Genomic DNA, 57,671 nt, shown 5'->3' with positions numbered 1-57,671 from the left:
AGCTGTTCGCGACCAGCCTGGGTCAGGCCGATGCGCAGGTCGTGCTGGCCGCTGTAGCGCTGCAGCAGCAGGTTGTAGGCGCTGAGCAGGAGCATCGGCAGGGTGGCGCCGTGGGCCTGGGCCAGGCCGCGCAATTGACGCGTCAGGTCGGCATCGACTTCCTGTTCGATCAGTGCGGCGCTCTGGCCTTTTTTACCTCCGTTCTTTTCTAGTAGACCGAACGGCAACTCCAGCGGCGAATGCTGGTTGCCCAGGCGCTCGCTCCACCAGTCCAGCAGACGGGCGCCCTCGCCCGCTTCCAGTTTGCTCTGCTGGGCGGCGGCAAGGTCGAGGTACTGGCGCGACAGCGTCGGCAGCACCGGCTCGCGCTGTTCGACGATGGCGCGGTAGCACTCGGCGAATTCGTCCAGCAGCAGGTTCAGCGACCAGCCATCGGCGATGATGTGGTGCACGCAGAGCAGCAACGCCTGGCGGCCGCCGCCGAGGTTCTGCAGGCGCAGGCGCAGCAGCGGGCCGGCGGCCAGGTCGAAGGGTTCGGCGGCAAAGGCTTCCGCATCCTCGCGGGCGGCAGTGTCGCGGCGGGCGTTGCCCAGGGAGCTGAAGTCGCTCTCGGTCAATTCCACTTGCGTGCCGTTGGCGAGGCTCAGCGCTACTTCACCATCGAACTGTTCGATGAAGCGGCTGCGCAGGGTTTCGTGGCGGCCCAGCAGCACGGCAAAGGCCTGCTCCACGGCCGGCCGGCGCAGTTCGCCGCGCAGGTTCATGCGCCCGGCAATGTGGTAGACGGCGCTTTCCGGCTCCAGCTTCCAGAGGAACCACAGGCGGCGCTGGGCCGGCGACAGCGGCAGCAGACCGTCACGTGGGACCTGCGGCACGGCCTCGACCTGAGTGGTCGGCAGTGCGGCCAGTGCGGCAACGAAGGCGCCCAGCTCCGGCGCCTCGAACAGCAGGCGCAGTTCCACGGCGCGACCGAGACGCTCGCGCAGGCGCGCCATCAGCTGGGTGGCCTTGATCGAGTTGCCGCCCAGGGCGAAGAAGTTGTCGTCGCGGCGAATCGCCGGCAGCTCCAGCACTTCGCTCCACAGCGCAGCGATGGCTTGCTCCTCGGCAGTCAGTGCAGCAACCGGCCTGGCGCTGGCGCCATCGCTGATCGGTTCGCCAGCGCGCTGGATGGCGTAGGCCTGCAGGCTGCCATCGAGCAGCTGCGCGCGGCACGCCGAGCGCTGCAGCTTGCCGCTGGAAGTCTTGGGCAATGCGCCCGGCTCCAGCAGCGCCACCACCAGCGGCGCCTCCTGGAAGGTCTCGGCCACGGCGGCGGAGATGGCTTTCGCCAGCGCCTCGGCGGAGATCAGCTTGCGCACGCTACGGCCGACTTCGGCGGCGATGCCAATGCCATCGCGGCCCTGGTGTTCGATGGCGAAGGCGGAAACGCGGCCCTTGCGCACCAGGTCCACCTCTTCTTCCACGCAGCGTTCCAGGTCCTGCGGGTAGAGGTTCTGCCCGCGGACGATGAGCATGTCCTTGAGGCGGCCGGTGACGAAGAGTTCGTCGTTGTGCAGGAAGCCCAGGTCGCCGGTACGCAGCCAGGTGCGGCCGTCCTTCTCGACGAAGGTGCGCGCGCTGGCTTCCGGGTTGCGCCAGTAGCCCAGCGCCACGCTGGGGCCGCTGCTCCAGATTTCGCCGACGCGGTCCGGGCCGAGGGTTGCGCCGCTCACCGGGTCGACCAGTTGCACGTCGTGGTCCGGCTGGGTGCGGCCGCAGTTGATCAGCGAAGTACCGCGGCCTGGGCGGGCGACGTTTTCGCCCAGGGCGTTGAGGTCCACTTCCAGTTGGCCGATACCCTCACCGCGCACGCCACCGGTGACGAACAGGGTCGCTTCGGCGAGGCCATAGCAGGCGTAGAAGGACGAGGCGTCGAACTGCGCGGGGGCGAACCAGGCGGCGAAGCGCTCCAGGGTGTCCGGGCGGATCGGCTCGGAGCCGGAGAAGGCCACGCGCCATTTGCTCAGGTCCAGGCCTTCCAGCGCGGCCTCGTTGACCCGCTCGCAGCACAGCCGGTAAGCGAAGTCCGGGCCGCCGCTGACGGTGCCGCCGAAGCGGGCGATGGCTTCCAGCCAGCGGCGCGGGCGTTCGAGGAAGTAGCGCGGCGACATCAACACGCACTCGATGCCGCTGTAGATCGGCTGCAGCAGCCCGCCGATCAGGCCCATGTCGTGGAACAGCGGCAGCCAGCTGACGATCACGTCGTCGTCACCGATGCCGAAACCGTGACGGATCAGGCGCTCGTTGGCGACCAGGTTGCCGTGGCTGACCTGCACGCCCTTGGGCGTCGAGGTGGAGCCGGAGGTGTACTGCAGGAAGGCGATGTCGTCGTCGGCCAGTTCCGGCATCTGCCATTCGACGGCCAGCGCAGGATCGGCCTGGTCTACCGCCAGCAGCAGCGGGCTCTCGCCGTTCTCGAGCACGCAGGCCGGGCGCAGGGCTTCGATCAGCGTGGAGTCGGTGAGCACCAGGCTCGGCTCGGCATCGTCGAGGATCGAGCGCAGGCGCGCCAGGTGCTGTGGGCGCACCGACTCCGGCGGATAGGCCGGCACGGCGATGATGCCCGAGTAGAGGCAGGCGAAGAACGCCGTGACGTAGTCCGGGCCGCTGGGCAGCAGGAGGACGGCACGGTCGCCCTGCTCGCCATGGCGCAGCATCCAGGCGGCCATGGCGCGGGCGCGCTCGTCCAGCTCGCGGAAGCTGATGGGCTGTTCGACGTTCTCGGCGATGAATCGCAGGGCAGTCTTGCGCGGCATTTCGCAGGCGCGTTGCAGCAGGGCCTCGACCAGGTTTCCTGCGGCTTCGTAACGGTCGTTCATGACATCACCTGTTCTGGCGGCGGGTGTTTGCGGCCCGCCGGAGGGAAATTCGTGGGGCTTACCGGGCCACGGCCGTGGCGGGCGCTAACCCGGTACTCCGAACTGTTCCCTCTCCCTTCAGGGAGAGGGTTAGGGAGAGGGTGCATCCGGCCGCTCCGGCGCTGGACGCTGCCCTCTCCCCCCGCCCTCTCCCTGAAGGGAGAGGGAGCTATCTGTGTCGGCTGCTGGAGCCGGCTTACTTCTGGTACTTCCGTAAACGCCGATCGGTCCCCTCTCCCTCTGGGAGAGGGTTAGGGTGAGGGCGCTATCCGCTCGGCGTTCAGGCTTGTGCGTCAGCCCCATGCCCCTGCGCCATCGCGACAACGACCTTGCGCGGCCCGCTGAACGGCGAGCGCGCATGCGCCGCCAGCATGTTGTCGAGCATCAGCACGTCACCGCTGTACCAGGGGAAGCTCACCTTGGCCTCCTCCAGCACGCCGCGGACTTCGTCGAGTACCGAGGGTTCGATGGGGCTGCCGTCGCCGTAGTAGACGTTGCGCGGCAGGTCTTCCTCGTCGACGATTTCCAGCAGGCTCTCGCGTACTTCCGGTGGCAGGTTGGAGACGTGGAACAGGTGCGCCTGGTTGAACCAGACCCAGTCGCGGGTGACCGGGTGCTGCGCGACGGCCTGGCAGACCTGGCGAGTGCGCAGCTCGCCGTCTTCCTTCCACTCCCAGCCGATCTTGTGAGCCCTGCAATAGGCCTCGACCACGGCCGGGTCGTCACTGTTGAACACCTGATCCCAGGCCACGTCCAGGCCGTTGCCGAAGTTGCGCGTGTACATCAGCCCGCGCTCGGTGAAGCGGCGGCGGATGCCTTCATCCACCCGGCGGTAGATTTCACGGCTGTCGGCGATGGGGGTTTCGCCGCCGCTCTGCGCGGCCTGCACGCAGTAGAACCAGATTTTCATCGGCCACTCGCGGGTGTAGGCCTGTTCGTTGTGCAGCGGGATGTGCTGGTGCGGCGGGTATTCGGTGGAGGTGTACACGCCGCTGGTGACGTTGCTGCGCGGCGTAGAACCGAATTCGTAGTTGAGCAGCGGGTGGCCGAAGCCGGCGGCGAACTCGCGGAAGCGCTCCGCCGCACCGACCTGGAAGCCACGGAAGAGAATGCCGGCGCACACCGGCAGGCGCTCTTCAATCAGCGGGCGCAGTTCGGCCAGGGCATCGAGCAGGTCGATACCCTCGCCGCGCGCCTGCACCAGCAACGGCAGGCCGCCGCGCGCTTCAACCAGGGGAGCGATATCGAACAGAGTGGAGGTAGGCATCTGGATTCTCCGCGAGGGGCACTCAGGCCAGCGCTGCGCTGGACGGTTTCCCCGGTTGCTGCAGGCGGCCGAGCATCAGTTCGAGCAGGCGCGCCTCGTCGGTGTTGATGAAGAAGTGGCCGCCTTCGAGCATCTCCAGGGAGAAACCGGCGCAGGTCTCGTCCTGCCAGGCCGACAGCGACTCGACCGAAAGCCGGTCGCCCTTGCCGCCGAACACATGGATCGGACAGGTCAGCTGCGGGTGCCGGCGGTAGTCGTAGCGGCCGCAGAGGAGGAAGTCGGCGCGCATCACCGGCAGGGTCAGGGCAAGCATCTCGGCATCGGCGAACACCGCCGCCGAGGTACCGCCCAGCCGCTGCATGCGTTCGATCAACTGCGCGTCGCTCTGCTCCTGGGCCAGTTCACGATGGCTGTCGCGGCGTGACGGCGCAGAGGCGGCCGAGGCGAACAGCGCCTGCGGCAGCGGCAGGCCGCGCTCGCGCAGGGCATGGGCCAGTTCGAAGACCAGCAGGCCGCCGAGGCTATGGCCGAACAGCGCGTAGGGCTGGTCCAGGCGCCCGGCGATCTCGTCGGCCAGCTGGCCGGCCAGCGCGCGCAGGTCGGTCTGCAGGCTTTCGGCGAAGCGCCGGCCGCGGCCGGGCAGCTCCACCGGGCAGACCTCGATCCACTCCGGTAACTGGCGCTTCCAGCGTGCATAGAGCATGGCGCTGGCGCCGGAGTACGGCAGGCAGAACAGACGCAGCACGGCTCAGTGCCCCGCTGCCTGGCCGTCCATCTTCTGTCGCAGGCTCAAGGGGCGCATGTCGGTCCAGTTCGCTTCGACGTAGGCCAGGCAATCGGCCTTGCTCCCCTGCTTGCCGGCTTCGCGCCAGCCGGCCGGGACTTCCTTGTAGTCCGGCCACAGCGAGTACTGCTCTTCGCCATTGACCAGCACCTTGTAAACCGCGTCTTCGCGATCGAAAGCCATTGCTCTTCTCCTCTCTCCAGATGGCGATGCCGGCGCTGGGCCATTACCCAGTTTTTCCAGCTCTGCCATGAAGACGAGGGAGGCAATGAAATAGTTAGTGTTCTCGGATGCGATTAATTCTCATAAGATATGCACCGGCGAAATTTCCTGGCTTGTCCTTCACCTGTAAGTCGAGAGTTCTGACGAATGGATGCGAACGAAAAATCTTCACACTCGTGTGGGAACCCTGTTCCAGAGCGAGTGTCGGACTCTTCCGAATAAATTGATAATAATTATCATTTGATCTAGATTGACCGCCTCAACCCATGTGGACGTCCCCGCCTCCGCCGCCGCATAGGAACACCTTGCATGTCCAAGCCAATGCCCGCCGAGTCGCGCCCCGCTCTCCACGAGCTGTTCGCCACCCACCGGCAGACCTTCATCAATGCGGCCGCACGCATCCTCGGCTGCCGCAGCCATGCCGAAGACGTGGTGCACGATGCGTACATCAAGCTCAATGCGAGCGACCTCACCCCCGGTATCCAGTCGCAGAGCGGCTACCTGATGCGCGTGGTGCGCAACCTGGCCATCGATCTCTATCGCCGCCAGGCGCTGGAGAAGCGCTACTCGGGTAGCGAGGAAGAAGGCATGCACATCGCGACGCCGTCCGCGTCACCGGAAATGGAGCATGAGGACCGGCAGACCCTGGAAGCCATCTCCAGCGCGCTGCAGACGCTGCCCGAGCGCACCCGCTACGCCTTCGAGATGTACCGCCTGCACGGCCGCACGCAGAAGGAAATCGCCGAGGAACTGGGCGTCTCCCCGACCCTGGTGAACTTCATGGTGCGCGACGCGCTGATCCACTGCCGCAAGACCCTCAAGGGCCTGGAAGAAGGCCGCGGCTGATGCTCAGCCTTCCGCCGCCAGGGCGCGGAAGGTCGAGCGATACTGCTCCGGCGTGGTGCCCGACAGCCGCCGGAACATCGCGATGAACGCCGAGGGGCTGCTGTAGCCCAGGTTGAAGGCGATCTGCTGCACCCCCTCTCCCGATGCCAGCGCCTCGATGGCGGCGAGAAACCGCAGGCGCTGGCGCCATTCACCAAAAGACATTCCCAACTCCCGCTGGCAGGCCCGCGCCAGGGTGCGCTCGGTGCTGTGCACGCGCTCGGCCCATTGCGCCAGGGTGCGGTTGTCGCCCGGTTCAGCCTGCAGCGCAGCCAGCACTTCGCCCAGCGCACCGCCATTGGCGTAGGGCAGGTAATCGTCGTGAGTCTGCGCGGCCTGCAACTGATCCATGACCACTTCGGCCAGGCGCTGATCGGCAGCGCTCTGCGGGATGTTCACCTGGCGTGCGGCGAAGTCGGAGAGGATCGCCTTGAGGATGTCGCTGATCGCCAAGGTGCAAGGGGACTGCGGCAACTTGCTGGCTAGCTCGGCAGACACGTAGAGCGAGCGGTAGACGATGGCCTGGCGGTTGTAGCAGCTGTGTAAACGCCCCGGCGGCACCCACACGGCGTACTGCGGCGGCGAGAGGAAGCGCTGACCGTCCACTTCCAGTTCCATCACCCCGTGGGACGCGTAATTGAGCTGGCCCCAGGCGTGGCGGTGGCTGGGCGAGTGGGTACCGGCATCGAACTCGTCGTAGCGGAAGTACAGATCGGCCGGCAGCCGGTCGATGTCAGGAAGGGGAAGCGGCAATACGCGGGTCATGTCCGAAAGCCGGGGTGGATTGTCCGGTTTTCATTATACGTCTCGATTCGGACGAGCGGACAATGGCAGTCGATTGTGGAGCACCCTCTCCCCAGCCGTGGCTACGCGCCCCGCTCCAAAGGGAGAGGGGGCCGTTCGGAGTGCAGCGCCACAACAGAGTCAGCCGGCGAGCACCGAATCATCCGCGCGCGCCAGACAGTCCCCTCTCCCTTCAGGGAGAGGGTGACGGAGAGGGGAAAAAACCCCGCGCCAAACCAAAACCTGAGACTTGCAAGAACCCATGAATTACCTGTTCCCCCTGCTGGCCGTGGTCATCTGGTCCGGCAATACCGTCGTCAACAAGCTCGCCGTAGGCCAGATCGCCCCAGCGGAAATCGGCTTCTTCCGCTGGCTGCTGGCCGGCGCGCTGCTGACGCCTTTCCTGCTGCGCGCCACCCTCGCCCATTGGCCGGTGATCCGCGCCAACCTGGGCAGGATCATCACCCTCGGCCTGCTCGGCATGGCGGTGTACCAATGCCTGGCGTACTACGCCGCCGCGCTGACCTCGGCGACCAACATGGGCATCATCCTGTCGCTGATGCCGCTGATGTCCCTCGCCCTGGCGTCGATCCTGCTGCGCCACAAGATGAGCGCTGCCGCGCTGCTGGGCGCGCTGGTGTCGCTGGGCGGTGTGCTGCTGGTAATCACCCAGGGCAACCCGCGACAACTGATCAGCCACGGCGTGAACCTGGGCGACGGCATGATGATCGTCGCCACCCTCGCCTACGGCGTCTATGGCGTGCTGCTGAAGAAGTGGAATCTGCCGCTGCCGCCACTGCTGACGCTCTATCTGCAGGTGCTGGTGGCCATCGTTGCGCTGGCCCCGCTGTATATCTCTTCGCCGCACCACGGCCTGACCACGGCCAACCTGCCGCTGGTGCTGTATGCCGGGCTGCTGGCCTCCATCGTTGGCGCGCTGGCCTGGATGCAGGGCGTGCAGCGCATGGGGCCGAGCCGCATGGCGCTGTTCTTCAACCTGCTGCCGGTGATCACCGCCGCCATCGCCGCCGTGGTGCTGGGCGAGCAGTTGACCAGCTACCACCTGATCGGTGGCGCGCTGATCCTGGGCGGCGTGCTGCTGGCAGAACTCTGGCGGCCGCGGGAGAAACCCGCTGCCGCTGTTGGCGCCCGCTGACTCGGATGCTCCTACAGATTTACGCCGGAGCGGAACTCGGCCATGAGAGTGGCCACCAGCTCCGCCGCCGACATCTCCCGCGACAGCGGCGCGCCCTGCCCAGCCCATTGCACGGCAAAATCGCTGTTGCCCTTGGCGGTGGCTGCGGCGGTCAACGCCTTGGCGGCGTCATAGGTGATGGGGTAATCCGGCAACGCCGGCGCATCGGCCCTGCCCACGTCGGTGAACAGCCGATTCACCATCCCGCGAGCGGCGCGGCCGGAAATCGCCGCCGTCACCTCGGTGTGTTCTCCTCGTTCACCACGTAGGGCTGCCTTGAATGCGGCGTTGGCCGAGGACTCATTGGCGGAGATGAATGCCGTGCCCATCTGCACGGCCTGGGCGCCCAGTTCGAACACCGCGCGCATGCCCTGCCCATCCATGATTCCACCTGCCGCGATCACCGGCAGGCCTGTGCCTTTCACCAGCGTGCGGACCAGCGCGAAGGTGCCGATACGGGCGTCCTTCTCCGGCTCGAACACGCCCCGGTGACCACCGGCCTCATAGCCTTGCGCGACGATCACATCGATGCCCGCCGCCTCGATGGCGCGGCCCTCTTCCAGGCAGGTGGCAGTCGCCAGCAGACGGATGCCGGCGGCCTTCAGGCGATCGATCCAGCTCTGCGGCGGCAGGCCGAAGTGGAAGCTGACCACGGCCGGGCGCGCCTCGATGAGGAACTCCAGCATGTCCGGATCGGCCAGGAAGCTGCGATAGATCTCGGTGATCTGCTGCGGCGGCTGCGCATCGAACTCGGCGAACAGCGGGCGCAGGTGCTCCAGCCAGGCCGCCTCGCGTGCCGGATCGGCCACCGCCGGGCGGTGGCAGAACAGGTTGAGGTTGAGCGGCTTGTCGGTCAGCGCGCGGGTCTGCTCCAGCAGGGCGCGGGCCTGCGTCGCGTTGCTGGCGCCCAGGCCGATGGAACCCAGCCCGCCGGCATTGGAAACCGCCGCGGCCAGCGCCGGGGTGGACACGCCAACCATGGGTGCCTGGATGATGGGGAGCTGGATGCCGAGCAGATCGGTGATGCGCATGACGGGGTCCTCAACGTCAGGGGCGGCGAAGTCGCCGTTTGGCCTGTGATGGCTTGACTTAAAATCTCATAAAGAGAATATTCGTCGCAACATATTCTCTATTGAAGATTAATCATGGATCTCTCCAGCCTGGAAATCTTCCGTTGCGTGGCCGAGGAACAGAGCGTCACCCGCGCCGCGGCCCGCCTGCAGCGCGTGCAATCGAACGTCACCACGCGCATCCGCCAGCTTGAGGAAGACCTTGGCGCGGCGCTGTTCCTGCGCGACGGCAAGCGCATGACGCTGACCGACCAGGGCCGCGACTTTCTCCGCTACGCCGAGCAATTGCTCGCCCTCGCCACCGAAGCCCGTCAGTCGCTGCACCCGAGCAGCGCCACCGGCAGCCTGCGCCTGGGCAGCATGGAGGCCGCCGCCGCCAGCCGGCTGCCGGAAATCCTGGCGCGCTTTCACCGGGCCTATCCCGACGTGGAGTTGCACATCACCACCGGCCATAGCCAGAAGCTGATCAATGAAGTGCTGAACCGCCAGCTCGACTGCGCGCTGATCTCCCATCCGGACATCCTCCACGCCGAACCCGGCTTCGAATCGCTGCTGGAGCGCGGCCTGTGCGCCGAACCGGTGTTCCGCGAGGAGTTGCTGCTGGTGCTGCCGGGCGACCATCCACCGGTAACCCGACCCGAGGATGTGCAGATCCGCACGCTGGTGGGCTTCGCCCGCGGCTGCACTTACCGCCAACTTCTGGAGCGCTGGTTGAAGGGAGCGTCGCTCGCCGTGCAGGAAGTCGGTTCGTACCATGGCATCCTCGCCTGCGTTAACGCCGGCTCCTGTTTTGGCGTGCTGCCTCGTTCAGTGCTGGAGCTGCATCGGGATATGCCGGCCCTGCAGGTGGTGCCGCTGCTGGAAGTGGACACCCTGCTGATCTGGCGCGAAGGCTATGCCACCGGCGCCTTCCAGCGCTGGCGGGAAGCCCTCGAGGCACGCCCGTGAGCCGCACCCGCCGCCTGCCCGCGGCGCTGTCGGCAGCACTGATCCTTGCCGTGGGCATGGGCTTTGGCCGGTTTGCCTTTACCGGGCTCTACCCGCTGATGGTGCGCGACGGCGTGCTCAGCGTCACCGGAGGCTCGCTGGCGGCCTCGGCCAATTACGCCGGCTACCTGCTGGGCGCGCTGCTGCTGGCGCGCAGCCACGAACGACATGCGGCACGCATTTGCCTGATCGCCCTGGTCGGCACCTTGGCCGCCCTCGCCGCCATGGCCATTCCGGCACCCGTCTGGTTTGCCGTCGGCGTGCGCCTGCTGGCCGGCGTGCTCACGGCCATGGTGCTGGTCAGCGCGGCGCAATGGCTGTTGCAGAGCATGGGCGAAAGCCATGGCGCACCAATGATGTTCGCCGGCGTGGGCGTCGGCATCCTGGTCTCGGCGGAACTGATTGCCGCCGGCAACGCCTTCGGCCTGGGCAGTGCCGCGATCTGGTGCGTACTGGCGCTGGCCGGGCTGGTGCTGTCGCTGCTGGCCACCCCCGCGCTGGGCCGCGCAGCACCGACTGCGCCGCAGCAGACAACGAACGGTACGGGGCCAATGCCCGAGCTGTCCGCGTTGATCATCCTGCTGGTCTACGGCCTGGCCGGCTTCGGCTACATCATCACCGCCACCTACCTGCCATTGCTGATGAAGAGCGGCCTGGGCGCCATCGACCCGCTGCAGGTCTGGGCCGCCTTCGGCCTGGGTGCGGCACCGTCGTGTTTCCTCTGGCATCGGCTGCACGTGAGGCTCGGTGGCCGTCGCGCATTGGCGTTGAACCTGCTGGTGCAGGCCATCGGTGTGATGCTGCCGGCACTGGGCGAGTCGGCCTTCCTTTATCTGGGCAGCGCGGTGCTGGTGGGTGGCAGCTTCATGGGCACCGTGACCATCGCCATGCCGGCGGCCCGCGCGGTGGCCGCGCAGGTGCGCTTCAACATGCTGGCGGCGATGACGGCGCTGTATGGCGTCGGGCAGATCGCCGGGCCACTGGCCGCCAGTGCGTTGCGCGGGTTGACCGGCAGCTTCATTCCGGCCCTGGGCGCCGCCGCCAGCGCCCTGCTGATCGGCGCGCTGTGCTGCCTGCCACTGCGCCGCACGATATCCTGCAGGAGCGAGCTTGCTCGCGAATAGCCTCAACACTGCCGCTGCCGGGAACTCCTTTCGCGAGCACGCTCGCTCCTACATAGAGCAGCCGACGTCGCGCCTGTTCAGGCCGGCGGCTGCTGGCGGAAGGACACGCCCAGACGATTCCACACGTTGATGGCGCCGATGGCCACGGTGAGGTCAACCAGTTCGCGTTCGCTGAACTGCTCGCGGGCGAGCTGGAAAACCTCCAGCGGCACTTTCGACTCGGACAGCAGCGTCACCGACTCGCTCCAGGCCAGCGCGGCGCGCTCACGCTCGGTGAAGAACGGCGATTCACGCCACACGCTGACGGCGAACAGGCGGCGCTCGGTCTCGCCATTGCGGCGCGCCTCCATGGCGTGCATGTCGGCACAGAAGGCGCAGTTGTTCACCTGCGACACGCGCAGGCGCACCAGTTCCAGCAGTGGCTTCTCCACCGACAGCTCGAAGATGGCGGCTTCCAGCGCCAGCACTGCCTTCAGCGCTTCCGGCGAGGCAGTGTAGTAATCCAGACGCGGCTCCATGACGGGAACTCCAGACGATGACCCGGCCATTGTGCGCCGGCGCCTCGCCCCGAGAGGTGGCCAATCCGCGGAAATTGCACCGCGCAACTTCACCACGGCCAATGCCGGCGCTACGCTTGCGCGACCGCCCTGCCCCGGAGTTCGCCCTTGGAGCTGCACCTGATCATCCACGGCCAGAAAGATCTCGCCGGGCAACTCTATCGCCAGCTGCGCGAAGCCATCGACTCCGGCCGCCTCGCCGCCGGCACCCGCCTGCCGCCCAGCCGCCTGCTTGCCGAGCAGTTGGGTATCTCGCGCAAGACCATCTCCGACACCTACGCCCAGCTCACCTATGAAGGCGTGCTGGTGGGCAAGATCGGCAGCGGCACCTTCGTCAACACGCACCTGCCGCGGCATGACCGGCGCCAGGATGGCGTGCGCTTCGCCAGCCAGGAAAACATCGAGCGCTGGTGCAACCTCGACACCCGCCTGCGCCACCCCGGCGCCACCGGCACGGCGAAGGCCGACTTCATCGGCGGCGCCACCACCCAGTTGCAGTTCCCCCAGGAAGAATGGCGGCGCTGCGTGAACCATGCGCTGCGCCAGATGGCCGGCATGCGCGGGCACTACAGCGCCCCCGAAGGCATCGCGCCGTTGCGCGATGGCATTGCCCGGCACATCTCCTATGCACGCGGGGTGAACTGCCAGCTGGACGATGTGATGGTCTGCAATGGCGCGCAGCAGGCGCTGGACCTGCTTGCCCGCATCATGCTGCGGCCGGGTGACAAAGTCGCGATGGAAGACCCCGGCTATACCCCGGCGCGGCTGATCTTCCAGACCCTGGGGGCCGACGTGGCCAGCGTGCCGGTGGACGCCGAGGGCATCTGCGTCGACCTGATTCCTGAAGGCACGCGGATGATCTACACCACCCCGTCGCACCAGTTCCCGCTGGGCATGCCGATGAGCCCGGCGCGCCGCGAGGCGCTGCTGGCGCGGGCGCTGGAGCTGGGCGCGCTGGTGATCGAGGACGACTACGACAGCGAGTTCCGCTACGAAGGCCGGCCCACCGATGCGCTGCAGAGCCTCGACCGTCACGGCGTGGTGGCCTACATCGGAACGTTCTCCAAGGTGCTGCTGCCGGAGCTGCGCCTGGGTTACCTGATCCCGCCGCCCAGCCTGTTCCCGGCGCTGGTGCGCGCCCGGCAGATCAGCGACTGGCACAGCTCGACCCTGCCGCAATGGGCGCTTTCCAAGTTCATCGCCGAAGGCTACCTGCTCAAGCACATCCGCCGTTGCCACGGCATCTACGCCGGGCGCCGCGAACGGATCCTCGCGCGGCTGACCGGCGACCTGGCGCCCTGGCTGGAGGTGGTGCCCTCGGTGGCCGGCTTCCACCTCACCGCGCTGCTGCGCCAGCCAACCAACGTGGCGCTGCTCACCGAACTGGCGCGCAAGGTCGAAGTCGGCCTCTACGGCCTGGCGCCCTTCCACCACCAGGTGCCGGTGCGCGACGGCCTGCTGCTGGGCTTCGGCGCCATCGACACGCTGGATATCGACCCGGCGCTGGACAAGGTGCGCGACCTGTTGCAGCAGTTGGCCTGAGCCATACCATCATGCCCAGCGAGCGTAGGAGCGGACTCTGTCCGCTCCTACGCACAGCCCCCTCACATGCTGGGCCTTTGTAGGAGCGAGCTTGCTCGCGAACCGCATGGCACGGAGCTTGTTCGCGAGCAAGCTCGCTCCTACAGGTCCGTCACGCGGGGCGTATTGGCCCAACGGTTTTCCCGGGAATTGGCAGTTCATGCGCAGACAGCGCGGCCGTAACCTTCCAGCATCGGTTTTGAAAGCCGGTTCCGGCCTTTACCGGATGCCGGCGCCAGCGCCCAATGGCCATCCATTGCAGAAGGAGCCCCGCCATGTCCCCGTCCGCCATTGCCATCGTCCGCGTCCAGGCATTTCCCGGCCAGGCCAGCGCGCTGGGCTCCTACCTGGGCGAGCTGCTCGAACAGGTGCGCCGCCAACCGGGCTGCCAGTCCGGTGAACTGCAGGCGCTGGCCGCCGACCGCTGGCAGGTATCGACCTGCTGGGCCAGCCAGGCCGAGCTGGAGGCACACCTGTCCGGCCCGAAAGCACAACAGTGGCTCGGCCAGCTCGGCAGTGGTGAATTGGCGCTGGGGCTGGAGTTCGAAAGCCGCAGCGCCGAGTGACTCAGAACGGCGAGCGCACCACGCCGCCGTCCACCCGCAATGCCGCGCCATTGGTGGCCGACGATGCCTCGGAGCAGACGTAGACCACCAGGTTGGCCACCTCTTCCGGGCGCGCGAAGCGCTGCAGCAGGGAGCTGGGCCGCGCACTGCGGAAGAACTCGGCCTCGAACTCCGCGAACGGCTGGCCGCCGGAGAGTTTCTCGACGAACTCGTTGACGCCCTCGGAGGCGGTCGGCCCCGGCAGCACCGCGTTCACCGTCACGCCGGTGCCGGCGCAGGTCTCCGCCAGTCCGCGGGACAGGCTGAGCTGGGCGGTCTTGGTGACGCCGTAGTGGATCATTTCCACAGGGATCACCATGCCGCTTTCGCTGCTGATGAACACCACCCGGCCCCAGTTCTTCTGCTTCATGCCCGGCAGGTAGGCGCGGGACAAGCGGACGCCGGAGAGCAGGTTGACGTCGAGGAAACGCACCCAGTCCTCGTCCGGGATGTCCTCGAAGGGCTTGGGGTCGAAGATGCCGAGGTTGTTCACCAGCACGTCCACCGCCGGATAGCGCTGCACCAGCGCGGCAACCTGCTGCGGGTCGGAAAGATCGCCGGCGAAGCCTTCCACCTTGGCGTCCGCCTGGGCGGCGCGGATGCGCCCCAGCGCCTCGTCCACGGAAGCCTGGCTGCGGCCATTGAGGATCACCCTCGCCCCTTCGCGGGCCAGGCCCTGGGCAATGGCGAAACCGATGCCCTTGGTCGAACCGCTGACCAGGGCGAGCTTGTCGGACAAATGCAGGTTCATGGGATATCTCCGGGGCGGAAGAATGAGGCGGGCGCGGCATCGCAACCTGGGCCCGTGGACGGAACAGGATAGATGAAGGCCCGCAAGGCGCAGGCCTCAACGGTCGGAAGGCGTTTCAGGCTTGGCCGGCGCCGCGTGCCATTGCTCCCTGGGGACCCATTTCGCTTCCTGCGGATCGCCCAGGTAGTGCGGCGACATGATCTGCACGCCGTACTCGTTGAACACGTCCTGGATATTCGCGTGCAGTACGCTCAGCAGCAGTGCGCGCGGGCGCGGCTCGCTGGGGATGGCCTGGGCGACCAGGCGGTATTCGGGGTAGAAGTCCGACAGCGCGGTCTGGAACACCTGCGGCGCCGGGGTTTGCAGGATCCCGTCGGTGCGCCGCGCCGCTTCGATGAGCATGGCCTCCACCTGCCGCCACGGGGTGTCGTAGCCAATGGTAACCACGGTATCCACCACGTAGCCCTGGCCCTGGACGATGCGTGAATAGTTGCGCGTCACGGAACCGGTGATCATCGAATTGGGCAACGTCAGCACCTCGCCCAGGCCGGTGCGGATGGTGGTGTTGAACACTCCGACCTCGGTCACCGTGCCCTCGTTGTCGCCAATGCGGACGAACTCGCCCACCCGTAGCGTGCGCGAGTAGGTGAGGATCAGCCCCGAGGCAGCCTGGCCGATCACGCTGGAAGCGCCGAGGGAAATCATCAGGCCGACCAGCACCGACAGACCCTTGAAGGCTTCGGTGCCGGAACCGGGCAGGTACGGATAAGCCATGACAATGGCGAACAGCCAGATCGCCAGGGAGGTCAGGCGCGTGGTCGGCTGCAGGGTTTCCTCGGTCAGCCAGCGCAGGTTGCCCGGCCGTGCCATGCGTTGCAGCACATGGCGGGAGAAACCGCTGATGGCGCGGGCGATGATCAGGATGCACAAGGCGACTGCCAGCCCCGGCAGCGCATCGAGCATGCCATTGATCAGGTACCGCGCGAGGTTGATCAGATGCACATTGAGGCTCTCGCCCCAGGGCCGGGTATAGGGGAAGCGCGACAGCACGAAGCTCAGCCACTGGTAGCTGAAGAGGAACACCAGCAGCCAGTAGACCAGCCAGATCAACCGGCCCACCAGGTAATAGAGGTAGCGGCTGCCCAGCAGGGGCGTCTGGCCGACCTTGAGACGGCCGCTGTGCCGGCTCATCACGTCGGGCAGTCGATTCAGCAGTTTGCCCCGCACATAACCGACGCCGCGCAGCAGCAACAGGTAGGCCAAGGTGGCCACTGCCGCCAGCCCCAGCGCGCTGAGCAGATAGCGCACGCTGCCCGCTTCGCGATTCTCGGCCACCGCAAGGCGCAGGTTGGCGGCGGCCGCCTCGGCGGCGCCACGCACCGAACTGCCCGGCGGGTCGACATCCTCGGGCGAAATGATGAAGGCGCGGCTATAGCCGAGCAGGACCATGTAGCTGTCCTGGATCGGGTCGAGATTCACCTTCAGCTCATCGCCCCCCTGCAGGGCTTCCTCGATGGTCGCCTTGGCGCGGTGCGCGCGCACCTGCGGTGACTCGCCGAGCAGCGTGGCGCGGAACACCAGGATGTTACGATTTTCGACTTTCAGCTCCGCGGCGGCATCGTCGGCAGCGCGGACCGCCGTAGCCGGCATTTCGGCGGCGATCCCGGCGTGCGCCCACAGCCCTGCCAGCCCTATCAGCAGCAGACACCTGCCCAGCATTTTCCCCATCCCCAACCCCCGGCGCTCCGGCGCCCTGCTCCGGTCTCTCATGGACCGCTCGCTCAAGCGTAGCCAAAGTCGGAATAGGCGTCTGACGGGCGGCGAAATGCCGCTATGTAGGAGCCATTCGTCTGGAAGCCGCGTCCAGCGTAGGAACTGGCGACCCGACTGTAAGATTCCTGTTACTTACTTGTCGCTTATGTCGCTGTTCTGCTTGCGATAATTCGGAATGGTACTAGCGTCAATTGCGTAAGCAGATATGCGTAGGACTGCTTTTTCTCTCGATATTGATCAGCCGGAATTAGGGAAATGCAGGCCAAGTATCGTTCGAAGCTTTTCCAGCCCGCCGCCCACGCGCTCGCGCTGGAGCAACGCATTCTTTTCGATGGCGCCGCTGCGGCCGCCGTCGACCAGCAGCACCACGACTCCAGTGCAGGAGCCGAGGCCAAGGACACGGCCAAGCCGGCCACCGCGGTCGAGGCTCGGGCCCAGGCGGCGGCGCCCGCACAGGCCGCGCCACGCAACCTGGTGGTCATCGATGCTCGCCTGGAGAACCGCGACCAGTTGGCCGCCAACCTGCCGGTGGGCACCACCGCCCTGGTGGTGGATGCCGGCCAGGACGCCATCGCGGCGATCAGCAGCGCCCTGGCGCAACTGGGCAAGGTCGACTCGATCCAGATCTTCTCCCACGGCGCCACCGGCCAGTTCACCCTGGGCAACCAGACGTTCACCAGCCAGAGCGTCGATCAACTCGGCGATCGCCTCAGCGCCTGGCGCGGCGAACTGAACGCCGGCGCGGACATCCAGCTCTACGGCTGCGACGTCGGCGCGGGGAGTGCCGGGCAGGCGCTGGTCAATGAACTGGCGCGCTGGACCGGCGCCGATGTCGGTGCCTCCAGCAATGCCACGGGTTCCACCAGCGCCGGTGGCGACTGGAACCTCGAAGTGCGCGCCGGCGACGTCGACAAGACCATCGCCCTCAGTGCCAGCACGCTGGTGGACTTCCAGGGCCTGCTGGCCAATGCCAGCCCCACCGTGGCCATGGGTAGCGGCGGTTCCGCAGTGCGCCTGGGCGACCAGTTCACCTTCGACGTCATCTTCAGCAACCCGTCCACGCAAGTGGGCTACGCCCCCTACATCGATCTGTTCATGCCGGCCACCGGCCGTGACGGCAACGACGGCGCCAGCTTCATCTCGGCCACCTACCTTGGCCAGGCGGTGAAATCCACCGTGCTGACCTTCGGCGCCGACGGCAACGTCACCCATCCGTTCGCCAAGGACGCCAACGGCAACGCCCTGGTGATCAACGCCGCCAGCGTCGGCATGAAGCCCGGCGACCAGATGATCGTGCTGCAACTGCCCTACGGCAGCGTCACCAACGGCCAGCCGGCAATCGACATCCTGGTCACCGCACAATTGAGCAACCTGGCCGACACCAGCTACTCCGATGGCGCGCCGAACCTCACGATCAATGCCCGCGGCGGCTTCGAATACGGCAACGATTCGCTGAACAACCCGACCCAGGACCCCTCCCTGGTGGAGTCCGCGCTGCACAGCTTCGTGGTGACACCGACGCTGCTATCGATCACCCAGACGGTCAACATGCCCGAGGGCGAGACCGTCACCGGGCCTAACTTCACCCGTACCCAGACGGTGACCGTCACCCCGGCCACCGGCCAGACCCTGACCAACGTCAGCGTCACCCAGACCGTGCCCGACCAGGTGCATGTCAGCCAGATCACCCCCGGCGCCGGTGGCACCCTGGAATCGATCACGCTGCACGACGGCACTGTCCTGACTAACCCCGCGCTGATCGCCGCCGCGCTGGCCAACCCCAATGCCTTCGTCGCCAGCTACACCATCCACTACGACACCCTGGCCAGCGCCAGCACCACCCAGGTGAGCTTCTACGTACCGGAGATCGACGCCAACGGCCGCCCGGTCATCGACCCGGCCACCGGCAATCCGGTAACCATCAACTTCGGTACCGCCACCGTCAACGGCAACTGGAATCCGCTGGACCCGCGCGACCGCCCCACCGATCCGAACGGTTATCCCTTCACCGAGACCGGAAATGGCGCAGGCGTCACCTTCGTCGCCAAATCCATCACCCTGCTCAAGGAAGTCAACCTGCAGAACGACGTCGGCCAGGCCGGCCTGACCCCGGGCGATACCCTGCGCTACAACATGGAAGTGGCCATCTCCGACTTCTTCGCCTTCGGCAAGAACATCCTCGGCCAGGGCCAGTTCACCATCACCGACCATCTCAGCGACGGCCAGACCTTCAGCACCACCAACCCGCCGACCATCGTCATCCAGATGCATGGCGGCAGCCAGGTGATCCCGCTGATCTACACCGCCACGGTCAACGCCGATGGCAGCACCACGCTGGTCTTCGACATCGCCCAATCCATCGCCGCCGCTGTGCAGGGGCCGGGGATCTATGCGCTGTACGGCGACCTGTGGGACGACGACCCACTCGAAGGCGCTACCCGCCTGACCATCGTCTATGACGCGGTCGTCGACACCACGTACACCTCCGACCACCCGCCCCACGACCAGCTCAACGAAGGCGACAGCGTTGGCAACAACGCCACAGTCGATGCCTCCGTGCTGCGTGACTCGGTGAACATCGGCGGCATCCAGACCGATGGCTCCAGCACCAGCAGCACCATCCAGACCTCGACGGTGGATATCGACCTGACCACGGTCAATGGCGGTGCACCGCCGGCCAACGGCGAGCTGCGTCCCGGCGACGTGGTGACCTTCACCATCACCTACGACCTGCTGGTGGCCGACTACGAGAACTTCACCCTCACCGCCTACCTGCCGCTGCCGCTGCTGGATGCCACCGGCATCAACTGGACGCAGGGCAGCGGCGTCGGGCAGTGGCTGATCACCAACGGCAACACCATCGCCGATGTTCCCGACAGCGTCACCACCGGTCCGGGCAACTCGATCATCTTCAACTTCGGCAACTTCGCCTCCGGCGGTCTCAACGGCGGCCGGGTGCAGGTGCAGTTCACCATGCGCGTGGGCGACCAGCCCTTCGCCGACCAGCGCGAACTGGACGTACTGGCCCAGTCCAGCCAGACCACCACCATCGACAAGACCGTGCTGACCTCTTCGGACGTGGCGGTCATCGAGTCGATCGCCGAACCCGTGCTGGACATCAAGCACGGCGTGGTTTCCAGCAGCAACGGAACGGTAACGGGAACGACCGGAAACTGGGTCCCGACAAACCAGACTGGCGTCCAGCCCTTCACCGGCAGCATTACCGATCTGGCGGCGGTGGACGGCAACGTCAGCGGTATCGACGGCGGCGATAGGCTGCGCCTGGCCACGGCGATAGAGAACACCGGTGGCGGAGGCGCCTACGACGTCACCACCAGCGTCACGTTGCCAGCCGGCGTCACTTTCGTCGGTGGCAGCCTGAGCGCTGCCAACCTGCAGATATACCGGGGCGATGGAACCCAACTGATCGCCGGGGTGGACTATAGCGTCAACGGCAACACCATCACCTTCCTCGACGCCAACGGCCAGGCGACCTTCCTCGCCGGCCGCGCCGGCGCCGCCGACGGCAACGACGCTGCCGGCCGCAACGTGGTGGTGATCACCTACGATGTCACCGTCGACAATGCCATCCTCGCCTCGCGCACGCTGCAATCCAGCGCCTCGCTGACCAACTACGCCAGCGTCAACGGCGGCCAGGACTTCACCCCGACCGATCTGACGGAAGTCGCCAACCAGCAGGTTGCCGCCCCGACCATCGTCAAGGGCTACAAGGACGGCAGCCTCAGCGCCGACGACTCCAGCGCCAGCCACACCACCGGCAGCAACCTGGTGATCGGCGAGAGCATGACCTATGACATCGTCGTCACCCTGCCCGAGGGCAGCACCGCCAATCTTCGTATCAACGACCTGATCCCACCGGGCATGCGCCTGGACACCAGCTTCAACGGTGGCCTCGGCTACCAGATCATCGTCACCACAGCCGGCAGCGGCGCGCTGGGTCAGGACTTCGGCGGCAACCTGAACGTCTCCAGCTTCTCGGTCGACGCCGGTGATGGCGGCGACATGCACCTGGTGTTCAGTTCCGCGACCGCCAATGCCGACAACAACACCGGCAACAACGCCTTCGTCATCCGCCTGGTGCTGGTGGCGAACAATGTGATCGGCAACCAGCAGGGCGTAGTGCTGAACAACGGCGCACAACTGGTCTACAGCGACCCCGACGGCGACACGCCCAACGGTGCAACCGCCGTCGACCGCACGCTGAACAGTGCCCAGCAGCCCAGCGTGACCATCGTCGAGCCGACCCTGACGGTGAGCCAGCAGGTCACCTCCACCCCGACCTACGGCGGTTTCGACGAAGGCGACACGGTCAACTACACCATCACCATCAGCAACAACTCCGGCACCAATGCCTTCGACCTCAGCCTGCTGAACGTCCTGCCCACGCAGATGGACAACATCATCATCACCGGCAAAGTCTACAACGGCGGTGCCACCGCCAACGGCGGCGTGGACTTCATCATCCAGAACGGCCAACTGGTCACCGCCAACGGCGCCAACATCGATATCGCCAATGGCGGCAGCATCGTCATTACCCTGTCCGGCGTAGTGAATTCCACGGCGGCCGGCCAGGCGGTCATTTCGAACAACGTCGTGGTGCGCTGGACCAGCCTGGACGGCCTGAGCAATACCACCGACACCGGCGCCGGCGAGCGCGGCGGCGACGACGGCCTGCTCAATTCCGGAGTGCTCAACGACTACCGGCAGATCAACACGCTGTTCATTCCCGTCACCAACGGCATCCAGGTCTCCCGCGTTGGCGGCCTCGACGCCACGCCGCCGGCGAAAAACTCCTCGGGCGCCACCGACACCGCCGGCCTGGAAGAAACCGTGGTGGTCGGCGAGATCATCCGCTACCGCGTAGCGGTCGTGGTACCCACCGGTGAAAACACCAACTACCAGATCCGCATCGAACTGGCTCCCGGGCTGGAGTTCATCCCCGCCAACCTCAACAACATTCTCATCGCGTTGGGTTCCAGCACCGGCGGACTCACTACGGATGCCACCGACCTGATCAGCGGCGGATCGCTCATCATGTTCGGCAACCAGAACAGCGACGTCTCGCTACCGATCCATCCGGACCTCTCCGGCGACAAACCCACCGGCATCTTCAACATCAACAGCGGGCGCCTGCAGATCTCCCCTGATGGCCGAACCATTACCTTCAACCTCGGCAACCTTTCCAACAGCGAGATCAACGACGGCGATATCGAAGGGGTAATCCTCGAATTCAACGTGCGCGTAGCCAACATCGCCAGCAACCAGAGCGGCGCGCAGCTGAGCATGAATGTGTTCGAACACGTCGGCGCCGGTGCCGGGGTCGACCGCGGCCACAGCGCCACGATCTTCGAGCACGTGGTTGAGCCCAGCTTCACCGGCATGGACAAGTCGGTCATCGACATCGCCGCCGGCAGTGTGGCGGGCACGACCAAGGCCACCGTCTCCGTCAGCTTTACCCAGAACGGCGAAGTACCGGCCTACAACGTCGTGCTGCGTGACCAGTTCCCCTCCGGCAGCGACTACGCCATCCAGAGCATTGTCATCAACGGCACCAGCTACACCACCGGCAACCTGCCGGCGGGCGTCACCGCCAGCGTGGTAGGCGGCCAGGTGGTGCTCAACTTCGACCAGTTGAACGTCAACGACAAGGTCCAGGTGATCTACAGCGTCACCTTGCCCAATACCGTGATCCCCGACGACGCCAACAGCTCCGCGGTGCTGACCTGGACCAGCCTGCCCACCAGCTTCGAGAATGCCGGTTGGGGCGGCTCGTTGCCGCTGACCGCTGGCGGCGCTGACGGTGAGCGGACCGGCGCGGACGGTGCGAGTGGGTTGAACAACTACATCCTCGCCGACGGCGCCGGCATGGGCGTGGTCCGGGGTACCCTGTGGGACGACACCAAGTCCGCCACCAACAGCGTGACACCTGACGGGCCGGGCCTGGGCGGCATCGCCGTCAATCTCACCTGGGCCGGCGACGATGGCATCTTCGGCAACGCCGACGACCGCACCTTCAGCACCGTGACCGCCAGCGACGGGACCTACCAGTTCGCCCTGCTGCCATCGGGCAACTACCTCGTTGCCGTGGCACCGAACTTCCAGCAGGCGACCGACAATCGCTTCCAGGTGCGCATCGACACCGACACCGGTACCGCCACCACCGGCCTGGGCAGCATCAACATCGCCCTGGGCGAAGGCACCATCGGCACTGCGGATGCCGGTTACGTGCACCTCAACGAAGCCCCGATCAACACCGTGGCCAACCAGCACGGCGTCGAGGACACCGTGCTGCATATCGTCGGCCTGGCCACCAGCGACGTCGACGTCAACGCTGGCAACGCAAACGGCGTGATGACCGTCACCCTGACGGTGGTGCATGGCACGATCTGGCAGAGCGCCACTGCACCGGGCGCCACTGACGCGCCACCGGCCGGCGCAGGCCGCACGCTGGTGCTGACCGGTACGCTGCAGCAGATCAACGTGCTGCTCAGCCAGATCTATTACAAGGGCGACCAGGACTTCAACACCTCGCGCAACAGCGAGACCCTGACCATGGTCACCAACGACCAGGGCAACTTCGGCGACAAGGACGGCGACGGCATCCCGGGCGAGAACCCCGATGACGCGCTGACCGACACCGACGTGATGACCATCATCATCGACCCGGTCAACGATGCCCCCATCGCCCACCCGGACATCAGTATCGCCATCGAGGCCGGCGGCCTGAACAATGCCGACCCGGGCGTCAATCCGACCGGCAACGTGCTGGACAACGATACCGACGTGGATATCGCCACCAACGGCGATGTGCTCAAGGTCACGCGGGTGGAGAATTCCATCGGCGGCTTCGTCACGGTTCCGGCCGCCGGCCCAGTCAGCCTCGTCGGTCGTTACGGCACGCTGACCATCACCGCCACCGGCGGCTACCAGTACGTGGTCGACAACAACAATGCCGAGGTCCAGGCCCTGCGCACCCCCGGTAACGTGCTGCGCGAATCCTTCGGCTACTTCATCACCGACAGCGGCGGCCTCAGCAGTTCGACCTCGCTGACCATCGATATCCACGGTGCCAACGACACCCCCATCGCCAACGGCGATGTCGGCACCGCCATCGAGGCCGGCGGCACCAACAACGGCACGCCGGGCCAGGATGCCACCGGCAACGTGCTCACCGGCGATCCCATCACCGGCGCTGGCGCCGACACCGATGTCGACTCGGTAGCCCTGGGCGAGACCAAGTCCGTCACCCTCATCCGCTACGACGGCCCCGGCGGCGGCCGCGTATTCCCGGTAAGTACTGGCGCAGCGACGTCCGTCCAGGGTGCATTCGGCACCCTGACGATCAATGCCGACGGTTCTTACCGCTACGTCATCGACAACACGCTGACAGCCGTACAGCGGCTCTCCCCTGGCGATACCCTGGTGGAAGACTTCACCTACCAGATGACCGACGCCGGCGGGCTCAGCTCCGTCACCACCCTGACCATCACCATCCAGGGCGCCAACGATGCCCCCGTGGCCGTGGACGACCACAACACCGCCACGGCAGGCTCCAGCGATAACAGCCCGGCGCCGATCAATACCAGCGGTAATGTGATCACCGGTGCCCCCGGCACCGGCGCTGACACCGACGTCGATCGTCTCGACCAACCCAACCTCAATCCGCTCAAGGTCGATGGCGTGCGTCCGGGCCTGGAGACCGCCGGCGGTACACTGACCGCCGTCGCCAGCGGTGCCCCGGCCAGCATCGTCGGCAGTGTCGCCAGGCTCGCCAACGGCAACGTTCTCAACGGCAACTTCGGTCAACTCACCCTCAGCGACGATGGCACCTACACCTTCATCGTCAACAGCTCGGACCCGACCATCCGCGCACTGACTGCCAACCAGAGCCTGGATGTGATCTTCACCTACCGCATCCACGACTTTGGCGGCCTGACCGACCAGGCGCAGCTGGTGATTACCGTGACCGGTGTGAACGATCCACCGGTGGTCAACCCGGTCACCGTCGACGCCATCGAGGCCGGTGGCCTGAACAACAACATTCCGGGCGTGGACCCGAGCGGCAGCATCCGCTCGTCCTACACCGATCCGGACGGTGACACCCTGACCATCACCGGCGTCATCAGCCCCACCGGCAACAACGGCACCGTGGGCCAGAGCCTGGCCGGCCGCTACGGCAACCTGGTGCTCGATGCCCAGGGCAACTACCGCTACGTGGTCGATAACGCCAATGCGGCGGTGCAGGCCCTGCGCACCGACAACGACCGCTTGACGGAGGTGTTCCAGTACAGCGTCAGCGATGGCAACGGCAAGACCGTCACCTCGACCTTCACCGTGGTCATCCACGGTCGCAACGACACACCCATCGCAGTCGACGACACCGCCACCGCCATCGAGGCCGGCGGCACCAACAACAGCAGCGGCGGGCAGAACGCCAGCGGCAACGCCCTCACAGGCGTACCCGGAACCGGGGCCGGCGCCGACACCGACGTCGACGGCGGCGACAGCAAGACCGTCGATGGCATCGGCTTCGGCGTGCTCGGTGCCGGTGGCAGCTTCATCCAGGTGTCGACGGGAACAGCCGCGGCGGCCGGCAGCTATGGCATCCTGAGCATCGATGCCAATGGCAACTTCGTCTACGTCGTCAACAACGACCTGGCCGCCGTGCAGGCACTGAAGACCGGCGACACACTGGTCGAGACGTTCACCTACCGCATGCACGACACCGCCGGGGCCAGCTCGCTGGCACGGATCACCATCACCATCCAGGGCAGCTACGACGCCCCGGTAGCCAACGACGACATCAACTACGCCGTAGCCAACCTCGACGGCAGCGGCGGGCGCAACCCCACCGGCAACGTGATCACCGGCCTGACCGGGATCTTCGACGGTATCGGCAAGGACACCGATGTCGATGCCGGTGACCACATGCGCGTCACCACCATCGCCAAGGGCCCCGAGGGCGCGCAGGTGAATACCGTCGCAGTGGTGCCGGGCAGCCCGCAGACCATCCTGGGCGCTTTCGGCACCCTGGTGATCAACGCCGACGGCAGCTACCAGTACTTCGTCGACAGCAACAACGCGACCATCCGGGCGCTCGGCCCGCTGGCATTCGCCATCGAGGAATTCACCTACCAGGTCACCGATGACGGCAACCTCAGCGACCAGGCCACACTGGTTATCCTGATCCGCGGCCAGAACGACCCGCCGATCACCTCGCCGGACTTCGGCACCGCGGTGGAGGACGGTGGCCTGCACAACAACGTGCCGGGCAGTAATCCTTCGGGCAACGTGCTGGCCAACGACACCGACCCGGACACCATCACCACCATCCCGCAGGACGTAATGCACGTGGTTTCGTTCTGGGCCGGCGACAGCCCGACGTCCACCACGGTCACCGCGCCCGGCCAATCGTTGCGTGGCCAGTACGGCACGCTCACGCTGAACCAGGACGGCAGCTGGAGCTACGCCCTGGACAACACCCTGCCGGAAGTCGAAGCCCTGCGCGCCAGCGGCCAGACCCTGCAGGACAAGTTCACCTACCTCGGCGCAGACATCTGGGGCGGCGCCACGCCCGGCCTGCTGACCATCACCATCGACGGCCGCAACGACACGCCCATCGCCAGTGACGATACCGCCACCGCCGTCGAGGCTGGCGGCGTGAACAATGGCACCCCCGGCATCGACCCGCGCGGCAACGTGCTGGATAACGACACCGATGTCGATGGCGTGCAGTACGGCGAGACCAAGACCGTCGTCCACTACACCAGCGAGAATGGCAACACCGTCAGCGCCGGCCAGGTGCTCCAGGGTCTCTACGGCAAGCTGACGATCAACGCCGACGGCAGCTATCAGTACGTCGTGGACAACGCCAACCCGACAGTACAAGCGCTGCGCACCGCCGGCGAAACCCTGCGCGAGGTCTTCACCTACCGCATGCGCGACACCGCCGGCGCCACCTCCGACGCGCGCCTGACGGTGACCGTCCAGGGCGCCGACGACAATCCGGTGGCGCGCGACGACAGCAATGTTGCCAGCGACGAAACCCCGGCACCGCAGGCCACCGGCAACGTGCTGCCCAACGACAGCGACGTGGATGGCGGCGACCACCTGACCGTCACCGGCATCCGTACCGGCGAGGAAACCGCCAGCGGCACGGCCGGTGTCATCGGCCAGCCGATTGCCGGCCGCTACGGCACGCTCGTGTTGAATGCCGACGGCAGCTACACCTACACCATCGACCTGAGCAATCGCGAAGTCCTCGCCGCTGCAGGCCTGGGGCAGATCCTCAAGGACTACTTCACCTACACCATCAGCGACCTGACCGGCCTGACTGACCAGGCGCAGCTGACCATCACCCTGAATATCGCCACGCCGTACATTCCGCCAGGACCGCACCTCGACCGCTTCGGCGACGACGGCTACCCGCGCGACCGGATACCCGACGTCGATCCGGCGATCTTCGTGCAGCCGGTGGTCGAGCGCATCGATGATCGGCTGTCGCTGTCGGCCTGGGGTGCCGACGGCAGCAACATCGACATCTTCGCCACGCCGGAGATCGAAAGCCCGTCGCTGGGCGCGCAACTGGGCCAGGTGAAAGGCCAGTTCGTTGCTCGCGCCGTGGCTGAAAGCCGCCGCGCCGCCGACCTGGACACGCGCTGGGTCGATGGCCGCCACGGCGTCATCAGCCTGACCGCCGACGGCCTGCTGCCCGACCCATCGCTGTGGGCGCCCTTCCCCGCCGACATGGTGGGCAAGGCGGAAAAACCCGCGCAGACCGCACCGGGCTTCCGTGCCCAGTTGCGCGAGGCTGCCCAGCGTCGGAGCGGTAGCCAATGAGGAACATGCGACCCATTCAGATCGATCAAGGACAGAACATGCCCGCCTATGCACTGAAATGCCTGAGCGCCACCATCACCGTGAGTATTCTGCTCAGCGCCTGTTCGGCGTTCGAGCCCAAGCCTTACACCGAGGAGGAAATGCGCCAGCGGGTGATCGAAGACCAGGCACGGATGTACAAGGAGCAGGAACCGGTCAACGGGCCGATCACCTTCTACGAAGCCTCCGCACGCGCGTTGAAGTACAACCTCGACTACCGCCTCAAGCTGCTGGAAAGCGCGCTGGCTTCCGACCTGCGCGACGTCACCAGCCACGAGATGCTGCCGCGGGTGGTCGCCTCCGCCGGCTATGCCGGGCGCAACAACGACTCGGGCGGCACCTCCATCGGCATCGAGGACCGCCAGGTCAGCTTGCGGCCCTCGACGTCAGAGGAGCGCTACCGCCAGCTCTACAGCCTCGGCCTGTCCTGGAGCCTGCTGGACTTCGGCGTCGCCTACTACCGCACCCAGCAGAAGAACGACCAGATGCTGATGGCCGAGGAGCGCCGCGAGAAGGTCGCGCAGAACGTCCTGCAGGACGTGCGCAACGCCTACTGGCGCGCCCTGGGCGCCCAGCGCCTGCTGCCGGAAGTGGACGGCCTGCTGATGCGCACCCACCGCGCCCTGACCTCCGCCCGCGAGGCCGAAGGCAAGGGCCTGCTGCCGCGCCAGGACATCCTCGCCTACCAGCGCGCCCTGCTCGACTCGGTGTACATGCTCACCGTGCGCCGCCAGGACCTGGAGTTCGCCCGCGCCGAGCTGGCCGCGCTGATGTCACTGCCGCCGAATACCAAAATGGTCCTGGCCGACGTCGGCGAACAGCCGCTGCCGCTGGTGACCAACAACATCGACCAGCTCGAACGGCTCTCCCTGGAGCGCCGCCCGGAAATCATGGAGGAGTGGTACCGCAAACGCGTCGACATGAACGACCTGAAGATCGCCAAGGCCCAGCTGTGGCCCAACGTGAGCTTCAACTACGGCTACGAGTACGACTCCAACAAGTACCTGTACAACAACGACTGGAACCAGACCGGCATCAACGTCTCGATGAACCTGCTGCGCCTGGCGCAGTACCCGGACATCAAGGCCGCCGAGGCGAGCCAGGAGAAGACCGACGACATGCGCCGCACCGCGCTGTCCATGGCCATCCTCACCCAGGTCCGGGTCGGCCTGCTGCGCTACCAGCTGGCGCGCCAGGAAGTGGAGTTCGCCGACGAGAGCCTGCGCGTCGACCAGAGCCTGCTCAGCTATGCGCAGTCCGCCCGTGGCGCCGCCCTGGGCAGCGAGCTGGAGCTGATCCGCGCCGAGGGGCGCTACCTGCTCTCGCGCTACCAGCGCGAAGCCGCCTACTCCGATGCCCAGGCCGCCTGGGGCCGCCTGTACAACTCGGTGGGCTTCGAGGTGATGCCCAAGGAGATCGAGAACCACGACGTGAAGACGCTGGCCCGCGAGATCCAGCGCACCCTCGAACAGCAGACCAGCACCAACCTCCTCGCCAGCAGCACCCCGAGCAGTCAACAAGGAAGCGCCAATGCCGCACCTGCGCAGTAAACCGTCGTACCTGCTTCTCCCGTTGTGCCTGATGTTCCTGCAGCCGGCGCTGGCCGACGATGCCACCAGCGGCCTGCCGCCACTGCCCGACAGCCAGGACCCCGGCGCCATCCGCGTGCTGCTGGTCTCCGCCCTGGAAACCACCCTCTCAGCGCAGATGAACGGCACCCTCGGCGCGCTCAAGGCCAGCCTCGGCGACAAGGTCGCCAAGGACGCCGAGCTGGCCCAGCTCAACTGCGTCGAGGTCAACGCCCGCGCCAAGGTCGCCGCCGCCGAGCTGAACATGGCCCGCTCCAACCTCGCCGCCAAGCAGAACCTGCGCAAGCTCGACGCGGTGGGCGACCTGGAGGTCGCCATGGCCAACACCGAGGTACAGAAGGCCGACGGCGCCCTCACCCTGGCGCGGGCGCAGGCCGGTTACTGCCTGGTCGATGCACCCTTCTCCGGACGTATCGCCAAGGTCTATGTCAAGCCGTACCAGACGGTTTCCGCCGGCACGCCGCTGTTCGACCTGGTCAGCGACGGCGCGCTGAAAGTCCGCCTCAACGTGCCCTCCTCGATGCTGCCCAACCTGCGCCCGGACATGCCGCTGGAGGTGGACATCCACGAGACTGGCAAGCACTACCCGGCCAAGGTCAGCGTGATCAACGCACGGGTCGACGCCGTGGCGCAGACCGTGGAACTGGAGGCGAAGCTGGATGCCAGCTACCCGGAACTGATCGCTGGCATGAGCGGGGTCGCGCGCTTCCCCGAAAGCCATGAGTGAGCTGCTGCCGCCACCCCAGCTGCTGCTGAGCCTGGCCAATGTGCGCGACAAGGCGCTGGCGGCCGACTCCCTCGGCGGCCTGGCCTTCAGCATCGCCAACGACCTGTTCCCATTGCTGCGCTTCCACCAGGCGCTGGTGTTCGCCTGCCACGACACGCGCAACGAACTGCTGGCGGTGTCCGGGCTGGCCAAACCCACCGAGGATTCGCCCTACCTGGTCTGGCTGGAACGCGCCAGCCGCTGGGTTGCCACGCAATTGCCCGACGCCACGCCTGCCTGGCTGGCCCGTGACGCCACGGCGCCGCCGGCGGATATCGCCGAAGGCTGGGGCGAATGGTGGCCGGCCGGCCTCTGGTGCGTGCCACTGCACGACCGTGCAGGCAAACGCCTGGGGCTGGTGCTGTTCCTCCTCGACGAAGCACCGGCGCGCAACCTGCAACCGCTGCTGCAAGGCATCTGGCAGACCTGGGCGCACGCCTGGGCCTCCTTCGGTCCGCGCAGCAAACTGCGCTACTGGCGGCCCAGCAAACGCCAGGTGCTGGTCGCCGCCATCGCGCTGGCCGCGCTGCTGCTGATCCCGGTGCGGCAGACTGCCCTGGCACCGGCGGAGGTCGTCTCGCGCAACGCCCAGGTGATCAGCTCGCCGATCGACGGGGTCATCGTCAAGATGCTGGTTCGCCCCAACCAGAGCGTGGAGGTCGGCACTCCGCTCTTCGAGCTGGACGAAACCACCCTGCGCAGCCGCGCCGACGTGCTGAGCAAGGAAGTCGCGGTGGCCGATGCCGAGCTCATGGCCGCCAGCCAGCGGGCCTTCGACAATCCACAGAGCAAGAGCGAGCTCACGGTGCTCGACGGCCGCGCCCGCCAGCGCCGGGCCGAACTGGCCGCCGTGCAGGCGCAGCTCGCACGCACCCGCGTGCTCGCCCCGCGTGCCGGCGTGGCCGTGTACAGCGACCCCAACGACTGGCTGGGCAAGCCGGTGGTCACCGGCGAGCGCATCCTGCAGATCGCCGACCCGAAGGCGCCGGGCATGCGCATCCAGCTGCCGGTCGCCGACGCCATAGCGCTGGAGCCGGGGGCAAAGGTGGCGCTGTTCCTCACCGCCTACCCGCTCGACCCGCTGCATGGGGAAATCCTCGACACCAGCTACCAGGCCAAGCCCAGTGAGGAAGGCGTGGCCTCCTACCGCCTGCTGGCCAGCGTGCAGGACGCGCCGCCCCACGCCCGGCTTGGCCTGCACGGCACCGCCAAGCTCTATGGCGAACGTGTGGTGCTCGGTTACTACCTGCTGCGGCGGCCCCTGGCTTCGCTGCGCGCCTGGACGGGCTGGTAGCTCCGATGGACATCGCCGCCGAAGACCTGCCCACCCCGCCCTTGCGTGACGACCTGCGCCTCGACGAAGCCGCACCCGGCCCGGACGGCGAGCCGGTGTGGGTGATTCACGACAGCGTACTCAACCGCTTCTACCGCATCGGCTGGCTGGAGTTCGAATGCCTGCTGCGCTGGGAGCAGACGCCCCGGCAGATCAGCGAGCAGATCGCCGAGCAGACCGCGCTCAAGCCCGAAGCCGAGCAGGTGCTGGGCTTTCGCCAGTTCCTCGAACGACACCAGTTGCTCCGCCCCGGCGCCGAAGCCCTGGCGCGGCTCCAGGCACGCAGCGAAGGCGGCTCCTGGATGAGCTGGAACTGGTGGTTGCACCACTACCTGTTCTTCCGCACCCCGCTGATTCGCCCGCAGCGCTTCCTGCGCGCCATCGCCGGCAGCCTCGACTGGCTGTTCAATCGCTACGTGGCGATACTGGTGCTGCTGCTCAGCCTCGCCGGCATCGTGCTGGTGACACACCAGTGGGACACCTTCACCCATGACGTGGTGGAGTCCTTCTCCTTCGAGGGACTGCTCAGCTTTGCCGCCGCCCTGGTGGTGGCCAAGACGCTCCACGAACTGGGCCACGCACTGGTGGCGACGCGCCTGGGGTTGAAGGTGGCGCACATGGGCATCGCCTTCGTGGTGATGTGGCCGATGCTCTATACCGACACCGGCGAAAGCTGGAAGCTGCGCAGCAACCGCCAGCGCCTGGCGATCGCCAGCGCCGGGATCATCACCGAACTGGGGCTGGCCGGGCTCTCCACACTGGGCTGGGCGCTGGCCGATCCGGGCCCGTTGCGCAATGCGCTGCTGTACCTGGCGACCACCAGCTGGGCGCTGTCCCTGGCGCTGAACGCCAGCCCCTTCATGCGCTTCGACGGCTACTTCATCACCTCCGACCTGCTCGACTTCCCCAACCTGCACGAGCGCGCCGGCGCCCTGGCCCGCACGACACTGCGGCGCAACCTGCTGGGGCTGGACGAGCCCTGGCCGGAGCACTTCCCGACCGGCAAGCGCCGGGCGCTGGTGGCCTTCGCCTTTGGCACGTGGGTCTACCGCCTGCTGCTGTTCCTCGGCATCGCCGTGGCGGTCTATTACTTCTTCTTCAAACTGCTGGGGATCTTCCTGTTCGCCGTGGAAATCAGCTGGTTCATCGTTCAGCCCGTGTGGCGCGAACTCAAGGTCTGGTGGCAGCGCCGCGCGGAAGTGAAGCCGCGCCGCAAGCTGGTCTTTCTGGCCGTGCTCGGCGGCGTGCTGCTCCTGCTCGCCATCCCATGGCGCACCCAGGTGCACGCCATGGGCGTGGCCCGCGCGGCGCAGCAACTGCACGTCTATGCCCCCTTCCCGGCGCTGCTGCGCGACCTGCGCCCAGGCGGCACGGTCGGCCAGGGGGAAACGCTCGCGGTGATGGAAGAGCCCGACATCGCCGCCAAGGTGCGCGGCAGCGAGGCCGGCATCCGTGGCTACCAGGGCCGCCTGGCCGGCATGCTGGCCGACCCGTCCGGCCTCGCCGAGGAAGCCGTCACGCGCCAGCGCCTGGGTGTGGAGTACCAACAGGCACGGGCCGCCCGCAATGAAATGGCGCGCCTGAACCTCCAGGCGCCCTTTGCCGGCCAGTGGCGGGACGTCAACCCGGACTGGAAACCCGGCCAGTGGATCAACACCCGCGAGCCCATCGGCGTACTGGTGGACCCGCGCCACTGGCTGGTGGATGCCTACGTCAAGCAGGACGAAGTGCAGCGCCTCACCGACGGCGGCCGCGTGCGCTTCTACCCCGAGGGCGTGCCCAGCCCCATCGAAGGTCAGGTGGTGCTGATCGGCACCACGCGCATCAGCCAGCTGGAGCAACCGATGCTCGCTTCGCGCTACGGCGGCCCGCTGAACGTCAACCCGCAGGGCGATACCCTGGTGCCCAACCCGGCGCTGTTCCATGTGCTGGTGAAGCTCGACGGCGCGCCGCCGGGCCTGCACGAGACCCGCGGGCACCTGCAGATCGAGGGCGCCAGGCGCAGCTGGCTGGGCGAAGGTTTTACCCGCCTGCTGGCGGTCGCCCTGCGCGAAAGCGGGTTCTAGCAGCCACCCTGCGGGAACGGGTCACCGCCGTGATCCGCCCGCAGGGACGAGACCCGCTCCCAAGCCTCAATCCTTCGCCATCCCGAAGCAATGCCGCGCCTGCGGGAATTGCCGCTCGCGCACCTCGCGGGCAAAGCGTTGCGCCGCTGCCGAGATCAGCTCGTCCACCCGCACATACTGCTGCGCGAAGCGAGGAATCTGTTCGCCGGAAAGCCCCAGCATGTCCTCGCTCACCAGCACCTGCCCGGCGCAGGCAGGGGATGCGCCGATACCGATCACCGGGATCTCCAGCCGCTCGCAGACCTGTCGCGCCAAGGGCTCCAGCACACCTTCGAGTACCACGCTGAACGCCCCGGCAGACGCCACCGCTTGGGCATCGTGCAGCACTCGAGCCGCACCGGCTTCTTCCTTGCCCTGCACCTTGAAGCCGCCCAGGGCATTGACCTTCTGCGGCATCAGGCCGATATGCGCCATCACCGGAATGCCACGTTCGACCAGGAACGCAATGGTCTCGGCCATTTCCGCGCCGCCCTCCAGCTTCACGGCCTGCGCGCCGCTTTCCGCGAGCACCCGCGCGGCGGCCAGGAAGGCCTGCTGCGGCGACGCCTGGTAACTGGCGAAAGGCAGGTCCACCACCACGCAGGCGCGTTGCGAGCCACGGGCCACCGCGGCGCCGTGGGCAATCATGGTGTCCAGGCTGACGGCCAGCGTGTCCGGCAGGCCGTAGAGCACCATGCCCAGCGAATCGCCCACCAGCAGTACGTCGACGTGCGGGTCGAGCAAACGCGCCATGGGTGCCGAGTAAGCCGTCAGCACGACCAGGCTGCCGGGCTCGCAGCGTTGGCGAATCTCCAGGGTGGACAGGCGTTGTTGCGGGCGGTGGCTACTCATGCGGTTTCCTCTTCACGGGCTGATATTGACCGGGGAAGACGCTACCATCGGCATCAAGTGGCCCACTTCCGTGAGAGAGACAAGCTATGCCGTCGACGGGACAGGATCCTCTGGCGCTTCCCGGCTTCGCCGCCCTGCCCCGGCCGGTCTGGCTGCGCGCCTTCGACATGCCAGCCGGCCACAGCGTGGAGCCGCATACCCATCCCTGGGGCCAACTGATGTATGCCGCCAGCGGAGTGCTGGAGGCCAGCACCGAGCAGCATGCCTGCCTCATCCCGCCCCGGCGCGCCATGTGGCTGCCAGCGGGGGTGACGCACAGCGTGCGGGCACGCACCGCCGTGGTGTTCCGCAGTTTCTACCTGGCCCCGGAGATCGCCACTGGGTTGGGGCCGTGCCGTGTCGTGGAGATATCGCCACTGCTGGACAACCTCATCCAGCGCGCCAGCGAATTCGCCAGCGACTACCCCGACGATGGGCCGGAAGCCCGGCTGATGCAGGTGCTGGTGGATGAGTTGCACAATGCGCCGGATTCCGGCCTGGACCTGCCGCTGCCGCGCGATGCCCGCCTGCGGCGGGTCACCGACCACCTGCAGGAACACCCCGGCGAGCGGCTGGGTATCGAAGACTGGGCACAGCGCGTCGGCGCCTCGCGGCGCACCCTGGCGCGGCTGTTCCGCGACGAGACTGGGCTGTCGTTCCGCGAGTGGCGCGAGCGGGTACGGCTGCTCGCGGCGCTGCCGAGGCTGGAGCGCGGTGAGTCGGTCACGCTGATCGCGGGCGAGCTGGGCTATGAATCCACCTCGGCTTTCATCGAGCTGTTCCAGCGCCAACTCAGGACCTCGCCCGGTGCCCTGGCGCGGCAGATGCGCGCGGGAAGCTGACACGATCTAACATGAATATTTCTTGTTTTCATCACGAGAACTTTGAGTTTGTCTCATGAAGGCATGCCGCGGAGAATTTCCCCATCGTTGATTCAATGGAGAGATTCACATGGCATTGGCACACAACCTCGGCTTCCCCCGCATCGGCCGCGACCGCGAGCTGAAGAAGGCGCAGGAAGCCTTCTGGAAAGGCGAGCTGGACGAAGCCGGCCTGCGCGCCGTGGGCCGCGAACTGCGCGCCACCCACTGGCAGGTGCAGAAGAACGCCGGGATCGAGTTGCTGCCGGTGGGTGACTTCGCCTGGTACGACCAGGTCCTGACCCACTCGCTGACCTTCGGCGTGATTCCCGAGCGCTTCCGCGACCATGGCGAGGCCAAGCCGACCCTGCAGACCCTGTTCGCCATGGCGCGGGGCGCCAGCACGGGGTGCTGTGGCGCCCATGCGCAACCCCTTCTTGCGCAGGAGCTCACCAAGTGGTTCGACACCAACTACCACTACCTCGTCCCCGAGCTCACCGCTGACCAGCATTTCGAGCTGAGCTGGGAGCAACTGTTCGAGGAAGTGGAAGAGGCCCATGCCCTCGGTCACGCCGTAAAGCCCGTGGTAATCGGCCCGCTGACCTATCTCTGGCTGAGCAAGACCAAGGGCAGCGACTTCGACAAGCTCGACCTCGTCGAGCGCCTGCTGCCGCTCTACGGCCAGATCTTCCGCCGCCTCGCCGCGCAAGGCGTGGAGTGGGTGCAGATCGACGAGCCGATCCTCGCCCTTGACCTGCCGCAAGCCTGGAAGAACGCCTTCGAGCGCACCTACAACCTGCTGCAGAGCGAGCCGCTGAAGAAGCTGGTCGCCACCTACTTCGGCGGCCTGGACGACAACCTGGGGCTGGCTGCCGGCCTGCCGGTGGATGGCCTGCACCTTGACCTGGTGCGCGCCCCCGAGCAGTTCCCGAGCATCCTCGACCGCCTGCCGGCCTACAAGACTCTCTCCCTCGGCGTGGTCAACGGCCGCAATGTCTGGCGCTGCGACCTGGAGAAAAGCCTGGAAGTACTGCGCTACGCCCATGAACGTGTCGGTGAACGCCTGTGGGTCGCGCCGTCCTGCTCGCTGCTGCACAGCCCGGTGGACCTGGAGCGCGAGGACAAGCTGGATACCGAGCTGAAGAGCTGGCTGGCCTTTGCCGTGCAGAAGTGCGCCGAAGTTGCCCTGCTCGCCCGCGCCGTCAATGCACCGCAAGCGCCGGATGTCCTTGCCGCCGTGGAGCAGAGCCGCGCCGTGCAAGCCAGCCGGGCCGCCTCGCCGCGCATCCACAAGCCGCAGGTGAAGGCCCGCCTGGCCGCCGTGAAAGCCACCGACAGCCAGCGCCAGTCGCCCTTCGCCCAGCGCATCGTCAAGCAGCGCGCCGGCCTGGACCTGCCGGACTTCCCCACCACCACCATCGGCTCGTTCCCGCAGACCGCCTCCATTCGCCTCGCGCGGCAGGCGTTCAGGCAAGGCAAACTGAGCAGCGCCGACTACACCGAGGCGATGCACAGCGAAATCCGCCATGCCGTGGAAATCCAGGAACAACTGGGCCTCGACGTGCTGGTACACGGCGAGGCCGAGCGCAACGACATGGTCGAGTACTTTGCCGAGCAACTCGACGGCTACCTCTTCACCCGCTTCGGCTGGGTACAGAGCTACGGCTCGCGCTGCGTGAAGCCGGCCGTGATCTTCGGCGACCTCAGCCGCCCGCAACCGATGACCGTGGAGTGGATCCGCTACGCCCAGAGCCTCACCGCGAAGGTCATGAAAGGCATGCTGACCGGCCCGGTGACCATGCTGATGTGGTCCTTCCCGCGCGAGGATATCGCTCGCGAGGAGCAGGCACGCCAGTTGGCTCTGGCGATCCGTGACGAAGTGGTCGACCTGGAGGCCGCCGGCATCCGCATCGTGCAGATCGACGAAGCCGCGTTCCGCGAAGGCCTGCCGCTGCGCCGCAATGACTGGGGCAGCTACCTGGCCTGGGCCACCGAAGCCTTCCGCCTGTGTGCCTCCGGCGTGCGCGACGAAACGCAGATCCACACCCACATGTGCTACAGCGAGTTCAACGACGTGATCGAGTCCATCGCCGCCATGGACGCCGATGTGATCACCATCGAGACCTCGCGCTCGGACATGGAGCTGCTGGACGCCTTCGAGAAGTTCGAATACCCCAACGAGATCGGCCCGGGCGTCTATGACATCCACTCGCCGCGCGTGCCGGGCAAGGACGAGATGGTCAAGCTGCTGCGCAAGGCGGCGCAACGCATTCCCGCCGAACGCCTGTGGGTCAACCCGGACTGCGGCCTGAAGACCCGCGCCTGGCCGGAAACCGAAGCGGCGCTGGTGAACATGGTCGCGGCCGCCCGCGAGCTGCGCAAGGACGTGGCGCTGCTGGGCTGAATGCGGGTCGAGACGCCCCGTAGGGCGCATAACGCCCCAGGCGTTATCCGCCACGGCGGATAACCCGTGCCGGGTTATGCGCCCTACGTTGCTGCTACCGCGTCGATCCGGCAGATGAGCGCGCCGCCGGACAGGCGTAGTCTTGAAGCCCTTCGATCCACGGCACGCAGGACCAGACATGAAGCAGCTGCTCATCATCGGCATCGGCGCAGGCGACCCCGAGTACCTCACCGTCCAGGCCATCAACGCGATGAACCGCGCGGACGTGTTCTTCCTCATGGACAAGGGCGCGAGCAAGGACAAGCTGAACCGGCTGCGCCGGGACATCCTGCAGCGCTACGTCAACCACTCCGACTACCGCCTCGTCGAGGCCGACAGCCCCGAGCGCGTCCGCGAAGGCGACTACGCCGGCCAGGTGCGCGACCTCAACCAGGCCAAGCAGCAGGTTTTCGAGCGGCTGATCAGCGATGAACTACCGGAGGGCCAGTGTGGCGCCTTCCTCGTCTGGGGCGACCCGTCGCTGTACGACAGCACCCTGCGCATCCTCGACGCGATCCTGCGCCAGGGGCACGTGCAGTTCGACTACGAGGTCATCCCCGGCATCACCAGCGTGCAGGCCCTCGCGGCGCGCCACCGGGTGCCGCTGAATGCCATCGGCCAGTCGGTGCAGATCACCACCGGTCGGCGCCTGGCCGAAGGTTTCCCGGACAACGCAGAGAGTGTCGTGGTGATGCTCGACGCCGAGGACACCTACCGCCAGCTGGAGGACCCGCAGCTGGAAATCTACTGGGGCGCCTACGTCGGCACACCCGATGAAATCCTCCGCAGCGGCCGGCTCGTCGAGGTTGCTGAAGACATCCAGCGCACCCGCCGCGAAGCCCGCGAGGCCAACGGCTGGATCATGGACACCTACCTGCTGCGGCGCGCGCCGAAAGGCGATTGAGCAACCACGCAGGGCGGGTAACCTCTGCCGGGGTTTTGCGCCCTGCGGTTCCGGGCAGGCTCGGCAAAAGCGACTAGAGTGATTTCCGTTGTGTCGCCAACACCCGCCGGAGCGCACCGCTCATGCCGCATGCCACCCTCTCCCGCTTCATCGACCAGGCCACCCGCCTGAGCCGCGAGGAATCCGAACCCTGCCAGTGCGTGGCCTCGCTGGCACCCTTCATGATGGAACTGCTCGCCCATGCCGGTGACTTCCTCGAGGCGCACCACTACCAGAGCGACCCGGCCCACTATGCGCGCAACCTGATCTACCAGTCGCCGGACGACAACCTGTCGCTCTATGCCCTGGTCTGGTCTCCGGGCCAGTGGACGCCGGTTCACGACCACGGCAGCTGGGGTGTGGTCGGGATTGTCGAAGGCGTGCTGGAGGAGCGCAGCTACGTCTGCCTCTCGGCCGACCGCTCGCGCGACGACGGCATCGAACTGGTCAAGGGCGGCATGATCCTGCTGCCACCGGGTGCGGTGACCAGTTTCGTGCCCAACCCCGACCACATCCACGTCACCGGCGTCCCGGCCGATCGTCCGCGGGCAGTCAGCCTGCACCTGTACGGACGGATGATGAACAACTACCACATCTACGATGTCGAGGCCGGCACACGGCACTTCGTCGAGGTGGAGCACAACGGCTGAGCAACCTGCCGGGCAGGTCGCCGATTGGCCGAGAGGCCCGCACGGCGCGGTCTATACTCAATCGACGCGCAGAAGGAATTGCTCTGGCGCGCCCCTTTCAGCGGAGGATGGTCAATGAATGCGCCTGCTCCCGTTGTTCGTCCGACTGTCCTGATCGTCGACGATGCCCCCGAGAACCTGACGCTCCTCTCGGAGCTGCTCAAGTTGCTGTACCGCGTCAAGGCTGCCCGCACGGGCGAGAAGGCGCTGCAGATCGCCCGTTCCGAGGAACCGCCGGACATTATCCTGCTGGACGTGATGATGCCCGGCATGAACGGTTTCGAAGTCTGCCGGCGCCTGCGCGAAGACCCGCAGACGTGCCATATCCCGGTGATCTTCATCACCGCCCAGGGCACCGCCGACAACGAAATCCGCGGCCTGGAGCTTGGCGCGGTGGACTACCTGACCAAGCCGATCAACCCGCCGACCGTGCTGATGCGCGTGGACAACCAGCTACGCATCAAGGCCGCCGGCGACTTCCTGCGCGACCAGAACGAGTTCCTCGAACAGGAAATCCAGCGTCGCACCCGCGAGCTGGCTGCCATCCAGGATGTGACCATCCTCGCCATGGCCTCCCTGGCGGAAACCCGCGACAACGAGACCGGCAACCACATTCGCCGCACCCAGCATTACATCAGCGCGCTGGCCGAGCACCTGCAGCAGCACCCACGCTTTGCCGCCGAACTGGATGAGGCAACCCGCCAGCTGCTGTTCAAGTCGGCGCCGCTGCACGACATCGGCAAGGTCGGCATCCCGGACCATATCCTGCTCAAGCCGGGCCGGCTCACCAGCGAAGAGTTCGACGTCATGAAGACGCACACCACGCTGGGCCTCGATGCCCTGGAGAAGGCCGAGGAGCGCCTGGGCATGGACGTGCCCTTCCTGCGCCTGGCCAAGCAGATCGCCTACGGTCACCACGAGAAGTGGGATGGCTCGGGCTATCCGCTGGGCCTGGTCGGCGACGCGATTCCCTTGTCGGCCAGGCTGATGGCGGTGGCCGATGTCTACGATGCGCTGATCAGTCGCCGTATCTACAAGAACGCCATGCCCCACGAGGCAGCCGTGGAGTACATCCACGGCCAGCGCGGCCAGCATTTCGATCCCGATGTGGTCGATGCCTTCCTCGCCCTGCAGGACAAGTTCCGCAGCATCGCCGGACGCTTCGCAGACACCGAATCCTCCCCGCGCGCGGTCGACTGATTTCCCTCCTCATCGATCCAGGGCAGACCCGCCAGGAGGCGGCCCGATGGTGACCCCACTCGGTTTTCTACAGCGGCTGAAGCTGAGGACCCGGCTGGTGATCGGGTTTGGCGGCATCCTGCTGTTCGCCCTGTTCGTCGGCCTGTACAGCCTGTACGTCCAGCGCGAGCAGAACCAGCGCATCACCCAGATCTACGAGAAGGAGATGCTCGGCCTGTCGCATATCGATGCTGCCCGCGTTGCGCTGGCAAGCGTCGGCAGGAGCGTGCGCCAGGCAGTGCTGGCGGCGGACGCGGGCGCGCGGGAGCAGGCCCTGGCGCAACTCAAGGAAGCCAAGGCGACCCTGCGCGAGGAAATCGAACAGGCACGCCCACTGATCTATCGCTCCCTGGCCCAGGAAGACCTGACCCGCTTCGAAGTCGCCTACGAGGAGTACCAGGGCCAGGTCGAACGGGTGCTGCAACTCAATGACCAGCCCGCCAGCGCAGGCCGTTCGACCGACCTGGCAGCCATCGCCCTGCTGTCCTCCACCCAGTTGCAACGGCCTGGCGAGGTGGCCAACCAGGCCCTGGCCGAAGTGGCGCAGATCAAGCGCGCCGGGGCGGACCTGGAGGTCAATCGAGCCTCCGAGCATTTTCGCCGCAGCGTCGAACTGACCTTCTGGCTCCTCGCCCTGTGCGTGGGCGGCGGCTTCCTGTTCGGCATCCTCATCAGCCTTTCCATTCGCCGTCCGGCCGACCGGCTGCGGCTCTCGGTCGACGCACTGAGCAAGGGCGAACTGGACACGGAAGTGCCCTTCCAGGACTACCCCAACGAAATCGGCGAAATGGCCAGGGCGATCACCGCCCTGCAGTCCGAAGCCAGGCAAATGGCCGACCAGCGCTGGGTAAAGACCCAGGTCGCCTCGCTCAGCAGCGCCATGCAGTCCGTCGCCGGTTCCCGCGAGCTGGGCGACCGCACCCTGGAGGCGCTGGCGCCCCTGCTGGCGTTGCGGCGCGCCTGCCTGCATGTCCACGAGGAGGAAAGCGCCGAGCTCGTCCTGCTGGGCAGCTACGCCGCGCACGCCAACCTGCCGCTGCGCGTTACCGTGGGTCAGGAACTGATTGGCCAGTGCGCGAAGCGGCGCGAGGCGATCCATCTGCGCCAGGATGCAGCCACCCAGGAAGCTGACTTCGCACCGGCGCTGTTCGTCGACGTGCTGCCGCTGATCCACGGTGAACGGCTGGTCGGCGTGCTGACGCTGGAAAGCCTGGAAGTCATCGAGCACAGCCGCAAAAGCCTGCTCGAGGAAGTCGTCCCGCTGCTCGCGATGAACCTGGAAATCCTCGAGCGCACGTCACGTACCGAGCAACTGCTGGCGGAAACCCTGACCCAGGCCGACTTGATGGAGCAGCAGTCGCTCGCGCTGCAGGAAAGCGAAAAGCGCCTGCAGTACATCCTCGATTGCAGCCCGGTCAGCGTCGCCATCTCGACCCGGGATTACCTGCATCTGGCCAACCCCGCCTTCATCGAGACCTTCGGACTCAAGGTCGGCGACGCCACCTCCGGGCTGTACGTCGAGCAGGCGGACCGCGAGGCGGTGTGGAGCGCGATGCAGGCCGGGGAACGAATGGTCGAGCGCGAAATGCGACTGCGCGACCGCCACGGTGGCGAGCGGGACATCCTCGCGACCTTCCTGCCCATTCATCACCTGGGCGAGTTCGCCGTGCTGGGCTGGTTGTACGACATCACCCAGCGCAAGCAGGCCGAGCAGCAGACCCAGCGAGCCAGGGAGCTGGCCGAGGAAGCGACACGGGCCAAGAGCGAGTTCCTGGCCAACATGAGCCATGAGATCCGCACGCCGATGAACGTGATCATCGGCATGAGCAGCCTCGCACTCAGGAGCGGGCTGAACGCCCGTCAGCACAACTACGTGCAGAAGGTGAACCGCTCCGCCGAGGGGCTGCTCGGCATCATCAACGACATCCTCGATTTCTCGAAGATCGAGGCCGGGATGATGAACGTGGAGCACGTCGAATTCCGCCTGGAAGACGTGCTCGAACAGTTCTCCGGCCTGGTCGGCTTCAAGGCCGAGGAAAAGTCCCTGGAGCTGCTCTTCCAGCTGAGCCAGGAACTGCCGACCTCGCTGGTCGGCGATCCGCTGCGGCTGGGGCAGATCCTGCTGAACCTGGGCAACAACGCGGTGAAGTTCACCGAATGCGGGGAAATCGTCCTCGGCATCGAGCCGGTTGCCCTCGGCGCCCAGGAGGCGGAGCTGCACTTCTGGCTGCGCGACACCGGCATCGGCATGACCGCCGAGCAGTGCGGGCGCATGTTCCAGTCCTTCATCCAGGCCGACTCTTCCACCTCGCGCCGCTATGGCGGTACGGGGCTGGGGCTGTCGATCTCCCGGAGCCTGGTGGAACTCATGGGCGGAAGCATCTGGGTGGACAGCGAACCGGGCAAGGGCTCCGTCTTCCACTTCCATGCGCACTTCGGCATCCCCTCGACCGCTGCGCCCCGGCGCATGCTGCGGGCGGACGAGCTGCTGGGCGTGCGGGCGCTGGTGGTCGACGACAACGCCTCGGCCCGCGAGATTCTCTCGGGAATGGCGCTGAGCTACGGACTGGAAGTCGACGTCGCGCGCAACGGCAGTGAAGCGCTGGAGTGGATCAGCGAGGCCGAACAGCGGCACCTGCCGTACCAACTGGTGCTGGTGGACTGGCAGATGCCGGGCATGGACGGTATCGAAGTGGTCGGGCGCCTGCACGATGGCCACTGCGACAATGTCCCGGCAGTGATCATGGTCACCGCCTTCGGCCGCGAAGAAGCACTGGACGCCGCAGCGGAGCGCGGTGTCGAACTGGGCACTGTGCTGACCAAGCCGGTGACGCCCTCCACCCTGCTGGAGTCGATCAACATCGCCCTGGGCAGGCAGAGTTTCGTCGAACCGCGCAGCCGGGAACGGCAGAGCGCCACCGACGATGCCCTGGCCAGCGTGGCCGGCAGCCGGATGCTGCTGGTGGAGGACAACGAGCTGAACCAGGAGCTGGCGATGGAGTTGCTGGGCGACGCCGGCATCGAGATCGTGCTCGCCTGCAACGGCCAGGAAGCACTGGACAGGCTGGCCGTCGACCAGCGTTTCGACTGCGTGCTGATGGACTGCCAGATGCCGGTGCTCGATGGCTACGCGGCCACCCGCGCTTTGCGCCTGCGCCCGGAGCTGGTACAGCTGCCGATCATCGCCATGACCGCCAACAACATGACAGGCGACCGCGAACTGGCATTGGCCGCCGGCATGAACGACCACATCGCCAAACCCATCGACCCGTCCGCAATGTTCCTCACCCTGTCGCGCTGGATAAAACCGCGGCAGCGCGAGGCCGTTGCCGAGGCCCCTGTTGCCGTCGAGCAGGGAGGTGGCCAACTCGCCTTGCCCGGCATCGATACCCGCGCAGGGCTCGCCACCTGCGCCGGCAAAGCCGGGCTCTATGAGCGGCTGCTGCGCCGCTTCCACACCAGCTACAGGGGTTTCGTCGACGAGTTCCACGCCCTGGACCCTGGCAGCGATCCGCAGGCGCATCGCAGGGCGGCGCATACCCTGCGCGGCGCGGCTGCCAACATTGGCGCCCAGTCGCTGGCCAGGGCGGCCACGACTCTGGAGGACGCCTGCCAGGCGCACGCCCCGCAAACCTCGATCTCGCGGCTACTTCTCGATTTGCAGTCAGAGTTGGAAGTGGTGCTGGCCGGTCTCGCACGCCATCTCGCGTCGCCACAGTCACCCGTGGCCCAGCCCCGCATGGCGGATGCCGAGGCGAGCGCCCTGCTCCGCCGATTGCAGGACGCGCTGTTGCACAGCGATACCAGCGCCGGCGACCTCGCCGGCCGCCTGGAGGGTTTCTATCAGGATCGGACCAGGGCCGCCCACCTGCAGGAGGTGGCCGCGGCCATCGAAGGCTTCGACTTCGAGCAGGCGCTGGTGCATCTGCAGCGGCTGCTGGAAGACGAGCCCTCCAGTCTTCAGCTGCACCCTTGAGGGCGGGCCGACCCGCCCCAGGCCGAGCGTAGCGTCAAAGTGTCCTGATCGACGTACTGATCGCCCGCGCGCACTCGATGGCCGCCGGTGCCAGGCGACGCTCGGCGTCCTCGCGGGTCCAGCGGCTGGTCGGTGCGACGACATGCACCGACGCCACCGGGCGCCCCTGGCTGTTGCGCACCGGCGCGGCCACCGCCATGTCCCCCAGGAACAGTTCCTCGCTGTTGATCGCGTAGCCCTTGCGGCGAATCTCGGCGATCTCGGCGAGGATTTCCTCCAGCGAAGTGCGGGTGTACTGGGTGTGACTGGACAGGTCGCTGTCCCGCAGCAGCTCCAGCACCTCGTCGTCGCTCAGCGCACTGAGGAATGCGCGGCCCGAGGCGGTGCAGTACATCGGGATGCGGCTGCCGATGGGCAGGTGGATCGGGATGAATTTCGGCCCCACGAAACGCGCCACGTAGAGCATGTCGGTGCGCACCGGCTCGGTGAGGTTGGTGGTTTCGCCGGTGGTCTGTGCCAGCTCCGCGAGGAAGGGGTTGGCGACATCCACCAGGGTGTCGGCGGCGAGGTAGTTGTAGCCGATCTCCATCACCTGCGGGGTCAGCTGGAAGCGCTTGGTCTGCGGGTGCTTGCAGACATACCCCAGCGCTTCGAGCGTATGGATCATCCGCTGCGCGGAGCTCTTGGTGATGTCGGCGGCCTCCGCCACTTCCGCCAGGTTCATGGTGCGGCTGCGCGCGTTGAAGGCGCGCAGCACGGCCAGGCCTTTTTCCAGCGACTGGTTGAACAGGCTGTTTTCGTTGTCGCTCATGTCTCGTCCTTGCGAAGGATCAGGTTCTTATTAGACTGCAAATATCGATATGCGATATTTATAAATCTCTTTACGATTTTTGTAAATCATTTATATTGCGACCAACGCCTCCTGCCGATACTCGAGGCTATCCATAACGCATAAAGACAACAAACCGCGTCAAATGGGAGTTCATCCATGCATCCTCGCCTCCGCGTGTTTTCCTGCGCCCTCGCGCTCGTCGCCAGCTGTGCCGCATCCCTGGCCGCCCAGGCCGAACCTCTGAAAGTCGGCGCCACCGCCACCGGCGTTCCCTTCACCTTCCTCGACGTCAAGACCAACAGCATCCAGGGCATGATGGTCGACTCCGCACAGGCCGTGGCCAAGGCCGGCGGCTTCGAAGTGGAGATCGCCCAGACCACCTTCGCCGCACTGATCCCCTCGCTCACCGCGAAGAAGATCGACCTGATCTCAGCCGCCATGCTGCGCACTCCCGAGCGGGAGAAAGTGGTGCAGTACTCCGATCCGGTGTTCGAATACGGCGAAGGCCTGGTGGTACGCGCCGACGACGACAAGGCCTACACCAGCATGGATGACTTCAAGGGCGAGATCGTTGGCGCCCAGGTTGGCACCATCTTCATCGACAAGCTCAACCAGCGCGGCATCTTCAAGGAAGTGCGCGGCTACGACTCCCTCGCCGACCTCACTCGCGACCTGGCCCTGGGGCGCATCAAGGCCGGCTTCGGCGACCACCCGATCCTCGCCTACCAGATGGCCAAGGGCAGCCTGAAGAAGGTGCGCCTGGTGGACAGCTACCAGCCGCAGATCAAGGGCGAGGTCTGCCTGATCCTGCGCCAGGGCGACCCGGCTCTGCTCGCCCAGGTGAACAAGGGCATCGCCAGCATCAAGGCCGACGGCACCCTCGCCGGCATCATCGACAAGTGGCACCTGGACTGACGGTCGCCATTCTCGCGCGCCTCCTGCGCCCGGCCACGGGCGCTCTCTGATTTACGCTTACGGACACTTCCCATGTTTCTCCAGAATGCTCTGGACTTCCTGCCCATTCTCCTGAGTGGCGCGGTGGTCACCGTGCAGGTCACGATTGCGTCGTTCCTGCTCAGCTCGCTCATCGGCCTGGCCTTCGCCCTGATGATGGTGTCGAAGATTCGCGCCGTGGCGCTGTTCGGCATCTCCGTGGTCAACGTGATCCGCGGCCTGCCGATCATCGTGCAGCTGTTCTACATCTATTTCGTGCTGCCGGACTTCGGCGTGCAGCTCAGCGCCATGCAGGCCGGCATCATCGGCCTGGGCATCGCCTACTCGGCGTACCAGGCGGAGAACTTCCGCGCCGGCATCCAGGCCATCCAGCAGGGGCAGATCGAAGCCGCCGAATCCCTTGGCATGCGCGGCCCGATGATCATGCGCCGGGTGGTGCTGCCGCAGGCTTTCCGCATCGCCCTGCCGCCCTACGGCAACACCCTGGTGATGATGCTCAAGGACTCCTCGCTGGTGTCCACCATCACCGTGGCCGAGATGACTCGCGCTGGCCAGCTGATCGCCTCCTCGACCTTCGAGAACATGACCGTCTACACCCTGGTGGCCCTGCTCTACCTGGCCCTGAGCCTGCCGCTGTCGTACGCCCTGCGCCGCCTCGAAGCGCGCATCGCCACGAGGAAGAAAGCATGATCCGCATCCAGTCGCTGCACAAAAGCTACGGCAGCACCCGCGTCCTCGAAGGCATCGACCTGTCCGTGGAGAGCGGCCAGGTGGTGTGCCTGATCGGCCCGTCCGGCTCGGGCAAGTCCACCCTGCTGCGCTGCATCAACGGCCTGGAGACCTACGAGGGTGGCGACATCCTGGTCGGCCAGGAGCGTGTCGACCGCCACGCCAACTCCATCCACGAGATCCGCACCCAGGTGGCGATGGTGTTCCAGCGCTTCAACCTGTTCCCCCACCGCACCGCGCTGCAGAACGTGATGGAAGGCCCGGTGTACGTGAAGAAGGAACGCCCGGACGAGGCCCGCGAGCACGCCCGCGCGCTGCTGGAAAAAGTCGGCCTGAGCCATCGCATGGATGCCTACCCGGACGAACTCTCCGGCGGCCAGCAGCAGCGCGTCGCCATCGCCCGCGCCCTGGCCATGCGGCCCAAGGCAATCCTCTTCGACGAACCGACCTCGGCACTGGACCCGGAACTGGTGGGTGAAGTCCTAGCGGTGATGCGCAAGCTCGCCGACGAGGGCATGACCATGGTCGTGGTGACCCACGAAATGGGCTTCGCCCGCGAGGTCGCGGACAAGGTGTGCTTCCTCTATGGCGGGCGCATCGTCGAGGAAGGCGCGGCCAAGGACGTGCTCGGCGCGCCGAGCCAGCCGCGCACCCAGGAATTCCTCCGCCGCCTGCTCAACACCGACGGGGGCCAGGCATGAACGCCCAGCCCCTGGTACTGCCGCCCTCGCTCTGGGCGGCCACCGCGAACACCGGCCCGGCAACACCGGCGCTGGCTGAAGACAAGCAGGTCGACGTCGCCATCGTCGGCGCCGGCTACACCGGGCTGGTCACGGCGCTGCACCTGGCCCGCAATGGCGTACGCGTCTGCGTGCTGGACGCCGGCGAGCCCGGCTGGGGCGCTTCCGGGCGCAACGGCGGGCAAGTGATTCCCGGCCTCAAGCATGATCCCGATGACCTCCGCCGGATGTTCGGCGGCGACAAGGCCGAGCGCCTGATCGAAGTTGCCGGGGGCGCTGCCGATGAAGTCTTCGAGCTGATCCGTCGCTACGACATCGATTGCGAAGCCACCCGCAAGGGCTGGATTCAACCGGCCGCCTCCCCGGCCGCCCTGCGCGCCATCGAAAAACGCGCCGAGCAGTGGCGCCAGCGCGGCGTGCCGGTGGAGATGCTCGACAAGAGCAGCGTCGCCCAGCGCATCGGCAGCAACGACTACCTCGGCGCCTGGGTCGACCCGCGCGCCGGCAGCGTGCAGCCGCTGAGTTACGTGCGTGGCGTGGCCCGCGCCGCGCTGGCCGAAGGCGCAGTGATTCACGGCCACAACCGCGTGACCGGGCTGCGCCGCCACGGCAGCGGCTGGCAGCTCACCACATCCACCGGGCACAGCGTGACTGCCGAGCGCGTTGTCCTCGCCACCAACGGTTATACCGACGACCTGTGGCCGAAGCTGCGGCAGACGGTGATCGCCGCCAACAGCTTCATCGTCGCCACCAAACCCCTGCCGGAGAACCTGCGGCGCAGCGTGCTGCCGGGTGGTGAGGTCTGCTCGGATGCCCGTCGCCTGCTGCTGTACTTCAAGCAGGACGCCCGCGGCCGGCTGTTGCTGGGTGGCCGCGGCCCGTTCGCCGAGCCGCGCTCGCCCGCTGATTGGCTGCATCTGAAGCGTTCGCTGCTGGGGCTGTTCCCGCAGCTGGCCGAGGTCGAGTTCGAGTACCAGTGGAGTGGCCGCGTGGCGCTGACGCCGGACTTCATGCCGCGGCTGCACGAACCGGCACCGAACCTGAGCATCCTGCTGGGCTACAACGGCCGCGGCATCGCCATGGCTTCCGCCCTGGGCCGCCACCTGGCAGAGCGCCTGCTGGACCGCGAGAAGGACTTCCCCTTCCCGCTCACGCCGGTGCGGCCGATCCCCTTCCACGGGCTGCAGCGCCTCTATCTCGGCGTCGGTATCGCCTGGTACCGGCTGCTCGACGCGGTCCTCTGACCGAGCCCGGCCTGACGCCTGCGTCAGGCCGGGCCTCCCTCCTGCATGGCCGCCAGGTACGCACGCGGCGGCTGCCCGGTGTGCTCGCGGAAGCAGCGGTAGAACACTGACAACGAATTGAAGCCCACCGCGAACGCCAGTTCGTCGATGCGCGCCGCCGGCTCCTCGCGCAGGCGCTCCAGCAGGTGGCCGATGCGCGCCTGGTTCAGGTAGCGGTAAAAGCTCTGCCCGAGCACCTGGTTGAGCAGGTAGGAAATCTGGTTGCGCGTGTAGCCGGTGGCCCGTGCCAGGCGCTCCAGGTCCATCTCCGGATCGAGATAGGGATGGGCGCTGCCGAAATAGGATTCGATATCCAGCAGCATCTTCCCCACCTGCGCGGAGTTAAGCCCCAGGCGGCGCTGGTCCTTGACGCCCTCCTCGCGCTGCTCGCGCACGGGCGTGGCGTACTCATGGACACGCCAGATCAGCCCATCGCGCACGGTGATCGCCTCGCTGGCGCGGAACGAGGCCAGCCGGCTGCTGCGCCGCAGCGTCAGGCGCGAGCGGTACTGGATGAACGCGGTGTCGCCATCGGCACGGATCTGGTCGATATGCTCGATGTGATGCTGCGGGCTGCGCGGCATGGCCGTGCGGATGTAGCCGGGCAGCTCGCTGGCGGGGATTTCCAGGTCGTTGTAGAAGTCGCAGTACTGCACCTGCGGATGGAACATCGCCAGCACGCCTTCGACGTCGCGATTCATCCAGCACTGGTGGTAGCGCGTGACCACTTCGCGGGTGCGCTCGGTTTCTTCATTCATTGTTTTCCCTCCGCCCAGGCCCGCAGCGTAGGGCGCGAGTATCGCGCTGCACAGTGCCGCGGGTCCGCAGCAGCATCGCCGATTCCGCCCGTGCACGGAAGAACGACGCAAAGCCGCGCCACGCCTAGTTTTCGGCCAGGGCCGAAAACAACAGAACAAGGCCTGATTCCCACCTGCCGATCGCATGGGCGCTGCGCAAGCCGGCGCCCTCAGGAGTGAAGATGAACAAGCGTGCTTTGGGTTGTCTGGCCGGCCTGCTGGCCGGTGTCGCGTTGCCGGTGATGGCGGCGCCGCAGGAAGTGCATTTCGCCAACTGGGCCGACTACATCGGGCCGACCGTGCTGCAGGACTTCCAGAAGGAAACCGGGATCAGGGTGGTGCTCGACGCCTTCGAATCCGACGAAGTGCTGGAAGCCAAGCTGCTCACCGGGCATTCGGGCTTCGACGTGGTGGTGCCCTCGGCGGACTTCCTCGCCCGCCAGCTCAAGGCCGGCGTCTACCGCCCGCTGGACGACGCGCTGCTGCCCAACCGCAAGAACCTCGACCCCGACCTGCTGGCCCGCGTCGCCCTGTCCGACCCCGGCAACCGCTTCGCAGTGCCTTACCTCTGGGGCACCGTCGGCGTGGGCTACAACCCGGCCAAGGTCAAGGCCGCGCTGGGCGCCGACGCGCCGCTGGACTCCTGGGACCTGGTGTTCAAGCCGGAGAACCTCGCCAAGCTCAAGGGCTGCGGCGTGGCCTTCCTCGACTCGCCGGCGAAGATCCTGCCGCTGGCCCTGCACTACCTGGGCAAGGACCCGAACAGCAACAACCCGGCGCACTACGAGGCGGGCACCAAGCTGCTGGAAAGCCTCAAGCCCTCGGTGACCTACTTCAGCTCGACCAAGTACATCGCCGACCTCGCCAACGGCAACGTCTGCGTCGCCATCGGCTTCTCCGGCGACGTGCTGCAGGCGCAGAAGAGCGCCCAGGAAGCCGGTGGTTCGGTACAGGTGGAATACAGCGTGCCGAAGGAAGGCACCAACATCTGGTTCGACAACCTGGCCATCCCCAAGGATGCTCGCAACCCCGAGGGCGCCCACGCATTCATCAACTACCTGATGCGCCCGGACGTGATCGCCAGGACCAGCGACTACCTGCACTACGCCAACGCCAACGTGCCGGCCAAGGCGCTGATGGACCAGAAGGTCCGCGAGAACCCGGCGGTCTACCCGAATGCCGAACTGGTCAAGGGCATGTACGTCAGCCTGCCGCCGAGCCCATCGATCCTGCGCCTGATCACGCGCGACTGGAGCCGGATCAAGTCCGGGGTCTGATTCCCGAGCCGCTCCTTTTACACCAACAGCCCCGGTCGCCACGGCGTCCGGGGCTTTCTGCATTGGAAGCAGGCGCTTTTTTGCAGCGATTCCCAAGCCTTGCGGAAAGTGGATAGAACACACTCCCGCCTCCAGCCGACACTAGCCTCGCCTGGCAGCACGATGCTGCGTGCGCATCCCCTTATAAAATTAAGAAACCTTCCGAGGCTTGTATGACCACCCCCGCCGAGCAACTGGAGCAACGGCTGAAGCAACAGAAAATCACCGAAGTCGAATGCGTGGTGAGCGATCTCACCGGCATCGCCCGCGGCAAGATTTCTCCCACCAACAAGTTCCTCGGCGAGGGGGGCATGCGTCTCCCCGAAAGTGTTCTGCTGCAGACGGTCACCGGCGATTTCGTCGATGACGACGTCTATTACGACCTGCTGGACGAAGCGGACATCGACATGGTCTGCCGCCCCGACCCGGACGCCATCTTCCTGGTGCCCTGGGCGCTGGAGCCGACCGCGATGGTCATCCATGACACCTTCGACAAGGTTGGCAACCCCATCGAACTGTCCCCGCGCAACGTCCTCAAGCGCGTACTCAAGCTCTACGCCGACAAGGGCTGGAGCCCGGTGGTGGCGCCGGAGATGGAGTTCTACCTGACCAAGCGCAGCAGCGACCCGGACTTCCCGCTGGAAGCCCCCGTCGGCCGCTCGGGCCGCCCGGAAAGCGGCCGCCAGAGCTTCTCCATCGATGCCGCCAACGAATTCGACCCGCTGTTCGAGGACGTCTACGACTGGTGCGAACTGCAGGGCCTGGACCTCGATACGCTGATCCACGAGGACGGCCCGGCGCAGATGGAAATCAACTTCCGTCACGGCGACGCGCTGAGCCTGGCCGACCAGATCATCGTGTTCAAGCGCACCATGCGCGAAGCCGCGCTCAAGCATGACGTCAGCGCCACCTTCATGGCCAAGCCGATCACCGACGAGCCCGGCAGCGCCATGCACATTCACCAGAGCGTGCTGGACATCGCCACCGGCAAGAACATCTTCGCCGCTGAAGACGGCTCCATGAGCCAGCTGTTCCTGCACTACATCGGCGGCCTGCAGAAGTACATCCCGAAAGTGCTGCCGATGTTCGCGCCCAACGTGAACTCCTTCCGCCGCTTCCTGCCGGACACCTCCGCGCCGGTGAACGTCGAATGGGGCGAAGAGAACCGCACCGTGGGCCTGCGCGTCCCCGCCGCCCCGCCGATCGCCATGCGCGTGGAAAACCGCCTGCCGGGCGCCGACGCCAACCCCTATCTGGCGCTGGCCGCCAGCCTGCTCTGCGGCTACCTGGGCATGATCGAACAGGTCAACCCCAGCGCGGCTGTCCAGGGCCGCGCGTACGAGCGCCGCAACCTGCGCCTGCCGATCACCATCGAGGACGCGCTGCAGCAGATGGAAGACTGCGCCGTGCTCAAGGAATTCCTCGGCGAGAAATTCGTGCAGGGCTACGTGGCGGTGAAACGCACCGAGCATGAGAACTTCAAGCGGGTGATCAGCTCCTGGGAGCGCGAGTTCCTCCTGCTGAGCGTCTGATCAACCCCACTACTCCATTCACAACAACAATTCGGGAGTCGACATGAGACTGCTGCGCACCCTTGCGCCCTTCGCCCTGGCCACGATGGCCACGGCCGCTCACGCTGAACCGACGGTCAGCATCTACAACTGGACCGACTACATCGCACCGGACACCCTCGCCGGCTTCCAGAAGACCACCGGGATCAAGCCGGTGTACGACGTCTTCGATTCCAACGAGACCCTGGAAGGCAAGCTGCTGGCGGGCCGTTCCGGCTACGACGTAGTGGTGCCGTCCAACCACTTCCTGACCCGCCAGGTGCAGGCCGGCGTGTTCCTCGAACTCGACCGCAGCAAGCTGCCGAACTGGAAGCACCTGGACCCAACGCTGCTCAAGCTGCTGGAACAGAACGACCCGGGCAACAAGCATTCGGTGCCCTACCTGTGGGGCACCAACGGCATCGGCTACAACGTCGCCAAGGTCAAGCAGGTACTGGGCGTCGACAAGATCGATTCGTGGTCGGTGCTGTTCGAGCCGGAGAACATCAAGAAGCTCAGCACGTGCGGCGTGGCCTTCATGGACTCGCCCGACGAGATGATCCCCTCGGTGCTCAACTACCTGGGCCTGGACCCCAACAGCACCAACCCGGCGGACTATCCGAAGGCCGAGGCCAAGCTGGTGGCGGTGCGTCCGTACGTCACCTACTTCCACTCCTCGAAGTACATCTCGGACCTGGCCAACGGCAACATCTGCGTGGCCTTCGGCTACTCCGGCGACGTGTTCCAGGCCGCCGCACGGGCCAAGGAAGCGAAGAACGGCATCGAGATCGCCTACACCATTCCCAAGGAAGGCGCGAACCTGTGGTTCGACCTGATGGCGATCCCCTCGGATGCGGGCCATCCCGAGCAGGCGCTGGCGTTCATCAACTACATCCTCGATCCGAAGGTCATCGCCGGTATCAGCGAGTACGTCGGCTACCCCAGCGCCAACGCTGACGCCAAGACCCTGCTGCCCGAAGAGATGCAGAACAACCCCGAGGTCTACCCGAGCCAGGCCGTGCTCGACAAGCTGTACATCGCCAAGGCGCCGCCGCCCAAGATCATGCGCCTGATGACCCGCAGCTGGAGCAAGATCAAGTTCAACCAATGATGCGAGAAAGTCCCATGAAGCACACCGAGGAGCACGCCGCGTCCTATTACGCCGCGACCGCCCGCGACCGTCAGCAGTACCCTGCCCTCACCGGGGATGTGCGGGCGGACGTCTGCGTGATCGGCGGCGGCTTCACCGGCGTGAACGCAGCCCTGGAGCTGGCCCGGCGTGGCCACTCCGTGGTGCTGCTGGAAGCCCGGCGCATCGGCTGGGGCGCCAGTGGGCGCAATGGCGGGCAGCTGATCCGTGGCATCGGCCATGACGTCAGCGGCTTCGCCAAGTACGTCGGCGAGGAAGGCGTGCAGTATCTGGAGCAGGCAGGTGTCGATTCGGTGGCCCTGGTCGCCGAGCGCATCCGCGAGCTTGCTATCGAGTGCGACCTGCGCTGGGGCTTCTGCGAGCTGGCCAATACCCCGGCGCAATATGCCGCCATGGTCCGTGAGCAGGAGTCGCTGAGCACCTCGGATTACCCGCATGAGACCCGGCTGGTACCGCCGGAACGCATGCGCGAAGTGGTCGCCAGCGACTGCTACGCGGGCGGGCACATCGACATGGGCTCGGGCCACCTGCACCCGCTCGACCTGGTGAAGGGCGAGGCCCGCGCGGCCAAGTCCTTCGGTGCGCAGATATTCGAGCAGAGCCCGGTGCTGCGCATCGAGCACGGTGCGACTGCCGTCGTTCACTGCGCCCAGGGCCGCGTGCTGGCGAACACCCTGGTGCTTGGCTGCAACGCGCACCTGGAGGAACTGGAGCCCAGGCTCACCGGCAAGGTACTGCCCGCCGGTAGCTACGTGGTGGCCACCGAGCCGCTGTCCGCGGAGCTGGCGGCGCAACTGATCCCGCAGAACATGGCGCTGTGCGACCAGAAGGTGGGGTTGGACTACTACCGCCTGACGGCCGACCGTCGCCTGCTGTTCGGCGGCGCCTGCCACTACTCCGGGCGCGACCCGGCGGACATCGGCGCCTACATGCGGCCGAAGGTGTTCAAGGTGTTCCCGCAGCTGCAACAGGTGAAGCTCGACTACCAGTGGGGCGGCATGATCGGCATCACCGCCAATCGCTTCCCACAGGTCGGCCGGCTCAAGGCCCATCCCAATGTGTACTTCGCCCAGGGCTATTCCGGCCACGGGCTGAACGTCACGCACTGGTCGGCCAAACTGCTGGCGGAAGCCATCCATCAGGGCGAGAGCAAGGGGCTGGACCTGTTCAGCGCGGTGCCTCACCTGACCTTCCCCGGCGGCAAGCTGCTGCGCTCGCCACTGCTGGCGTTGGGCATGGCGTGGTATCGGGTACGGGAACTGCTGGGCTGATCGGTGTGAAGCTCTTGTAGGATGGGTGGAGCGGAGCGATACCCATGCCGCGGCGATCGCGATTGATGGGTATCGCTTCGCTCCACGCCATCCTACGGTTCTACGCCAGGCCTGTGCCTATGACTCAGGTCCGACCGCCCTGCTTGGCCGTGGTCTTCGGGTACTCGCCGAACAGCGCGAAATACGACTGGGAAAACCGTCCCAGGTGCCAGAACGACCATTTCATCGCCACCTCGGCCACAGTCATGCCGGATTCGGCGGCAGCCAGCAGGTCGCGGCGCGCGGCGTTCAGGCGGCGGTTGCGCAGCCAGACGATGGGCGGGATGCCGGCGTAATGCAGGAACGACTGCTGCAGCGTGCGTGGTGAGACGCCTGCCTTGGCGGCGAGGTCAGCCATGCCGAACTGCTCGTCGGGGCAGTCGTTTACCACTTCCTTGACCCGCTGCACCACGCGCTTGGCCTGGACGATGGAGCGCGCGCGGCGCTCGCCATCCAGGGGCGCCTCGCACAGCAGCGAGAAACAGTTGGAGACGATGCTCTGCGCCACACCCGGTGCATCCATCGGGTCATCACCCGTCGTCGCACCGGTCAGGAGGTTGCTCAGCGAGGTTGCCACCGACTGGCAGTGGCCCGAGCGCAGCGGCGTCAGCACCAGGTCGGCGAAGGCGTCCGCCGGCTGGCCCCAGTTCGCCGATTCCTTGATCACCACCGCTACCTCGCGGTAGTTCTCCGGGGTGACCCAGGCGTTGCGGGTTTCCCCGTCGAGCAGGTAGAGCGCGTTATCGGACATGTCGAAGCTGAACACCAGCGCACCGGGCGGGGCATGGAATTCCTGCTCCACGCGCAGGTTCATCTGCTCCTCGTAGAGCTCGATCCCCTCGACCTCGGCATGCAGGATGCGCCCGGCGAAGCGCCCGGCGGACATCTGCGTGTACTGCTGTTCCCAACCAGGAATGGCTATTCGCTGCTGATCTACTTCTTGTGCTTCGACAACCCGGATCGCCATACCCAGCCCTGCTGGTTTTTTCAGATGGGGAAGGCTACCAACCGGCGTATACCGCGTGCAAGACGGGTTCAGCTGTCAATGGTCGGGGCAGCGTGCTGCCGCAGGGCCCGGAGCCCTGTGAAAACCGACAAGAAAACGGGGCGCCTGAGCGCCCCGTTATTCTTTCAAGCTTCCTGCAAGAGCCCCTCCCGCCGAGTTTCCAGCGGGAGAGGTCCGCCGATTTACCAGTTGTAACCCACCCCCGCACCGAGGGAGAAGTTGCTCTGGGTATCGACGCTACCACCGACCTTGGTCGTCCATTTGCCGTCGTAGGAGGTGTGCGATACACCCACCGATACGGCCGACTGGCCATTGAAGTTGCCAATACCGGCGGAGGTGGTGCTACCGCCGTTGCTCATCGGTTGCGGCAGGCTGGCGATGGCGATGGCACCGGCGATGCCGGCACTCAGGCGGTCGTCCTGCTCCTTCAGATCATTGCGCAGGTTGTTGAACTGCGAGCTGGTCTGCCCCGCAAGGCTGCCCAGCGCATCCTCCACCTGGCCGACGTTGACGGCGTCGGTACGCTCCACGCCTGCCGCCACGTGGGTGATCTGGCGCTCGTTACCGGCGCTACCGACGGCGACACTGTTGTCGCGCTCGGCCACCGAGTTGGCGCCGACAGCCACCGAGTTCTTGCCTTTGGCCTTGGCGTTGGAGCCCACCGCCGTGCTGCTGGCGCCCGAGGCCTCTGCCCCCGGCGCAATGGCAACAGCATCGGTACCGGTGGCAGTCGGCTTCTGCAGCTTCGCGGTATTGTTCACTGCACCCAGACTGCCGACGCTGTCTTCGACCTTGGTAACCCGGTTGTCGACGTTGGCGATAGTCTCATCGACATTGGCCACGCTCCCAGCGATCCCGTCGACCCGGCTATCGGTGTAGGACTTCGATGCAGCCACTGCCCCATCCAACTGACGCAGGTTGACGGCATCGCCGGCTTCCTGGGCATCAGCCACGTTACTGATGGTGCGGGTCTCGCCAGTTGCCGCATTGCCGACGGATACCGTGCCCACGACATTGTCGTTGCTCGCACCCGAGTACTGCCCGACATACGCCTCGGCCGGTGCACCGCGACCGCCGTCGCTAGCCCCCTGCCCCAGCGCCACGCTGCCGTTGGCCGAGGCTTCGGCACCTTCGCCGAGCGCAACTGCCCCGTCGCCGCTGGCCTTGGCGTTACCGCCAACGGCAATGGCATTGGCACCGCTGGCCACCGAGTCGGCCTGGGTCGACGAGGTGTGGAAGTACTTGATGCCGCCGCCGCTGACCATGTTGTTGACGCTGCTTTCCAGGCCAGTGACGCGGCCATCGATCACAGCAACCTTGTTGTTGGTATCGAACAGCTGCGCACCGTTGACTGCATCGGTGCTGTCCTCGGACAACTGGCCGGCCTTGACGTTGGTCAACTGGACGCTCTTGCCGGTACTCCCGAGGGTCATCTTGTCGTGCGCCGCCGAGTCGTAGACCAGGGCGTCGGACAGCGTGCCGCTCATGCTGGCGAGGGTGGTGTTGATGCCACTGATATCCGTGGTGTTCTGGGTGACACGGCCATCCAGGCCGCTGATCGCCACCGTGTTGCCGGCGATATCAGCGGTGTTCTGGGTGGTACGGGTATTCAGGTCACCGATCGAGGCTGTGTTGCCAGCGATATCCGTAGCGTTCTGCTCGACCCGCTGGTTGGTGCTGAACAGCTGGCCACCGTTCATGGCTTCCTGGCTGTCGGCGGCCACAGTACCGTCGGCCACGTTGATCAGCTTGCGCGCACCGGCAGTGCCAAGGAAGTCGACGGCGGC

39 protein-coding genes (1 of these 39 running past the window's edge) are annotated in these 57,671 nt (G+C 66.4%); 25 read left to right on the top strand and 14 right to left on the bottom strand.

What is annotated here, in order from left to right:
• The 4 genes from A6723_RS24620 to A6723_RS24605 form a co-directional block, all read right to left on the bottom strand.
• Window positions 1-2,861, bottom strand: partial view of a non-ribosomal peptide synthetase gene (locus A6723_RS24620; RefSeq protein ID WP_054907074.1) — the beginning only. The gene continues 9,955 nt to the left of window position 1, outside the view; 2,861 of the gene's 12,816 nt are visible here — the first part of the coding sequence; its start codon is at window positions 2,859-2,861; the stop codon falls past the left edge of the window.
• 319 nt (window positions 2,862-3,180) lie between these two features.
• A complete protein-coding gene (locus tag A6723_RS24615; protein WP_054907075.1) occupies window positions 3,181-4,167 on the bottom strand; it encodes a TauD/TfdA family dioxygenase in 987 nt (328 codons plus the stop codon).
• Between the two features lie 22 nt (window positions 4,168-4,189).
• The gene (locus A6723_RS24610; protein WP_054907076.1) at window positions 4,190-4,912 is read right to left on the bottom strand and encodes a thioesterase II family protein; all 723 of its coding nucleotides are present in this window, start codon (window positions 4,910-4,912) and stop codon (window positions 4,190-4,192) included.
• Between the two features lie 3 nt (window positions 4,913-4,915).
• A complete protein-coding gene (locus A6723_RS24605; protein ID WP_054907077.1) occupies window positions 4,916-5,134 on the bottom strand; it encodes an MbtH family protein in 219 nt (72 codons plus the stop codon).
• A 348-nt stretch (window positions 5,135-5,482) separates the two neighbouring features.
• Between A6723_RS24605 and A6723_RS24600 the strand changes: the two genes are divergently transcribed.
• Complete coding sequence (locus tag A6723_RS24600) at window positions 5,483-6,019, top strand: RNA polymerase factor sigma-70 (RefSeq protein WP_054907078.1); 537 nt, start codon at window positions 5,483-5,485, stop codon at window positions 6,017-6,019.
• A 3-nt stretch (window positions 6,020-6,022) separates the two neighbouring features.
• Here the strand turns inward: A6723_RS24600 and A6723_RS24595 are convergent, their stop codons facing one another.
• The gene (locus tag A6723_RS24595) at window positions 6,023-6,823 is read right to left on the bottom strand and encodes a helix-turn-helix domain-containing protein (RefSeq protein WP_054907079.1); all 801 of its coding nucleotides are present in this window, start codon (window positions 6,821-6,823) and stop codon (window positions 6,023-6,025) included.
• A gap of 280 nt (window positions 6,824-7,103) precedes the next feature.
• On the opposite strand from A6723_RS24595, the gene A6723_RS24590 reads away from it, so the two are divergent.
• A complete protein-coding gene (locus A6723_RS24590) occupies window positions 7,104-7,997 on the top strand; it encodes a DMT family transporter (protein ID WP_054907080.1) in 894 nt (297 codons plus the stop codon).
• An 11-nt stretch (window positions 7,998-8,008) separates the two neighbouring features.
• Here the strand turns inward: A6723_RS24590 and A6723_RS24585 are convergent, their stop codons facing one another.
• Window positions 8,009-9,067 carry a nitronate monooxygenase family protein gene (locus A6723_RS24585; protein ID WP_054907081.1) on the bottom strand — a complete coding sequence of 353 codons (1,059 nt, stop codon included), beginning with the start codon at window positions 9,065-9,067 and terminating at the stop codon, window positions 8,009-8,011.
• A 114-nt stretch (window positions 9,068-9,181) separates the two neighbouring features.
• Between A6723_RS24585 and A6723_RS24580 the strand changes: the two genes are divergently transcribed.
• Together A6723_RS24580 and A6723_RS24575 are read left to right on the top strand one after the other, a co-directional pair.
• On the top strand, window positions 9,182-10,054 hold the full coding sequence (locus A6723_RS24580) for a LysR substrate-binding domain-containing protein (RefSeq protein ID WP_054907082.1): 873 nt from the start codon (window positions 9,182-9,184) through the stop codon (window positions 10,052-10,054).
• Window positions 10,051-11,217, top strand: a complete 1,167-nt coding sequence (locus tag A6723_RS24575; protein ID WP_082450497.1) for a YbfB/YjiJ family MFS transporter — start codon at window positions 10,051-10,053, stop codon at window positions 11,215-11,217. The genes A6723_RS24580 and A6723_RS24575 overlap by 4 nt, the downstream gene beginning before the upstream one ends.
• 77 nt (window positions 11,218-11,294) lie before the next feature.
• On the opposite strand, the gene A6723_RS24570 is transcribed toward A6723_RS24575, so the two are convergent.
• Window positions 11,295-11,735 (bottom strand): carboxymuconolactone decarboxylase family protein, encoded by a 441-nt coding sequence (locus A6723_RS24570; RefSeq protein ID WP_054907083.1) that lies wholly within the window; start codon window positions 11,733-11,735, stop codon window positions 11,295-11,297.
• A 147-nt stretch (window positions 11,736-11,882) separates the two neighbouring features.
• On the opposite strand from A6723_RS24570, the gene A6723_RS24565 reads away from it, so the two are divergent.
• Window positions 11,883-13,316 carry a PLP-dependent aminotransferase family protein gene (locus A6723_RS24565; RefSeq protein WP_054907084.1) on the top strand — a complete coding sequence of 478 codons (1,434 nt, stop codon included), beginning with the start codon at window positions 11,883-11,885 and terminating at the stop codon, window positions 13,314-13,316.
• A 314-nt stretch (window positions 13,317-13,630) separates the two neighbouring features.
• Window positions 13,631-13,921 carry a putative quinol monooxygenase gene (locus A6723_RS24560; RefSeq protein WP_054907085.1) on the top strand — a complete coding sequence of 97 codons (291 nt, stop codon included), beginning with the start codon at window positions 13,631-13,633 and terminating at the stop codon, window positions 13,919-13,921.
• Window position 13,922: 1 nt separating this feature from the next.
• Here A6723_RS24560 and A6723_RS24555 read toward each other — a convergent pair whose 3' ends face one another.
• On the bottom strand, window positions 13,923-14,711 hold the full coding sequence (locus tag A6723_RS24555; RefSeq protein ID WP_054907086.1) for an SDR family NAD(P)-dependent oxidoreductase: 789 nt from the start codon (window positions 14,709-14,711) through the stop codon (window positions 13,923-13,925).
• A gap of 96 nt (window positions 14,712-14,807) precedes the next feature.
• Window positions 14,808-16,361, bottom strand: coding sequence for a mechanosensitive ion channel family protein (locus A6723_RS24550; protein WP_054907153.1), 1,554 nt, complete (start codon window positions 16,359-16,361; stop codon window positions 14,808-14,810).
• A 378-nt stretch (window positions 16,362-16,739) separates the two neighbouring features.
• Between A6723_RS24550 and A6723_RS24545 the strand changes: the two genes are divergently transcribed.
• Genes A6723_RS24545 through A6723_RS24525 form a run of 5 tightly spaced genes read left to right on the top strand, consistent with a single transcriptional unit; the run spans window position 16,740 to window position 33,137 of the window.
• The gene (locus A6723_RS24545) at window positions 16,740-27,344 is read left to right on the top strand and encodes a VCBS domain-containing protein (protein WP_064979874.1); all 10,605 of its coding nucleotides are present in this window, start codon (window positions 16,740-16,742) and stop codon (window positions 27,342-27,344) included.
• A gap of 38 nt (window positions 27,345-27,382) precedes the next feature.
• Window positions 27,383-28,933, top strand: coding sequence for a TolC family protein (locus A6723_RS24540; RefSeq protein ID WP_054907088.1), 1,551 nt, complete (start codon window positions 27,383-27,385; stop codon window positions 28,931-28,933).
• Window positions 28,914-29,699 (top strand): efflux RND transporter periplasmic adaptor subunit, encoded by a 786-nt coding sequence (locus tag A6723_RS24535; protein WP_054907089.1) that lies wholly within the window; start codon window positions 28,914-28,916, stop codon window positions 29,697-29,699. The genes A6723_RS24540 and A6723_RS24535 overlap by 20 nt, the downstream gene beginning before the upstream one ends.
• Window positions 29,692-31,032 carry an efflux RND transporter periplasmic adaptor subunit gene (locus A6723_RS24530; protein WP_054907090.1) on the top strand — a complete coding sequence of 447 codons (1,341 nt, stop codon included), beginning with the start codon at window positions 29,692-29,694 and terminating at the stop codon, window positions 31,030-31,032. Before A6723_RS24535 ends, A6723_RS24530 begins: the two co-directional genes overlap by 8 nt.
• A 5-nt stretch (window positions 31,033-31,037) precedes the next feature.
• Window positions 31,038-33,137, top strand: a complete 2,100-nt coding sequence (locus A6723_RS24525) for an HlyD family efflux transporter periplasmic adaptor subunit (RefSeq protein ID WP_054907091.1) — start codon at window positions 31,038-31,040, stop codon at window positions 33,135-33,137.
• Window positions 33,138-33,203: 66 nt separating this feature from the next.
• Here A6723_RS24525 and panB read toward each other — a convergent pair whose 3' ends face one another.
• Window positions 33,204-34,028 carry a 3-methyl-2-oxobutanoate hydroxymethyltransferase gene (panB, locus tag A6723_RS24520; protein ID WP_054907092.1) on the bottom strand — a complete coding sequence of 275 codons (825 nt, stop codon included), beginning with the start codon at window positions 34,026-34,028 and terminating at the stop codon, window positions 33,204-33,206.
• An 86-nt stretch (window positions 34,029-34,114) separates the two neighbouring features.
• Between panB and A6723_RS24515 the strand changes: the two genes are divergently transcribed.
• The 6 genes from A6723_RS24515 (at window position 34,115) to A6723_RS24490 (ending at window position 44,217) form a co-directional block, all read left to right on the top strand.
• Window positions 34,115-34,909 (top strand): helix-turn-helix domain-containing protein, encoded by a 795-nt coding sequence (locus A6723_RS24515; RefSeq protein ID WP_054907093.1) that lies wholly within the window; start codon window positions 34,115-34,117, stop codon window positions 34,907-34,909.
• A 109-nt stretch (window positions 34,910-35,018) separates the two neighbouring features.
• Window positions 35,019-37,331: a 5-methyltetrahydropteroyltriglutamate--homocysteine S-methyltransferase gene (metE, locus tag A6723_RS24510; protein WP_054907094.1), complete on the top strand. Its 2,313-nt coding sequence runs from the start codon at window positions 35,019-35,021 to the stop codon at window positions 37,329-37,331.
• Window positions 37,332-37,509: 178 nt separating this feature from the next.
• Window positions 37,510-38,274 carry a precorrin-6A synthase (deacetylating) gene (gene cobF, locus A6723_RS24505; RefSeq protein ID WP_054907095.1) on the top strand — a complete coding sequence of 255 codons (765 nt, stop codon included), beginning with the start codon at window positions 37,510-37,512 and terminating at the stop codon, window positions 38,272-38,274.
• Window positions 38,275-38,396: 122 nt separating this feature from the next.
• Entirely contained in the window at window positions 38,397-38,963 is a 567-nt protein-coding gene (locus tag A6723_RS24500; RefSeq protein WP_054907096.1) for a cysteine dioxygenase family protein, read from the top strand.
• Window positions 38,964-39,077: 114 nt separating this feature from the next.
• A complete protein-coding gene (locus tag A6723_RS24495) occupies window positions 39,078-40,202 on the top strand; it encodes a two-component system response regulator (protein ID WP_054907097.1) in 1,125 nt (374 codons plus the stop codon).
• A gap of 46 nt (window positions 40,203-40,248) precedes the next feature.
• Complete coding sequence (locus A6723_RS24490; RefSeq protein WP_054907098.1) at window positions 40,249-44,217, top strand: response regulator; 3,969 nt, start codon at window positions 40,249-40,251, stop codon at window positions 44,215-44,217.
• Between the two features lie 34 nt (window positions 44,218-44,251).
• Here A6723_RS24490 and A6723_RS24485 read toward each other — a convergent pair whose 3' ends face one another.
• On the bottom strand, window positions 44,252-45,028 hold the full coding sequence (locus A6723_RS24485) for an IclR family transcriptional regulator (RefSeq protein WP_054907099.1): 777 nt from the start codon (window positions 45,026-45,028) through the stop codon (window positions 44,252-44,254).
• Between the two features lie 177 nt (window positions 45,029-45,205).
• On the opposite strand from A6723_RS24485, the gene A6723_RS24480 reads away from it, so the two are divergent.
• The 4 genes from A6723_RS24480 (at window position 45,206) to A6723_RS24465 (ending at window position 48,716) form a co-directional block, all read left to right on the top strand.
• On the top strand, window positions 45,206-45,964 hold the full coding sequence (locus tag A6723_RS24480; RefSeq protein WP_054907100.1) for an ABC transporter substrate-binding protein: 759 nt from the start codon (window positions 45,206-45,208) through the stop codon (window positions 45,962-45,964).
• Window positions 45,965-46,036: 72 nt separating this feature from the next.
• Entirely contained in the window at window positions 46,037-46,693 is a 657-nt protein-coding gene (locus tag A6723_RS24475) for an amino acid ABC transporter permease (protein WP_038803618.1), read from the top strand.
• Window positions 46,690-47,433 (top strand): amino acid ABC transporter ATP-binding protein, encoded by a 744-nt coding sequence (locus A6723_RS24470; RefSeq protein WP_054907101.1) that lies wholly within the window; start codon window positions 46,690-46,692, stop codon window positions 47,431-47,433. Before A6723_RS24475 ends, A6723_RS24470 begins: the two co-directional genes overlap by 4 nt.
• Complete coding sequence (locus A6723_RS24465) at window positions 47,430-48,716, top strand: FAD-binding oxidoreductase (RefSeq protein WP_054907102.1); 1,287 nt, start codon at window positions 47,430-47,432, stop codon at window positions 48,714-48,716. Before A6723_RS24470 ends, A6723_RS24465 begins: the two co-directional genes overlap by 4 nt.
• A 23-nt stretch (window positions 48,717-48,739) precedes the next feature.
• Here A6723_RS24465 and A6723_RS24460 read toward each other — a convergent pair whose 3' ends face one another.
• Window positions 48,740-49,513: a nuclear transport factor 2 family protein gene (locus tag A6723_RS24460; protein ID WP_038803620.1), complete on the bottom strand. Its 774-nt coding sequence runs from the start codon at window positions 49,511-49,513 to the stop codon at window positions 48,740-48,742.
• 221 nt (window positions 49,514-49,734) lie between these two features.
• Here A6723_RS24460 and A6723_RS24455 point away from each other — a divergent pair, with 221 nt between their 5' ends.
• The 4 genes from A6723_RS24455 to A6723_RS24440 all read left to right on the top strand — a co-directional run bounded on the left by A6723_RS24455 (window position 49,735) and on the right by A6723_RS24440 (window position 54,839).
• Entirely contained in the window at window positions 49,735-50,829 is a 1,095-nt protein-coding gene (locus A6723_RS24455; protein ID WP_054907103.1) for a polyamine ABC transporter substrate-binding protein, read from the top strand.
• A 212-nt stretch (window positions 50,830-51,041) separates the two neighbouring features.
• Window positions 51,042-52,400 (top strand): glutamine synthetase family protein, encoded by a 1,359-nt coding sequence (locus A6723_RS24450; RefSeq protein ID WP_054907104.1) that lies wholly within the window; start codon window positions 51,042-51,044, stop codon window positions 52,398-52,400.
• Window positions 52,401-52,443: 43 nt separating this feature from the next.
• Window positions 52,444-53,529 carry a polyamine ABC transporter substrate-binding protein gene (locus A6723_RS24445; protein ID WP_054907105.1) on the top strand — a complete coding sequence of 362 codons (1,086 nt, stop codon included), beginning with the start codon at window positions 52,444-52,446 and terminating at the stop codon, window positions 53,527-53,529.
• A 14-nt stretch (window positions 53,530-53,543) separates the two neighbouring features.
• Complete coding sequence (locus A6723_RS24440) at window positions 53,544-54,839, top strand: FAD-binding oxidoreductase (protein WP_054907106.1); 1,296 nt, start codon at window positions 53,544-53,546, stop codon at window positions 54,837-54,839.
• A 124-nt stretch (window positions 54,840-54,963) separates the two neighbouring features.
• Here the strand turns inward: A6723_RS24440 and A6723_RS24435 are convergent, their stop codons facing one another.
• On the bottom strand, window positions 54,964-55,764 hold the full coding sequence (locus tag A6723_RS24435; protein ID WP_256233621.1) for a helix-turn-helix domain-containing protein: 801 nt from the start codon (window positions 55,762-55,764) through the stop codon (window positions 54,964-54,966).
• 302 nt (window positions 55,765-56,066) lie between these two features.
• The coding region (locus A6723_RS24430; protein WP_064979872.1) for a YadA family autotransporter adhesin at window positions 56,067-57,671 on the bottom strand (1,605 nt) is incomplete at its 5' end.

The sequence above is a fragment of the Pseudomonas sp. AU11447 genome, assembly GCF_001672555.2.
Classification (GTDB): domain Bacteria; phylum Pseudomonadota; class Gammaproteobacteria; order Pseudomonadales; family Pseudomonadaceae; genus Pseudomonas; species Pseudomonas nitroreducens.
The sequence above is the reverse complement of the archived record's forward strand: the minus strand, read 5'-3'. Positions and strand labels throughout refer to the sequence as shown.

Excerpts from the sequence above, each read along its gene's own strand:
- A6723_RS24460 (WP_038803620.1), bottom strand. The coding sequence starts at position 49,513 with ATGAATGAAGAAACCGAGCGCACCCGCGAAGTGGTCACGCGCTACCAC.
- A6723_RS24595 (WP_054907079.1), bottom strand. The coding sequence starts at position 6,823 with ATGACCCGCGTATTGCCGCTTCCCCTTCCTGACATCGACCGGCTGCCG.
- panB (WP_054907092.1), bottom strand. The coding sequence starts at position 34,028 with ATGAGTAGCCACCGCCCGCAACAACGCCTGTCCACCCTGGAGATTCGC.
- A6723_RS24515 (WP_054907093.1), top strand. The coding sequence starts at position 34,115 with ATGCCGTCGACGGGACAGGATCCTCTGGCGCTTCCCGGCTTCGCCGCC.
- A6723_RS24480 (WP_054907100.1), top strand. The coding sequence starts at position 45,206 with ATGCATCCTCGCCTCCGCGTGTTTTCCTGCGCCCTCGCGCTCGTCGCC.
- A6723_RS24585 (WP_054907081.1), bottom strand. The coding sequence starts at position 9,067 with ATGCGCATCACCGATCTGCTCGGCATCCAGCTCCCCATCATCCAGGCA.
- A6723_RS24540 (WP_054907088.1), top strand. The coding sequence starts at position 27,383 with ATGCCCGCCTATGCACTGAAATGCCTGAGCGCCACCATCACCGTGAGT.
- A6723_RS24475 (WP_038803618.1), top strand. The coding sequence starts at position 46,037 with ATGTTTCTCCAGAATGCTCTGGACTTCCTGCCCATTCTCCTGAGTGGC.
- A6723_RS24490 (WP_054907098.1), top strand. The coding sequence starts at position 40,249 with ATGGTGACCCCACTCGGTTTTCTACAGCGGCTGAAGCTGAGGACCCGG.
- A6723_RS24435 (WP_256233621.1), bottom strand. The coding sequence starts at position 55,764 with ATGTCCGCCGGGCGCTTCGCCGGGCGCATCCTGCATGCCGAGGTCGAG.
- cobF (WP_054907095.1), top strand. The coding sequence starts at position 37,510 with ATGAAGCAGCTGCTCATCATCGGCATCGGCGCAGGCGACCCCGAGTAC.
- A6723_RS24555 (WP_054907086.1), bottom strand. The coding sequence starts at position 14,711 with ATGAACCTGCATTTGTCCGACAAGCTCGCCCTGGTCAGCGGTTCGACC.
- metE (WP_054907094.1), top strand. The coding sequence starts at position 35,019 with ATGGCATTGGCACACAACCTCGGCTTCCCCCGCATCGGCCGCGACCGC.
- A6723_RS24445 (WP_054907105.1), top strand. The coding sequence starts at position 52,444 with ATGAGACTGCTGCGCACCCTTGCGCCCTTCGCCCTGGCCACGATGGCC.
- A6723_RS24570 (WP_054907083.1), bottom strand. The coding sequence starts at position 11,735 with ATGGAGCCGCGTCTGGATTACTACACTGCCTCGCCGGAAGCGCTGAAG.
- A6723_RS24530 (WP_054907090.1), top strand. The coding sequence starts at position 29,692 with ATGAGTGAGCTGCTGCCGCCACCCCAGCTGCTGCTGAGCCTGGCCAAT.
- A6723_RS24485 (WP_054907099.1), bottom strand. The coding sequence starts at position 45,028 with ATGAGCGACAACGAAAACAGCCTGTTCAACCAGTCGCTGGAAAAAGGC.
- A6723_RS24550 (WP_054907153.1), bottom strand. The coding sequence starts at position 16,361 with ATGCCGGCTACGGCGGTCCGCGCTGCCGACGATGCCGCCGCGGAGCTG.
- A6723_RS24470 (WP_054907101.1), top strand. The coding sequence starts at position 46,690 with ATGATCCGCATCCAGTCGCTGCACAAAAGCTACGGCAGCACCCGCGTC.
- A6723_RS24615 (WP_054907075.1), bottom strand. The coding sequence starts at position 4,167 with ATGCCTACCTCCACTCTGTTCGATATCGCTCCCCTGGTTGAAGCGCGC.
- A6723_RS24525 (WP_054907091.1), top strand. The coding sequence starts at position 31,038 with ATGGACATCGCCGCCGAAGACCTGCCCACCCCGCCCTTGCGTGACGAC.
- A6723_RS24495 (WP_054907097.1), top strand. The coding sequence starts at position 39,078 with ATGAATGCGCCTGCTCCCGTTGTTCGTCCGACTGTCCTGATCGTCGAC.
- A6723_RS24590 (WP_054907080.1), top strand. The coding sequence starts at position 7,104 with ATGAATTACCTGTTCCCCCTGCTGGCCGTGGTCATCTGGTCCGGCAAT.
- A6723_RS24560 (WP_054907085.1), top strand. The coding sequence starts at position 13,631 with ATGTCCCCGTCCGCCATTGCCATCGTCCGCGTCCAGGCATTTCCCGGC.
- A6723_RS24600 (WP_054907078.1), top strand. The coding sequence starts at position 5,483 with ATGTCCAAGCCAATGCCCGCCGAGTCGCGCCCCGCTCTCCACGAGCTG.
- A6723_RS24440 (WP_054907106.1), top strand. The coding sequence starts at position 53,544 with ATGAAGCACACCGAGGAGCACGCCGCGTCCTATTACGCCGCGACCGCC.
- A6723_RS24535 (WP_054907089.1), top strand. The coding sequence starts at position 28,914 with ATGCCGCACCTGCGCAGTAAACCGTCGTACCTGCTTCTCCCGTTGTGC.
- A6723_RS24455 (WP_054907103.1), top strand. The coding sequence starts at position 49,735 with ATGAACAAGCGTGCTTTGGGTTGTCTGGCCGGCCTGCTGGCCGGTGTC.
- A6723_RS24465 (WP_054907102.1), top strand. The coding sequence starts at position 47,430 with ATGAACGCCCAGCCCCTGGTACTGCCGCCCTCGCTCTGGGCGGCCACC.
- A6723_RS24605 (WP_054907077.1), bottom strand. The coding sequence starts at position 5,134 with ATGGCTTTCGATCGCGAAGACGCGGTTTACAAGGTGCTGGTCAATGGC.
- A6723_RS24500 (WP_054907096.1), top strand. The coding sequence starts at position 38,397 with ATGCCGCATGCCACCCTCTCCCGCTTCATCGACCAGGCCACCCGCCTG.
- A6723_RS24580 (WP_054907082.1), top strand. The coding sequence starts at position 9,182 with ATGGATCTCTCCAGCCTGGAAATCTTCCGTTGCGTGGCCGAGGAACAG.
- A6723_RS24545 (WP_064979874.1), top strand. The coding sequence starts at position 16,740 with ATGCAGGCCAAGTATCGTTCGAAGCTTTTCCAGCCCGCCGCCCACGCG.
- A6723_RS24450 (WP_054907104.1), top strand. The coding sequence starts at position 51,042 with ATGACCACCCCCGCCGAGCAACTGGAGCAACGGCTGAAGCAACAGAAA.